Origin of the sequence: Lactobacillus sp. YT155 (genome assembly GCF_030504545.1) — a bacterium.
Classification (GTDB): domain Bacteria; phylum Bacillota; class Bacilli; order Lactobacillales; family Lactobacillaceae; genus BQUT01.
The window spans coordinates 402,747-460,417 of the sequence record NZ_JAUKWP010000001.1; the positions used below are offsets into that span (position 1 = coordinate 402,747).

General features: G+C 35.4%; 57 protein-coding genes (2 of these 57 cut by a window edge). 19 read left to right on the plus strand and 38 right to left on the minus strand.

The features are described 5' to 3' along the window. The 3 genes in view from Q2T76_RS02175 to Q2T76_RS02185 are tightly spaced (at most 40 nt apart) and all read left to right on the plus strand, a layout consistent with a single transcriptional unit that may run on beyond the window. Window positions 1-188: the end of a helix-turn-helix domain-containing protein gene (locus Q2T76_RS02175; protein WP_302083677.1), read on the plus strand. Its footprint begins 505 nt before the window's first position; only the last 188 of its 693 coding nucleotides appear in the window; the start codon falls outside the window, past its left edge; its stop codon occupies window positions 186-188. 40 nt (window positions 189-228) lie between these two features. Further along, window positions 229-927 carry a YoaK family protein gene (locus Q2T76_RS02180; protein ID WP_302083679.1) on the plus strand — a complete coding sequence of 233 codons (699 nt, stop codon included), beginning with the start codon at window positions 229-231 and terminating at the stop codon, window positions 925-927. Further along, window positions 920-2,317: an APC family permease gene (locus Q2T76_RS02185; RefSeq protein WP_302083680.1), complete on the plus strand. Its 1,398-nt coding sequence runs from the start codon at window positions 920-922 to the stop codon at window positions 2,315-2,317. Before Q2T76_RS02180 ends, Q2T76_RS02185 begins: the two co-directional genes overlap by 8 nt. A 1-nt stretch (window position 2,318) precedes the next feature. Here Q2T76_RS02185 and Q2T76_RS02190 read toward each other — a convergent pair whose 3' ends face one another. Both Q2T76_RS02190 and Q2T76_RS02195 read right to left on the minus strand, forming a co-directional pair. Beyond that, complete coding sequence (locus Q2T76_RS02190; RefSeq protein ID WP_302083682.1) at window positions 2,319-2,933, minus strand: N-acetyltransferase; 615 nt, start codon at window positions 2,931-2,933, stop codon at window positions 2,319-2,321. Continuing rightward, window positions 2,923-3,540: a TMEM175 family protein gene (locus Q2T76_RS02195; protein ID WP_302083684.1), complete on the minus strand. Its 618-nt coding sequence runs from the start codon at window positions 3,538-3,540 to the stop codon at window positions 2,923-2,925. Before Q2T76_RS02195 ends, Q2T76_RS02190 begins: the two co-directional genes overlap by 11 nt. Before the next feature lie 145 nt (window positions 3,541-3,685). On the opposite strand from Q2T76_RS02195, the gene Q2T76_RS02200 reads away from it, so the two are divergent. From Q2T76_RS02200 to Q2T76_RS02215, 4 genes are all read left to right on the plus strand, one after another. Continuing rightward, entirely contained in the window at window positions 3,686-4,246 is a 561-nt protein-coding gene (locus Q2T76_RS02200) for a M15 family metallopeptidase (RefSeq protein WP_302083910.1), read from the plus strand. A gap of 90 nt (window positions 4,247-4,336) precedes the next feature. Beyond that, window positions 4,337-5,062: a GntR family transcriptional regulator gene (locus Q2T76_RS02205; RefSeq protein ID WP_302083686.1), complete on the plus strand. Its 726-nt coding sequence runs from the start codon at window positions 4,337-4,339 to the stop codon at window positions 5,060-5,062. Window positions 5,063-5,157: 95 nt separating this feature from the next. Beyond that, window positions 5,158-7,506, plus strand: coding sequence for a phosphoketolase (locus Q2T76_RS02210; RefSeq protein WP_302083687.1), 2,349 nt, complete (start codon window positions 5,158-5,160; stop codon window positions 7,504-7,506). 98 nt (window positions 7,507-7,604) lie between these two features. Next, window positions 7,605-7,754, plus strand: coding sequence for a hypothetical protein (locus tag Q2T76_RS02215; RefSeq protein WP_302083689.1), 150 nt, complete (start codon window positions 7,605-7,607; stop codon window positions 7,752-7,754). A 29-nt stretch (window positions 7,755-7,783) separates the two neighbouring features. Here the strand turns inward: Q2T76_RS02215 and Q2T76_RS02220 are convergent, their stop codons facing one another. Beyond that, window positions 7,784-8,194: a GtrA family protein gene (locus Q2T76_RS02220; RefSeq protein ID WP_302083691.1), complete on the minus strand. Its 411-nt coding sequence runs from the start codon at window positions 8,192-8,194 to the stop codon at window positions 7,784-7,786. Between the two features lie 123 nt (window positions 8,195-8,317). On the opposite strand from Q2T76_RS02220, the gene Q2T76_RS02225 reads away from it, so the two are divergent. Further along, a complete protein-coding gene (locus Q2T76_RS02225; RefSeq protein WP_302083692.1) occupies window positions 8,318-9,760 on the plus strand; it encodes an APC family permease in 1,443 nt (480 codons plus the stop codon). Between the two features lie 18 nt (window positions 9,761-9,778). On the opposite strand, the gene Q2T76_RS02230 is transcribed toward Q2T76_RS02225, so the two are convergent. The 16 genes from Q2T76_RS02230 to dnaA form a co-directional block, all read right to left on the minus strand. After that, window positions 9,779-10,033, minus strand: coding sequence for a hypothetical protein (locus Q2T76_RS02230; RefSeq protein WP_302083694.1), 255 nt, complete (start codon window positions 10,031-10,033; stop codon window positions 9,779-9,781). Between the two features lie 155 nt (window positions 10,034-10,188). Further along, on the minus strand, window positions 10,189-10,404 hold the full coding sequence (locus Q2T76_RS02235; protein WP_302083912.1) for an MmcQ/YjbR family DNA-binding protein: 216 nt from the start codon (window positions 10,402-10,404) through the stop codon (window positions 10,189-10,191). Window positions 10,405-10,547: 143 nt separating this feature from the next. Then, window positions 10,548-11,150, minus strand: a complete 603-nt coding sequence (locus Q2T76_RS02240) for a CadD family cadmium resistance transporter (protein WP_302083695.1) — start codon at window positions 11,148-11,150, stop codon at window positions 10,548-10,550. 103 nt (window positions 11,151-11,253) lie between these two features. Further along, on the minus strand, window positions 11,254-12,540 hold the full coding sequence (locus tag Q2T76_RS02245; protein WP_302083697.1) for an adenylosuccinate synthase: 1,287 nt from the start codon (window positions 12,538-12,540) through the stop codon (window positions 11,254-11,256). A gap of 111 nt (window positions 12,541-12,651) precedes the next feature. After that, entirely contained in the window at window positions 12,652-14,025 is a 1,374-nt protein-coding gene (gene dnaB, locus Q2T76_RS02250; protein ID WP_302083698.1) for a replicative DNA helicase, read from the minus strand. A gap of 24 nt (window positions 14,026-14,049) precedes the next feature. Next, entirely contained in the window at window positions 14,050-14,502 is a 453-nt protein-coding gene (gene rplI, locus Q2T76_RS02255; protein ID WP_302083700.1) for a 50S ribosomal protein L9, read from the minus strand. A gap of 12 nt (window positions 14,503-14,514) precedes the next feature. Continuing rightward, window positions 14,515-16,515: a DHH family phosphoesterase gene (locus Q2T76_RS02260; RefSeq protein ID WP_302083701.1), complete on the minus strand. Its 2,001-nt coding sequence runs from the start codon at window positions 16,513-16,515 to the stop codon at window positions 14,515-14,517. Window positions 16,516-16,621: 106 nt separating this feature from the next. Continuing rightward, window positions 16,622-16,864 carry a 30S ribosomal protein S18 gene (gene rpsR, locus Q2T76_RS02265; protein ID WP_302083703.1) on the minus strand — a complete coding sequence of 81 codons (243 nt, stop codon included), beginning with the start codon at window positions 16,862-16,864 and terminating at the stop codon, window positions 16,622-16,624. Between the two features lie 32 nt (window positions 16,865-16,896). After that, window positions 16,897-17,379, minus strand: a complete 483-nt coding sequence (gene ssb, locus Q2T76_RS02270; RefSeq protein ID WP_302083704.1) for a single-stranded DNA-binding protein — start codon at window positions 17,377-17,379, stop codon at window positions 16,897-16,899. Between the two features lie 41 nt (window positions 17,380-17,420). Beyond that, entirely contained in the window at window positions 17,421-17,714 is a 294-nt protein-coding gene (gene rpsF / locus Q2T76_RS02275) for a 30S ribosomal protein S6 (protein ID WP_302083706.1), read from the minus strand. A gap of 232 nt (window positions 17,715-17,946) precedes the next feature. Continuing rightward, window positions 17,947-20,436, minus strand: a complete 2,490-nt coding sequence (gene gyrA, locus Q2T76_RS02280; RefSeq protein ID WP_302083708.1) for a DNA gyrase subunit A — start codon at window positions 20,434-20,436, stop codon at window positions 17,947-17,949. A 14-nt stretch (window positions 20,437-20,450) separates the two neighbouring features. Beyond that, entirely contained in the window at window positions 20,451-22,415 is a 1,965-nt protein-coding gene (gene gyrB, locus Q2T76_RS02285; protein WP_302083709.1) for a DNA topoisomerase (ATP-hydrolyzing) subunit B, read from the minus strand. 15 nt (window positions 22,416-22,430) lie between these two features. Continuing rightward, entirely contained in the window at window positions 22,431-23,546 is a 1,116-nt protein-coding gene (gene recF, locus Q2T76_RS02290) for a DNA replication/repair protein RecF (RefSeq protein WP_302083711.1), read from the minus strand. 8 nt (window positions 23,547-23,554) lie between these two features. Then, complete coding sequence (yaaA, locus tag Q2T76_RS02295) at window positions 23,555-23,767, minus strand: S4 domain-containing protein YaaA (protein WP_302083712.1); 213 nt, start codon at window positions 23,765-23,767, stop codon at window positions 23,555-23,557. 185 nt (window positions 23,768-23,952) lie between these two features. After that, window positions 23,953-25,086 carry a DNA polymerase III subunit beta gene (gene dnaN, locus Q2T76_RS02300; RefSeq protein WP_302083714.1) on the minus strand — a complete coding sequence of 378 codons (1,134 nt, stop codon included), beginning with the start codon at window positions 25,084-25,086 and terminating at the stop codon, window positions 23,953-23,955. Window positions 25,087-25,244: 158 nt separating this feature from the next. Next, on the minus strand, window positions 25,245-26,564 hold the full coding sequence (gene dnaA, locus Q2T76_RS02305; RefSeq protein WP_302083914.1) for a chromosomal replication initiator protein DnaA: 1,320 nt from the start codon (window positions 26,562-26,564) through the stop codon (window positions 25,245-25,247). A 577-nt stretch (window positions 26,565-27,141) separates the two neighbouring features. On the opposite strand from dnaA, the gene rpmH reads away from it, so the two are divergent. From rpmH to mnmG, 5 genes are all read left to right on the plus strand, one after another. After that, on the plus strand, window positions 27,142-27,279 hold the full coding sequence (gene rpmH / locus Q2T76_RS02310; RefSeq protein WP_302083716.1) for a 50S ribosomal protein L34: 138 nt from the start codon (window positions 27,142-27,144) through the stop codon (window positions 27,277-27,279). A 58-nt stretch (window positions 27,280-27,337) separates the two neighbouring features. Continuing rightward, entirely contained in the window at window positions 27,338-27,688 is a 351-nt protein-coding gene (gene rnpA / locus Q2T76_RS02315) for a ribonuclease P protein component (protein WP_302083718.1), read from the plus strand. A 52-nt stretch (window positions 27,689-27,740) separates the two neighbouring features. Next, window positions 27,741-28,553, plus strand: coding sequence for a membrane protein insertase YidC (gene yidC / locus Q2T76_RS02320; RefSeq protein ID WP_302083916.1), 813 nt, complete (start codon window positions 27,741-27,743; stop codon window positions 28,551-28,553). A gap of 138 nt (window positions 28,554-28,691) precedes the next feature. After that, a complete protein-coding gene (gene mnmE, locus Q2T76_RS02325; RefSeq protein ID WP_302083719.1) occupies window positions 28,692-30,074 on the plus strand; it encodes a tRNA uridine-5-carboxymethylaminomethyl(34) synthesis GTPase MnmE in 1,383 nt (460 codons plus the stop codon). 4 nt (window positions 30,075-30,078) lie between these two features. Beyond that, complete coding sequence (mnmG, locus tag Q2T76_RS02330; protein ID WP_302083721.1) at window positions 30,079-31,977, plus strand: tRNA uridine-5-carboxymethylaminomethyl(34) synthesis enzyme MnmG; 1,899 nt, start codon at window positions 30,079-30,081, stop codon at window positions 31,975-31,977. 23 nt (window positions 31,978-32,000) lie between these two features. Here the strand turns inward: mnmG and Q2T76_RS02335 are convergent, their stop codons facing one another. The 4 genes from Q2T76_RS02335 to Q2T76_RS02350 form a co-directional block, all read right to left on the minus strand. After that, window positions 32,001-32,705: a glucosamine-6-phosphate deaminase gene (locus Q2T76_RS02335; RefSeq protein WP_302083723.1), complete on the minus strand. Its 705-nt coding sequence runs from the start codon at window positions 32,703-32,705 to the stop codon at window positions 32,001-32,003. A gap of 111 nt (window positions 32,706-32,816) precedes the next feature. Further along, complete coding sequence (locus tag Q2T76_RS02340; RefSeq protein ID WP_302083725.1) at window positions 32,817-34,016, minus strand: NAD(P)/FAD-dependent oxidoreductase; 1,200 nt, start codon at window positions 34,014-34,016, stop codon at window positions 32,817-32,819. Window positions 34,017-34,100: 84 nt separating this feature from the next. After that, a complete protein-coding gene (locus Q2T76_RS02345; RefSeq protein WP_302083726.1) occupies window positions 34,101-35,255 on the minus strand; it encodes a cation:proton antiporter in 1,155 nt (384 codons plus the stop codon). A 28-nt stretch (window positions 35,256-35,283) separates the two neighbouring features. Continuing rightward, window positions 35,284-37,113 carry a hypothetical protein gene (locus Q2T76_RS02350; RefSeq protein WP_302083728.1) on the minus strand — a complete coding sequence of 610 codons (1,830 nt, stop codon included), beginning with the start codon at window positions 37,111-37,113 and terminating at the stop codon, window positions 35,284-35,286. Window positions 37,114-37,295: 182 nt separating this feature from the next. Between Q2T76_RS02350 and Q2T76_RS02355 the strand changes: the two genes are divergently transcribed. Both Q2T76_RS02355 and Q2T76_RS02360 read left to right on the plus strand, forming a co-directional pair. Further along, window positions 37,296-38,510, plus strand: coding sequence for an acetate/propionate family kinase (locus Q2T76_RS02355; protein WP_302083729.1), 1,215 nt, complete (start codon window positions 37,296-37,298; stop codon window positions 38,508-38,510). Between the two features lie 79 nt (window positions 38,511-38,589). Continuing rightward, window positions 38,590-39,567 carry a polyprenyl synthetase family protein gene (locus Q2T76_RS02360; protein WP_302083731.1) on the plus strand — a complete coding sequence of 326 codons (978 nt, stop codon included), beginning with the start codon at window positions 38,590-38,592 and terminating at the stop codon, window positions 39,565-39,567. A 29-nt stretch (window positions 39,568-39,596) separates the two neighbouring features. Here Q2T76_RS02360 and cydC read toward each other — a convergent pair whose 3' ends face one another. The 5 genes from cydC to thiD all read right to left on the minus strand — a co-directional run bounded on the left by cydC (window position 39,597) and on the right by thiD (window position 46,482). Then, window positions 39,597-41,315, minus strand: coding sequence for a thiol reductant ABC exporter subunit CydC (cydC, locus tag Q2T76_RS02365; RefSeq protein ID WP_302083733.1), 1,719 nt, complete (start codon window positions 41,313-41,315; stop codon window positions 39,597-39,599). Next, a complete protein-coding gene (gene cydD / locus Q2T76_RS02370) occupies window positions 41,312-43,045 on the minus strand; it encodes a thiol reductant ABC exporter subunit CydD (RefSeq protein ID WP_302083734.1) in 1,734 nt (577 codons plus the stop codon). Before cydD ends, cydC begins: the two co-directional genes overlap by 4 nt. A gap of 16 nt (window positions 43,046-43,061) precedes the next feature. After that, entirely contained in the window at window positions 43,062-44,075 is a 1,014-nt protein-coding gene (cydB, locus tag Q2T76_RS02375; RefSeq protein WP_302083736.1) for a cytochrome d ubiquinol oxidase subunit II, read from the minus strand. Further along, window positions 44,075-45,511 carry a cytochrome ubiquinol oxidase subunit I gene (locus Q2T76_RS02380; RefSeq protein ID WP_302083738.1) on the minus strand — a complete coding sequence of 479 codons (1,437 nt, stop codon included), beginning with the start codon at window positions 45,509-45,511 and terminating at the stop codon, window positions 44,075-44,077. Before Q2T76_RS02380 ends, cydB begins: the two co-directional genes overlap by 1 nt. A gap of 170 nt (window positions 45,512-45,681) precedes the next feature. Then, window positions 45,682-46,482 carry a bifunctional hydroxymethylpyrimidine kinase/phosphomethylpyrimidine kinase gene (thiD, locus tag Q2T76_RS02385; RefSeq protein WP_302083740.1) on the minus strand — a complete coding sequence of 267 codons (801 nt, stop codon included), beginning with the start codon at window positions 46,480-46,482 and terminating at the stop codon, window positions 45,682-45,684. A 127-nt stretch (window positions 46,483-46,609) separates the two neighbouring features. Here thiD and proC point away from each other — a divergent pair, with 127 nt between their 5' ends. Continuing rightward, complete coding sequence (proC, locus tag Q2T76_RS02390; protein WP_302083741.1) at window positions 46,610-47,380, plus strand: pyrroline-5-carboxylate reductase; 771 nt, start codon at window positions 46,610-46,612, stop codon at window positions 47,378-47,380. Between the two features lie 15 nt (window positions 47,381-47,395). Here proC and Q2T76_RS02395 read toward each other — a convergent pair whose 3' ends face one another. The 3 genes from Q2T76_RS02395 to Q2T76_RS02405 form a co-directional block, all read right to left on the minus strand. Next, complete coding sequence (locus Q2T76_RS02395; RefSeq protein WP_302083743.1) at window positions 47,396-47,899, minus strand: GNAT family N-acetyltransferase; 504 nt, start codon at window positions 47,897-47,899, stop codon at window positions 47,396-47,398. A 15-nt stretch (window positions 47,900-47,914) separates the two neighbouring features. Then, entirely contained in the window at window positions 47,915-48,328 is a 414-nt protein-coding gene (locus Q2T76_RS02400) for a hypothetical protein (protein WP_302083744.1), read from the minus strand. Window positions 48,329-48,430: 102 nt separating this feature from the next. Continuing rightward, window positions 48,431-49,645: an MFS transporter gene (locus Q2T76_RS02405; protein ID WP_302083746.1), complete on the minus strand. Its 1,215-nt coding sequence runs from the start codon at window positions 49,643-49,645 to the stop codon at window positions 48,431-48,433. Between the two features lie 125 nt (window positions 49,646-49,770). Here Q2T76_RS02405 and Q2T76_RS02410 point away from each other — a divergent pair, with 125 nt between their 5' ends. After that, window positions 49,771-50,361 carry an ECF transporter S component gene (locus tag Q2T76_RS02410; RefSeq protein ID WP_302083747.1) on the plus strand — a complete coding sequence of 197 codons (591 nt, stop codon included), beginning with the start codon at window positions 49,771-49,773 and terminating at the stop codon, window positions 50,359-50,361. A 52-nt stretch (window positions 50,362-50,413) separates the two neighbouring features. On the opposite strand, the gene Q2T76_RS02415 is transcribed toward Q2T76_RS02410, so the two are convergent. The 6 genes from Q2T76_RS02415 to Q2T76_RS02440 form a co-directional block, all read right to left on the minus strand. Further along, window positions 50,414-51,139 carry a class II aldolase/adducin family protein gene (locus Q2T76_RS02415; RefSeq protein WP_302083749.1) on the minus strand — a complete coding sequence of 242 codons (726 nt, stop codon included), beginning with the start codon at window positions 51,137-51,139 and terminating at the stop codon, window positions 50,414-50,416. A 1-nt stretch (window position 51,140) separates the two neighbouring features. After that, complete coding sequence (locus tag Q2T76_RS02420; RefSeq protein ID WP_302083750.1) at window positions 51,141-51,374, minus strand: hypothetical protein; 234 nt, start codon at window positions 51,372-51,374, stop codon at window positions 51,141-51,143. Window positions 51,375-51,432: 58 nt separating this feature from the next. Further along, the gene (locus Q2T76_RS02425; RefSeq protein WP_302083752.1) at window positions 51,433-52,926 is read right to left on the minus strand and encodes a PTS galactitol transporter subunit IIC; all 1,494 of its coding nucleotides are present in this window, start codon (window positions 52,924-52,926) and stop codon (window positions 51,433-51,435) included. Window positions 52,927-52,945: 19 nt separating this feature from the next. Then, the gene (locus Q2T76_RS02430) at window positions 52,946-53,260 is read right to left on the minus strand and encodes a PTS galactitol transporter subunit IIB (RefSeq protein WP_302083754.1); all 315 of its coding nucleotides are present in this window, start codon (window positions 53,258-53,260) and stop codon (window positions 52,946-52,948) included. 15 nt (window positions 53,261-53,275) lie between these two features. Further along, a complete protein-coding gene (locus Q2T76_RS02435) occupies window positions 53,276-53,743 on the minus strand; it encodes a PTS sugar transporter subunit IIA (RefSeq protein ID WP_302083756.1) in 468 nt (155 codons plus the stop codon). Window positions 53,744-53,908: 165 nt separating this feature from the next. Continuing rightward, on the minus strand, window positions 53,909-54,577 hold the full coding sequence (locus Q2T76_RS02440; protein ID WP_302083757.1) for a type 1 glutamine amidotransferase: 669 nt from the start codon (window positions 54,575-54,577) through the stop codon (window positions 53,909-53,911). Between the two features lie 66 nt (window positions 54,578-54,643). On the opposite strand from Q2T76_RS02440, the gene Q2T76_RS02445 reads away from it, so the two are divergent. Beyond that, window positions 54,644-55,954: an aminopeptidase C gene (locus tag Q2T76_RS02445; protein WP_302083759.1), complete on the plus strand. Its 1,311-nt coding sequence runs from the start codon at window positions 54,644-54,646 to the stop codon at window positions 55,952-55,954. A 35-nt stretch (window positions 55,955-55,989) separates the two neighbouring features. On the opposite strand, the gene Q2T76_RS02450 is transcribed toward Q2T76_RS02445, so the two are convergent. After that, window positions 55,990-56,811, minus strand: a complete 822-nt coding sequence (locus Q2T76_RS02450) for a LysR family transcriptional regulator (RefSeq protein ID WP_302083761.1) — start codon at window positions 56,809-56,811, stop codon at window positions 55,990-55,992. A gap of 123 nt (window positions 56,812-56,934) precedes the next feature. Here Q2T76_RS02450 and Q2T76_RS02455 point away from each other — a divergent pair, with 123 nt between their 5' ends. Next, on the plus strand, window positions 56,935-57,671 hold the 5' portion of the coding sequence (locus tag Q2T76_RS02455) for an OFA family MFS transporter (RefSeq protein ID WP_302083763.1). 460 nt of this gene lie beyond the right edge of the window; only the first 737 of its 1,197 coding nucleotides appear in the window; its start codon is at window positions 56,935-56,937; the stop codon falls past the right edge of the window.

A 57,671-nucleotide genomic window follows, 5' to 3' on the forward strand; every position in this document is an offset into this window, starting at 1 on the left:
TTACTCTTTATTATTTAAAGAGGCTGAATAAAGCGAATCTGACAACTAACACCTATATACATGAACTAATTGCTGCTACAGATCCTGCAATTTATGATCTCGGAGATTTATCAGGTGAAGATAGTAACAAAATTACTGATGCAATAACTAATTTTCACTCTCAATTGGAACAAATTTTGACCAAATAATAGTGATAAAATGGTTATATGTTTTATTTAGGAGCTTAATATGGATAATTTTTCCCCAATTCATGAGCGAACTATGGTGGCACAACTGCTGGCACTAACGTCTGGCAGCATTGATGCTTATTCATTCTTAACTCATGGTAATGTTTTTGCTGGAATGCAGACTGGTAACTTAATTTTAATGGGTATTAACTTGGCATATGGTCGATTTGGACTACTAATCAATTATTTAGTGCCTATCCTAGTCTTTATCATTGGTGCAACTTTTACTAAATATATGAGTCTAAAATTCACCCACTATCATAATATTTCTCGACAGGCACTAGTCTTATCTTTAGGCATCGTTTTACTTATTTTAGTGGGAATAATTGGTAATCAAATCTCATTGATTTTTACTTCCCTACTGATGTCAGTCACAATTGCCCTACTATTTACAGAATTCGACAAGATTCATGATGCTCAGCTAAATGCCGTAATGATGACTGGTAATTTCAAGAAACTTGGGACTTTATTCTTAGAAGGAATGATGACTAAACAGAGCAAACTACTCCGTCGTTCTTTTCGAGTTTTCCGAATTATTCTTTCATTTTTCATCGGTGTCATAATTAATGCTTACTTAGTTAAAATTTTTTCTTTTCAAGCAATCTTCTTCAGTGCTATGATGTTAGGCGGAGTTTTAATAATTATTGCTTACGATAACCACAAACTTATCAAACAATTCACTGGAGATATTAATGATTAAACAGCTACTAGCTAGGAAAAATTTTGCCAAAGATTCCAGCAATTCAAAAGTTCATTTGGAACGCACTTTAACCACTAAAGACCTTATTTTTATGGGTGTTGGTGTAATTATCGGTTCCGGTATTTTTATCACACCCGGAATAATTGCCGCTAATAATGCTGGTCCCGGGGTTGTTTTTACATATTTAATTGCGGCCTTAGTTTGTATCGTGGTGGCTTTTTGTTACTCAGAGTTTGCCTCAGCTATCACTTCCTCAGGAAGTGTTTACGCTTATATCTACACTGTTTTTGGTGAATTCGCCGGTTGGATTAGTGGTTGGTCAATTCTTCTCTGCTACTTATTCGCCGAATCTTCTATTGCCGTTAGTTGGTCGGCATATTTTCAAAACTTTCTATCCGGTTTTGGCATCAAATTACCTGATTTCTTGAGATCAGCTTATGGTGCTTCTGGTAATCATGCTGGTCGTTTTGATTTATTAGCCTTTCTAATTGTATTTCTACTAACAGTACTTCTTTTACAAGGCATGAAGGAATCAATCACCTTAAACAAAATCTTAGTTTATCTAAAAATGTTCATTATTTTTCTATTTATTATTGTGGCATTATTCTCATTTAAACCGCAAAATCTTCACCCACTTCTTCCTTATGGCTCATCTGGTCTTGGTCGTGGTGCTTCAATTGCTTTCTTCGCCTACATTGGCTTTGACGTTCTCGCTACTGCTAGTGAGGAAGTTAAGAACCCTAAGAGAAGTGTTCCGATTGGAATCATTGCTTCGCTATCAATTACTGCCATCATCTACTCATTGGTTTCTTTTGCTCTAGTTGGTGCGGTTAAATATACTCAACTAAATGTAGCTGATCCCGTCTCACTTGCTCTAAGATTAATTCATCAAAACTGGATTGCTGGTTTTGTAGCCATTGGTGCCGTTCTTGGTATGACCACTGGATTATTAGTGATAATCTTTGGTGGGACGCGATTAATTTTTGCTATCAGTCGTGATGGCTTGTTGCCCGAAAGACTAAATAACTTAAACAAGAATCATATTCCTTTCCATAGTACTTTAATTTTTGGATTAACTGCTGGCTTAGTCGCAGGTTTCATCCCACTTGATAAATTAACCGAACTGGTTAATATTGGTGCACTACTAGCCTTTGCAGTCGTCTGCTTGGGAGTTGTTTTCTTAAGAAGAAACAAACAATTAACTGGGACGTTCAAGACTCCTGGTTACCCTTATGTTCCTATTATCGGTTTCCTATTATGTATCTATTTAATAGTGAATCTTCATGTATCAACCATGATTATCTTTTTAGGATTATTAATAGTTGGAACAATTATTTACTTCAGCTACGGATATAGACATAGTGAATTTCATTCAAAAAAAGACATCTAAATTAGATGTCTTTTTTAATATCTTTTTGAAAATGCCAAGTTTCAAAACCGTATTCACTCTTAGCATAATCAGTTTTTTGATAACCATTTTTCTCATAGAACTCTGTATTAGGTAAAGTATTAGTTGATAACACTACAGTTCCACCATTTTTGGCGACAATTTCATCCAGTGATTTGAGTAGAAAACTTCCTACCCCTTTACTTTGAACCTTCGGATTCACAACTAATGAATCAACATACCAAGTTATTTCCTGGGAAATAATATCATCATCTTCGTTCTCAATAATTTTAAAGAATTCTCTTAAACTCTTCAGATTACTAGGTTTAAACATACCAATTCGCGATTTACGAAGATAACTCCAAAATCCTGGTTCTTTACTTTGATCGTCTTTAACCAACATCACTCCGAGAATTTGTTCATTTTCGTCATATGCCACATAACTACCGTTTATTTCTTCAAAAGCCAATACATTAGCAATGAATAATTCGTTCAAGAAATCTAGACGATGTTTCTTTTCTGGTAGAAATGCCGTAAAGAATGGATATTCCACAAATGCGGCAGTTAATACTTCCATCATTTGTTGATGGTCACTATCTTTTGATGCTCTAATCTTCATTCTTTTCTCCTATAAATAGTTGATCGCTATCTTCGTTAAACGAAGCCCCTATGAAGACAATCATGATTGTAACCGCTAAAAGTTGTGCCACTGGTAAGAAGACAATAATTAGAATCCAAATTATCAACGAAAGAATTATTACCTTCCAATTGCTAAAGACTCGATATATTTTCATTCTTTTAACATCATCGGCGGATTTTTGATGACCATATCTCTCTTCGGACAAAATTATTTTGTGAGTTAGTAATAAATAAGATATTGTCCACAATAAATAGATAATTCCGTAGAAAATTTCTGGTCCACGGTCATTTAATCCCCGGCTAACCCAGGCTGTAGCGACTGGTATAAAGGATGTTGAAAACATCCAAACTAAATTCAACCAAAAGATTTCTTTGGTAACCACATGAACTTTTGAAAACATGTAGTGGTGATTATACCAAGCCACTCCAATAAACAAATATCCTACCATGTAAGAAATCAAATAAGGAATTTGTGGCAATAATGCCGATAGTTTAACCGATTCTGGAGTCTTAAATTCCAAAATCATGATCGTCAAAATAATGGCAATTACTGCATCAGTAAATGCCTCAACTCGCGATTTATTCATAATACCCGTTCCCCCGAACACTTATATACTTTCGTTTTTTATCATAACAAAGTTTAAGAAAAAATACTGATTAAAAGGTATTAATTTCCTCAAGCACCATAATGATGATAGAATGTGGGCAAATAATGAATATCGAGGTGGAATTATGACTAAGAATGATGAATTCATGAATGTTTTAGAAGTTGATCCAGATATTATTGTTGATTTACGCTATGCAACTGAGAATAATTTTACCCACAAGAAGATTTATGACTTTACCACGGCAATTTCCCGAACTAATACAGTTAAAAAACTGGGAATTGCTTCACGATTACTAAAAAAACAAGGTTACCGCATTAAAATTTGGGATGCTTATCGTCCTGTTAGTGCTCAGGAGAAGCTCTTTGAAGTCTATCCTGACCCTAACTTTGTTTTACCACCTAACCCAAATGCTAGCCATCAAAAAGGAGTTACTTTTGACTTAACCATTACCGATATGGATGGTAATGAACAAGAAATGCAATCGGCTTTTGACGAATTTAACGCTACTGCCAGCCGCTCTTACGATGGTCGTACTCCATTACAACAAAAGAATTATGACATTCTAAATGATGCGATGACTAAAGCTGGATTCGTTGGCTACAGTGAAGAATGGTGGGATTATCGCGATAGTGATATGGATGATTACGGTCCTGCAAGTGCCGACCCTAATGACTACATTTTATAAAATTTGGTACGCACCAATCTATTTTTCTAGTTGCGATTTCTGAAATGTTTGCTATTATCTATTGTTAGATAAGGAAAACGAGGAAATCCAATGACTGATTTAGCATATCAAAAAATAATTAATGAATTAAAAACCGCTATTAACAACGGTGATTTCAACGAAACAATGAAGCTCCCTGACGAAAGATCATTGAGTGAACAATATAAAGTAAGCCGCTCAACCATTAAGCGTGCTCTAAGTGTTCTTTCTCATCGAGGAACTATCTTTAAAAAACGTGGTTCAGGAACTTTTATCAATCCCCTCTATTTAAAGAACAATACTTTCTTCAAGTACAACGGATCTAACTTGGGGATTACCGACAGTTTTGACGTACCAGGAAAAAAACAAGGGATTAAACTAATTAGTTTTGATGTTATCAAGGCCGACGAAACAACTAGAAGAGACCTATTCCTTAACCAAGACGACTTCGTCTACAAAATCCAACGTCTTCGCTATTTAGACGATGAGCCTTTCCTATCAGAAACCAGTTATATTCCTATTAAATTATTTCCAGATTTAACCAGCGAAATTGCTAGCGAATCTATCTTTAACTATATGGAAGATGAGAAAAATCAAAAAGTTACCAACTCATATCTCACCATTTCAACTGAACCGTCTACAAAAGATGATCAAAAAGATATGCATCTCAAAACCAATGAACCAGTTGGAATCATGTCTGGGATTTTCTTCCTAAACAACGGTACACCCTTTGAAATATCAACGATGCGCGTTCATTACAAATACATGAAATACGATACTTTTATAACAGTTTCTTAAATTGGTACGTATCAATTATCAAAATGGTTGACTTTTTCGACCATTTTTTTTATGATGTACTTGTTATTAAATATAAAATAATAAGGAGTACATTCATGACAGACTATTCAAGTACAGAATATTTAAACAAACTTGATGCGTACTGGCGCGCTGCTAACTATGTATCAGTTGGTCAATTATACTTAAAAGATAATCCTCTATTAACAAGAGAAATCGTGAAAGATGATGTAAAAATTCATCCAATCGGACACTGGGGAACAATCTCTGGTCAAAACTTAATCTACGCACATTTGAACCGTGTTATTAACAAATACGATTTGAACATGTTCTACGTAGAAGGTCCTGGTCACGGTGGTCAAGTTATGGTTTCAAACTCATATCTTGATGGTTCATACACTGAAATTTATCCTGAAATTACTCAAGATGAAACAGGAATGAAGAAACTCTTCAAACAATTCTCATTCCCAGGTGGAATCGCATCTCATGCTGCTCCTGAAACACCAGGATCAATCCATGAAGGTGGAGAATTAGGATATTCACTATCACACGGTGTTGGTGCTATCCTTGATAATCCAGACCAAATTGCTGCTGTTGTTGTTGGTGACGGTGAATCAGAAACAGGTCCATTAGCTGGATCATGGTTCTCAAATGTCTTCATTAACCCTGTAACTGATGGTGCTGTATTACCTATTCTTGACTTGAATGGATTCAAGATTTCTAACCCAACAATTCTTTCAAGAAAATCTGACAAAGAATTGACTCAATACTTTGAAGGTATGGGTTGGGATCCTATCTTCTTCGATGTTACAAAAGAAGATAACTACCACGCTAAGATGGCTGAAGTATTTGACCAAGCTATCGAAAAAATTCAAGCTATTCAAAAAGACGCACGTGCAAAAGGTGCTAACAATGTAGAAATGCCACATTGGCCAGTTATTATTGCACGTATTCCTAAGGGATATACAGGTCCTAAGACTTGGGATGGTGCTCCAATTGAAAACTCATTTAGAGCTCATCAAGTGCCAATTCCTGTCGACCAAAATGATATGGAACATATCGACGCTCTAGTTGAGTGGTTGAAATCATACCGTCCTGAAGAACTATTCGACAACAATGGAAAACTTCTTCCAGAACTTGAAGAAATGGCTCCTAAGGGTAACAAGCGTATGGCTATGAACCCTATCACTAACGGTGGTGTTGATGTTAAAGAATTAGACCTACCAGACGAAACTAAGTATGCACTTGAATTCAACCGTGCCGGTGATCTTATGGCTCAAGACATGATTGAATTAGGTAAATACCTACGTGATGTTATCAAAGCTAACCCTACTAACTTCAGAATGTTTGGTCCTGACGAAACAATGTCAAACCGTTTGAACCACATGTTCGAAGCTACAAACCGTCAATGGATGGAAGAAGTTAAAGAACCAAATGATCAATTCGTTGCTCCATCAGGACGTATCATTGATTCTCAACTATCAGAACATCAAGCTGAAGGTTGGTTAGAAGGATATACCCTAACTGGACGTCGTGGAATCTTCGCATCATACGAATCATTCCTACGTGTAGTTGACTCAATGCTTACACAACACTTCAAGTGGTTAAGAAAAGCTGACGAACAAGAATGGCGTCAAAAATACCCATCACTTAACGTTATTGCTACTTCAACTGCTTTCCAACAAGACCACAATGGTTACACTCACCAAGATCCAGGTATCATTACTCACTTAGCTGAAAAGAAACCTGAATTCATCCGTGAATACTTCCCTGCTGACACAAACTCACTATTAGCAGTTATGCCAGAAGTTCTAACAAGTTACGAAAAGATTAACTTGATTGTTACTTCAAAACATCCAAGAAACCAATTCTACTCAATGGATGAAGCTAAAGTGTTAGTTAAAGATGGTTTGAAGATTATCGATTGGGCTTCAAATGACAACGGTGATCCAGATATCGTCATTGCTGCTGCAGGTACAGAACCTAACCTTGAAGCACTTGCTGCAATCAAGATTTTGAGACAACAACTTCCTGAATTGAAGATTAGATTCATTAACGTTGTTGACCTATTGAAACTTCGTTCACCAAAAGTTGACCCTCGTGGATTAACTGATGAACAATTCAATGAATACTTCACAGTCGACAAGCCAGTATTATTCGCTTTCCACGGCTTCGAAGGATTCATCAAAGATATCTTCTTCGATCGTGCTAACCACAACTTACACGTTCATGGTTACCGTGAAAATGGTGATATCACAACTCCATTTGATATGCGTGTTGTTAACGAAATGGATCGTTTCCACATCGCTGAAGATGTTGCTGTTGCCGTTATGGGTGATGCAGCTTCTGACTTCGCTAACTCAATGGAACAAAAAGTTGATGAACATAACAAGTACATCAGAGCAAATGGTGACGACCTTCCAGAAGTAACTAACTGGCAATGGTAATAACCCAAAAAAGGAACGGATAACCTCCGCTCCTTTTTTATTTGCTTTATATTTTATTCCCTATAACCTTACAGTTAATACACATAAGGAGGAGTACGATGAAATTCACAAAAATTGTTTTATACACCATAAAAGAATTCAATAAGAATAAAGAAAAAGATGGCTGCTTGCCCCATGAAGGCGAAGTTATCAGCATTGCTCCAAACAATGGATTAACAAACAACTATGTAGCTGTAGGCTTTAAATAACAAAAAAAGTAGTTAGAATTTACTTCTAACTACTTTTTATTTGTTTTAAAAATGAATAACTTACTGAAAACATAATTGATAATCACAATAATGACGTTATCAATTAATTTTACTATTTGCTTATTGCCACCCATTAAAGTGATACCAACGAATAAAATAACCGCTTCTACCCCTAATGAGAATACTCTGGCTGCTCCAAATGAAGTTATCTCTTTAACAACGATTGATGGCTCCCAACTCTTTGATTGGAAAACATATAGTTTGTTTGTCACATAGGCGAAAACAACTGAGATAAACCATCCAATTACGTTAGCAACTTGATAGTTAATTGGAACTAATATCGTAAAAAAGGCGAAAACCAGGTAATTTACGAGCGTTGTAGCGATACCGAAAATGATATAATCTATCATTTCCTTATATTTAATGTACAGTTCTTTCATCAAATTGACCTTCTTCTTATTTAACATCCATTATCATACCAATAAATTAATTTAAAAACATTATTTCTCTGGCATTTTGATTGTTGTATAATAATGTTTGTTGTTTTAAAAAGGAGAAAATATATGGAAAATACACAAAGCTCGCGAAACTTTCGCTGGTATAATATAGCTTTGATTGCTTTTACTGCGGTGTGGGGTTTAAATAACGTAGTAAATAACTTTGCCAACCAAGGTATGGTGGTTGTCGTATCATGGATCTTGATAATGCTTCTTTACTTCATACCTTATACTTTAATGGTTGGACAACTTGGCTCAACCTTTCAAGATGCAGATGGAGGGGTTTCATCTTGGATGAAGAATCTTTCAAGTAGTCGCTTAGCATACTTTGCGGCTTGGACTTATTGGGTAGTCCACGTTCCTTATCTTGCACAAAAACCACAAACCATCTTAATTGGTTTCAGTTGGTTATTCCAAAATAACGGAAACTTCGTTAATCAAGTTCCTTCTTACATTGTTCAGGGACTTAGTTTGATTATTTTCTTAGTATTTTTATGGATGTCGTCACGTGGAGTTACAACATTAAATAGAATTGGTAGTATCGCCGGTATTGGTATGTTTACTATGTCCATTCTATTCATCATTTTAGGGGTATCAGCACCATTTATTGCTCACGCCCCTATCGCAACTCAAAACATGAATCATGTAGCTACATACATGCCTAAATTTAATTTTAACTACTTTACAACAATTTCAATGTTAGTTTTTGCTGTTGGTGGTGCCGAAAAAATCTCACCATATGTTAATAAAACTAAGAACCCTTCAAAAGAGTTCCCTCTAGGAATGATTTTGTTGGCAATTATGGTTGCTGTTTCAGCAATCTTGGGATCATTTGCAATGGGTATGATTTTTGATGCTCAACATGTTCCTACTGATTTGATGGCAAACGGTTCTTACACCGCTTTCCAAATTCTAGGACAATATTTCCATATGGGTAACTTGTTGATGTGGATCTACGCAATTGCAAATATCTTGGCAAGTGCAGCTGCTCTAGCCATTTCCATCGATGCTCCACTAAGAATCTTCTTGAATGATGCGGATGCTAAATTCATTCCTAAGGCATTATCTAAGAAGAACAAACGTGGTATCGCCGTTAATGGTTACATCTTAACTGGTATCTTAGTATCAATCATCATCATCGTTCCTGCAATTGGAATTGGTGGAATGAATGACCTTTATAACTGGTTGTTGAATCTAAACTCAATCGTTATGCCAATGCGTTACCTATGGGTATTCTTGGCTTACATGCTTTTGAGTAAACATATTAAAGAATATCAATCAGATTATATGTTTATCAAGAACTCAAAACTTGGATTCAGTGTTGGTCTCTGGTGCTTCATCTTTACTGCTTTCGCATGTATCTTAGGTGTTGTTCCTAAGGCAGACTTAGCAGCTAACCCAAGTTCATGGTGGTTCCAATTATCAATGAACATTATCACACCATTTGTATTAATTGCTTTAGGATTCATCCTTCCGATGATTGCCCAAAGAAAAAAAGCTACGGATTAATTATCCGTGGCTTTTTTATTACAATACTTTATTTAAATCAGGTGTGCTTTCAGTGTTCTCAGATGTAGAAGCAACCCCCTCACTTCCATCATTTAAAATAAATGAATCAGTTGCCTTACATCTAGGACAAGTCAACTCAATTTTGAACTTCTCAGAGCTATCACTATTGTCCCCTAGTTTTTCTTTCTTAGTAATCAATTGTGCGGGGTGATTACACTCATGACAAGCAAATTTTAACATTCGACGTTCTACAAATTCATCAGCTACTGACATAATATCTTCTCCTTTTATTCTATTTTTTTAATCTTAGCACAATCTTGATATGTAAGTTGATCTCCAGCTTATACTTAAAATTATTTCCCAGGAAATAATTTCTAACGTTTCACGTGAAACTAAAAGACCTACAAGCTAAATTGTAGGTCTTTTTATCATTTCTTCGTTAACTCCGCACTCTCGTGGATCATATTCTGAAGCTCAATAAGAGTTACGTCCGTATCATTTACCTTAATTGTACTCCAATGAGCTTTATTCATATGATATCCCGGATAAACCCCTTTACGCTCACGTATCATTTCATTATGTGGAATGGTCATTTTGAGATTAATCATCAATTCGTTATCACGTGTATAAACCATTGCAAAGATTTTCTTGTTTCTTTAATGGCGAATAACATGCCACTTAATCCTTTCAGCTCGCTTTCCACCATTGAAAGGATGATCTAAGAACGAATCCAATTCTTCTAATGTTAAATCAATCAATTCCTGTTCTTTCATCACTTATCCCCTTTCTATAGAAAATGCTGAATAGTTCCATTTTCCCAAATAATCATTATTCCAAGTCCTATATAAATCACTGCCATTATCCAATTTCCATACTTATCAAGAAATTTCGAAATAACTTTAATTCCGGCACACTTATCACTCAAATATACTAATAACAGAATACAGATTGCAAATACGGCAACAGTTAATATCGCTTGAGACAGTGTTTCTGAGGCAAAATATGGGACAAATAAACCTATATTATCTGCTCCACAAGAAGCAAAAGTTATAGTAGCAACTGTTATTATCAAGTTCTTATTTTGACGCGCTTTAATTGTTTCATTCACTTCTTCAGTTTCATCTTCATCAACTACTAAATATTTGATTCCAAAATAAATTGGAATTACTCCCAGAAACCCTAATATCCATTTTTCGGGGACAAAATGTAAAACATAGGCAAATACTAGGCTAATTGTAATTAAACCCATTGAGCCTATAAACTGACCTAAATAAATGGATTGTTTTTCTCTTGGTGAACGATATTTAGAGAACAAAAGCATTAAAATAACCCATAAATCAATTGCTGTAGAAGTATAGATAATAATAGCTGAAATAACTGTGCTTAACATTGATAATCTCCCGTTATTTATATACCTTACCACTTCTTTTTAAAAAAATATCTAATAAAAAAGCCCTCATTATCTGAGTGGCTTTTTGTTTCACATGAAACATTTACTTTGTCCAAACATCTTCTTTAAGAATCGTTTGATCACGGTTAGGACCTACTGAAATCGTAGCAACACTAGCTTTTGTGAGTGCTTCAATTCTTTGAAGATATTTTTGAGCATTTTCCGGTAATTCATCAAAACTTTTAACAGAAGTAATATCTTCACTCCATCCAGGGAGTTCTTCATAAACTGGTTTACATTTGACTAATTCTTCAACAGTTGCTGGGTAGTAATCAATTTGTTTACCGTCTAGTTCATACGCAGTACATATCTTAACTGTATCGAGTCCTGTGAGAACATCTAAGACATTTAGTGCTATATCTGTTACTCCGGAGACTCTGAACGCGTGTCTCAAGACCACTGTATCTAACCAACCGACACGTCTAGGTCTTTTAGTAACCGTACCATATTCATGACCAATATCACGAATGTGGTCACCAATCTCATCATCTAATTGAGTAGGAAATGGTCCGTCACCAACTCTTGAAGTGTAGGCTTTAACCACACCGACAACTCGATCTATTTTATTAGGTCCAACCCCGGCACCGATTGAAACTCCAGCGGCAGGATTTGAGGAAGTTACATATGGATAAGTTCCTTGATCAATATCCAACATAATTCCTTGAGCACCTTCGAATAAAACGTTGTCGTTATTGTCGATTGCCTCATTTAAGACTACTGAAGTATCTACAACCAATGGCTTTAATTCTTGAGCATATTGACTATACTCTTGATAAATCTCATCAAAATCAAGTGGTTCTTTGCCATATAATTCAATAAATTCTTTATTCTTAATTGCCAACACAGCACTTAATCTTTGCTTAAAGGATTCAGGATTCAATAAATCAGCAATTCGGATACCAATTCTTGAGGCTTTGTCCATATAAGCTGGACCAATTCCACGATTTGTTGTTCCAATCTTGTTATCGCCTTTGGCATCTTCTTGATATTGGTCTTCTAAGATGTGATAAGGGAAAATAACGTGCGCACGATTAGAAATTCTCAAATTAGATGTGTTTACACCTTGTTCTTTCAAGATTTTTAACTCTTCAACCAATGACTTTGGATTAATAACCACTCCATTACCAATTACCGTGGTTTTATCACTATATAAGATTCCAGATGGAATTAAACGTAACTTATATACTTTTCCCTGAACTTCTAGAGTATGACCAGCATTGTCACCACCTTGGTATCGTGAAATGATTTGAGCCTTTTCCCCCAAGTAATCGGTTATCTTCCCTTTACCTTCGTCTCCCCACTGACTACCAACAATGACAATTGTACTCATAATGTTCCTCCTAAGTATTATTTACGAATTAATTTTATCATTATTAGTTGATTTTCTCAATATTTCCGAACATTAATTTTTAAGAAAAATAAAAAAGCTATGAAATGCGAATTATTCCGCATACATAGCAATATTTGAAAATTTATTATATGACTTAACAAAGAGTAACTTCACAGTTCCACGAGGACCCGAACGGTTTTTGCTGACAATAACTTCAACTTCACCTACGTCTTGGTTTGTGTCTTCTTGTGGTTCATCATCGTCGTCAGATCCTTCAGAATCGTAATAGTCATCACGATATAAGAAGGCAACAATATCAGCATCTTGCTCAATTGATCCCGATTCACGAATATCAGATAAAACCGGACGTTTATCTTGTCTTTGCTCAACTCCACGAGACAATTGAGATAGTGCAATCACAGGAACGTGTAATTCTTTAGCAAGTTTCTTTAATTGACGTGAAATGGCCGAAACTTCTTGTTGACGGTTTTCTTGACCAGTACCTTCAATCAGTTGTAGATAATCGACAATAATAATATCCAACTTACCAGTTTCTTTAGCAAGACGGCGACATTTAGCCCGAATCTCTGACATTTTGATACCAGGAGTATCATCAATGTAGATAGAAGTCTTAGAAAGGCTTCCCATGGCTACAATCAAGTTTTTCCATTCGTTTTGATCTAACTGCCCAGTTCGGAGGTGATTAGCATCAATGCTTCCCTCAGAACAAATCATACGATTAACTAGTTGTTCGGCTGACATTTCTAGTGAAAAGACTGCCGCTGTAGCGTTGCTTTTAGTTGCAACGTTTTGAACGATATTCAAGGCAAAAGCTGTCTTACCAACGGCTGGACGTGCTGCCAAAATAACCAATTCATCACTATGAAGCCCAGTAGTAATTTTATCCAAATCCTTGAATCCTGTTGCTAGTCCAGTGATTTCAGAGCTATCTTCATAGAGAGCTTCTATTTCTTTCAAAGATTCTGACACAACATCAGAAATCTTTTTAAAGCCACCCTCATTGACTCCTTCTGAAACTCCCATGATCGAACGTTCAGCTTTATCAAGGATATCTTCGACTTCTTCGTTTTCATCAAAACTCTCAGTAACAATTTCTGAAGCAGCAGAAATTAACTTACGTAAAACACCTTTACTGCGGACGATTTTAGCATAATAAATAACATTAGAAGCAGTTGGTACGGCTTCAGCAAGTTCAGCAATATAGCTGGCTCCACCAACATCTTCTAATTCATTATTCTTATTTAATTCATTAACAACCGTAACCGCATCAATGGCTTCGTCGCGATCATTTAAATTCATCATAGCTTTAAATACAAGCTGATTTGCGTGCTGATAGAAGTCTTCTGGCACTAGATATTCAATTGCATCAACAAATGCCCCAGAACTCAAAAATACGGCTCCTAGAACAGATTGTTCAGCGACTTTATCATTTGGAGGAATGCGATTCCCAAAATCACTACTCATAATAACTATATTTCCTTTTCACAATTACTCAGCTACAACGTGGACTCTAATTGTGGCAATTACATCATTATGTAATTTCACCTTCACATTAGTATATCCCAAAACTCGAATTGGTTCTTTTAAATCAATTTTTCTTTTATCAACTTCGATTTTAAACTGTTTCTTTAAAGCCTCAGCAACTTGTTTACTAGGGATTGACCCAAATAACTTGCTGTCTTCACCAGCTTTAGATTTGATTTCAACTACGGTTTTACCATCTTCAATTTTGCTCTTAAGATCTTTAGCAGCTTTTAAATCTTCAGCTTCTAGTTTTTCTTCTTTTTTCTGTTTACCCTTTAACTCGCTAATAGCTTGGGCATTGGCTTCTTTTGCCTTACCATTTTTAATCAAAAAGTTTTGAGCATAACCGTCAGCAACTTCTTTGACCTGCCCTTTTTTACCTTTGCCTTTGACATCTTCTAAGAAAATAACTTTCATAATCTTACCTGCCTATTTTTCATTTTCTTCATTCAAAATTTCAACTAATTGTTGTTTTACTTCTGATACATCTTGTCCTTCAACTTGAGTAGCGGCGTTTGATAAGTGTCCACCACCACCCATTTTCTCCATAACAATTTGAACATTAATGGAGCCTAGAGAACGAGCGGAAATTCCAATACTTTTATCAGATCTTTTTGCTATAACATATGAAGCTTCTACGTCACTTAGTGTGAGCAAAGTATCTGCGGCTTGTGCCACGATTACCGGGTCATAAACCTTATCATCAGCTGCACAAAGTGCAATGTTATCATTAATCATTTCGACCGATTCAATTATCTTATTCTTTTCAATGAAGGAATCAATGCTTTCCTTTAATAATTCTTGAACCGTTAATTCGCTAGCACCAATCGAACGCAAATAACTAGCGGCGTCAAAAGTTCTAGTACCAGTACGTAATGAGAATGAACGTGTATCAACAGTAATACCAGCCAACATTGCTGTAGCTTCAATCTTAATAACTTTTGCTTTTTCTTTAGGTTGATACTCGATTATTTCAGTAATCAATTCACAAGTAGATGATGCATATGGCTCAATGTAAGCCAACATCATATTCTCAGGGAATTCTTCACCACGACGGTGATGATCAATCAAAACTACTCGTCCATCAGCTTTTTCAAAGAGCTCAGAATCAACAGAAATACTTGGTTTTGAGTGATCAACCATAATTAGTAAACTATTTTCATCAAATTCTTCATTAGCTTTCTCAGCCGTAATGAAACTGTCATTAATCTCTTCTTCTTTTCTTAGCTCATCACGAAGTCTTTGAACATCAGAATGTAAATTTTCATCATCAAAAATGATTTTACATTCACGGTCATTCATTTCTGCAATCTTTCTAATTCCCAGACAAGCCCCTAATGAGTCCATGTCGGTTCTCTTATGTCCCATAACGTAGACTTTTCCAGCATTCACCAGGACTTCTTGTAAGGCTTGAGAAATCATTCGAGCTCTAACTCTAGTCCGTTTCTCCATTGGGTTAGACTTACCACCAAAGAAGCGGGCACGTCCATTTTCAGACTTAATAACAACTTGATCTCCACCACGACCTAAAGCCAAATCTAAGTTACTCTGAGCTTGTTTAGCCAGTTTAATCAAACTTTCATCGCCGTAGCCAATTCCCACACTTAGAGTTAACGGAGAGTTTTGTTTAAGCGTTTCTTCACGAATTGTATCTAAGATACTAAATTCACTGTCTTCAATGCTTTGTAGGTCTTTCATATAGGCCATAATGATGTAACGATCAGAACTCAATCGTTTTAGATAAATGCCATATTTATTAGCCCAGTTAGTCAATTGATTGGTAACAAAGTTATTTAAGTTAGAACGGGTACGATCCGTCATGTTTTGAGTAACTTCATCGTAGTTATCCAAGAAGATTTGACCCATGGTCATTCTAGTACCATCATAGGTTTTTTCGATAGTGTTATATTTTGAAATATCATATAAATAGACGGTTTTGAGCTCTTCATTAACGAATGCTTCATAACCATTATCACCGATTGAAATCTCTACGACATCAGATTGATCTTCATTTTCGTCAATTAGTTTGACGATTTCTTCACTTAAGTCGGCCAAGGATACATCTATTAAGTCACGATCATCAAAATAACTCTGAAACTTAGGGTTAACCCACTGAATTTTTTTATCATCGTCATACAGAGCAATCCCTAACGGCATATTAATGATTGCCTCTTGCTCACCACGATTCATACGATAAGACATGTCAGAGGCAATATGTTTGATGCTTTTATCCATCACATAATATAGATAGATTAAAGCAGCTACCATAATTATATTAACAACGGATAGAATTATTCCTAAAACCGGATTAACAAATAACCCTACTACTGCTGAAAGAATAATTACCGCAAAAATAACGACAACCACAGTAGTTAGAGTAGATGATTTTCTTAAGAGATTTAGGTTATGTTTTTCTAAGAACTTATTCATAGAGATCCTCAGTTTATTTATTCTATATACTATGTAATTTTACCACAGTTACGCCTTCTTGACTGGATAGAAAAAGGACCACACCGAAGTGTGGTCCCTCTAATTATTAGTCTTCAGCAACGAATGGCAATAGTGCCATAATTCTTGCTCTTTTAATTGCTGTAGTTAAACTTCTTTGATTCTTTGCACTTGTACCAGTTACTCGACGAGGCAAAATTTTTCCACTTTCAGAGATGAATCTCTTAAGTAATTCTGTGTCTTTGTAATCGATATATTCAATATGGTTAGCGGCAATAAAATCAACTTTACGGCGTTTTCTTCCACCGCCACGTCTTTGTTGTTGAGCCATGTTTTTTTCCTCCTACTTAAAAATGAGAAATACTAGAATGGCAAGTCATCATCTGAGATATCAATTGATTGACTGTTATCTGCAAATGGATCTGCTTGGCTTTCAAAAGTATTTTCAGGTTTATTATTCGTATTGTTGTTGTTATTAGGAACGTTGTTTGCTGCAGGATTTGATGAAGGACGATTCTCAGTTGCTGATTTTGATTCTAACAATGAGAAGTTATCGACAACCACTTCAGTCACATAGACTTTTTGACCTTGTTGATTTTCATAAGATCTTGATTGTAGACGTCCATCGATTCCTACCAATGAACCTTTTTTAGTGAAATTAGCAAAGTTCTCAGCTGATTTTCTCCAGATAACACAGTTAATGAAGTCAGCCTCTCTCTCACCTTGCTGATTTGTGAATTGACGGTTAACCGCAATTGTAAAACTACCAACTGCAGCTCCGTTGGCAGTATATCTCAAATCAGGGTCACGTGTCAGACGACCAACTAGTACAACTCTATTTATCATAAATAACTGCCTCCTTTAAAATATGTTTCATGTGAAACATTTTAGTCTTCACGTTTGATAATCATTTGGCGAAGAACTGAATCATCAATTTTTGCTAAACGGTCAAATTCGCTTGTAGCTTTTGTATCGTCAGCATTGATGTTTGTAATGTGATACAAACCTTCATGATAACCAGCGATTTCATAAGCTAGGTGACGTTTTTCCCAGTCTTTTGAATCAATGATTTCAGCACCGTTGTCTTTAAGAATCTTATCAAACTTTTCAACAACTGCATTCTTACCTGCTTCATCAAGGTCTGGTTTGATGATATATGTAATTTCGTAATGTGCTGCCATTTTGGCACCTCCTCTTGGTCTAATGGTTCTTAATCAATATAAGAACAAGGAGCACGGGAACCTATTAGGTTCTAATACTCACAGTAAGAAATAATACCATAGATTAAGATTAATTTCTATAACAAATCACAAATAAATCGACACGTGATACTCATTTAAGTATACCCATTAAATTACGCAATTATTCCCCGGGAAATAATATAAATAAAAAAAACGACTTTCGTCGTTTTAATTATTCTTCACTATTGTTGTTTTCTTCTTCAGTAACTTCTGGAGTTTCTGCTTCTTCTTCAGGAGCAACCTTAGCCATTGTCGAGACAATTGCATCTTGATCAACACGAATCAATCTAACTCCAAGGGTTGCACGTCCTGTTTGTGAAACATCCTTAGCATGGAAACGAATCATAACACCTTTGTTGGTAATTAACATAATGTCTTCATCGCCTTCAACTACAGCAATTCCAGCTAGTGGTCCATTTTTCTCAGTTACATTAACAGTCTTGATACCTTTACCACCACGTCCTTTGACAGGATATTGATCAGCACCAGTTCTCTTACCATAACCATTCTCAGAAATTACTAGGACCTCTGATTCTGGAGTAAGAATTGACGAGCCAACAACATAATCGTTTTCTCTCAATCTAATTCCACGGACACCAGAAGCTGTTCTTCCCATGGTACGAACGTCACTTTCTTTGAAGGTTACGGCATAACCTAAGTGAGTTCCGATAAAGATAACTTGCTGTCCATCAGTTAGATAAACATCTTTCAATTCATCTTTATCTTTCAAGGTAATAGCTCTTAGTCCATTAGTTCTAATATTCTTGAATTCTTCAACGGAAGTTCTCTTTACTGTTCCTTGTTCAGTGACAAAGAATAAGTTCTTTTCGTTGTTGTCTGAATCCTTAGGAATATTGATAACTGTCTGAACTTTTTCATCAGAGTCAATTCCTAATAGGTTAATAATTGGAATTCCCTTAGCTGTACGACCATATTCAGGAATCTCATAACCTTTAGATTTATAAACCTTACCACTATTGGTAAAGAATAATAATTGATCATGAGTTGAGGTATAAATTAGATGCTCGATAAAGTCATCATCGTGAATTCCCATACCTTGAATTCCACGACCACCACGGTTTTGAACCTTGAACTCATCAGCAGATAGACGCTTGATGTATCCATTATGGGTCAAAACAACTAGGATATTTTCTTCTTCAATTAGATCTTCATCTTCAAGACTAAGAACTTCACCTACTAATAATTCAGTTCTTCTGTCATCGCCAAATTTATCTTGAATTTCAAGTAATTCTTCGTAGATAATTTTGTCGATTCGTTCTGGTTTTGCCAAAATATCTTTCAAATCAGCAATTTTCTTAACTAATTCATTGTATTCAGCTTCAACCTTATCACGTTCCAAACCTGTTAAACGAACCAAACGCATATCTAAGATAGCTTGTGATTGTTTATCAGAAAGTTTGAAGTTCTCCATCAATGCAGCCTTAGCAACTTCTGATGTTTGTGAACCACGAATAATTTTAATAATTTCATCGATATGATCTAAAGCAATTCGCAATCCTTCAAGAATATGAGCTCTAGCTTCTGCTTTTTTAAGATCAAACTTAGTTCTACGTTCGATAACTTCTTCTTGATGAGTAAGGTATTTTACCAAAATCTCTTTAAGTGAAAGAAGTTTTGGTGCTCCTTCAACAATTGCTACCATGTTGAAACCAAATGAAGTTTGCATAGAAGTTTGCTTGAATAAGTTATTCAAAACAACCGTTGCAGAAATATCACGTCTGATTTCGATAACAATTCGCATACCATCACGGTCAGATTCATCATTTAAGTCGGTAATTCCTTCAAGTCGCTTATCACGAGCCAATTCGGCAATTCTCTCAACCAAACGAGCTTTATTAACCATATATGGTAACTCGGTAACAATAATCTTTTCACGGCCACTCTTAGATGTTTCAATCTCAGTTTTGGCACGTAAAATAATGCTTCCTTTACCTGTTTCGTAGGCTTTTCTAATTCCAGATTTACCCATTACCAAACCACCAGTTGGGAAGTCAGGTCCTGGTAAAGCTGTCATTAAATCAGCTACAGTTGCTTCTTTGTTATCCATCAAAATATGAATAGCATCAATAACTTCTTTTAAGTTATGTGGTGGAATATTAGTGGTCATACCAACAGCAATTCCGGTTGCTCCATTAACTAGTAAGTTAGGGAATCTAGCAGGTAAAACTCTTGGTTCACGTTCTGTTCCATCATAGTTTTCTTGAAAATCAATCGTATCTTTATTGATATCACGAAGCATTTCCAAAGTAATTTTACTCATTCTTGCTTCAGTGTAACGCATAGCAGCAGCGGGATCGCCGTCAATTGAACCAAAGTTACCATGACCATCAACTAGAAGATAACGGTAACTAAAGTCTTGAGCCATTCTAACCATTGATTCATAAATTGCACTATCACCGTGAGGATGGTATTTACCCATAACATCACCAACGATACGTGCTGATTTTTTATATGGTTTATCAGGTGTGACACCTAATTCATTCATTCCGTAAAGAATACGACGATGAACTGGTTTCAATCCATCACGAACATCAGGTAATGCACGAGCTACAATAACACTCATGGCATAATCCAAGAATGATGTTCTCATGGTTTTTGTCAATTCAATCGTATTAATTCTATGATCTAATTCATCACTCATTAAATTTTACCCTCCTAAATATCCAAGTTGTCTACAAAGACAGCATTTTCTTCAATAAATTCTTTTCGAGGTTCTACTTTGTCACCCATCAACATTGAAAAGACTTTATCTGCAGCTACGGCATCATCAATTTCAACACGATCTAAACGTCTGTTTTCTGGATCCATGGTTGTTTCCCATAATTGTTCAGCATCCATTTCACCAAGACCTTTGTATCGTTGAATAACTGGTTTTGGACTTGGTTGCAAGGTTGCTAGAACTTCATCCAATTCTTCATCAGTATCAATATATTTCATCATTTTTCCTTGACGAACTTGATACAAAGGTGGTTTAGCAACGTACACGTATCCTGCTTCAACAACTGGACGCATATAACGGTAAAGTAAGGTTAAGAGCAAGGTTCTGATATGAGCTCCATCGACATCGGCATCGGTCATCAAAATCAACTTGTGATAACGCGTCTTAGAAACATCAAATTCTTCACCAAACCCAGTTCCCATCGCAGTAAATAGTGAACGAATTTCTTCATTAGCAAGAATCTTATCCATACTTGCTTTTTCAACGTTCAAGATTTTTCCACGAATAGGTAAGATGGCTTGAGTTAGACGAGAACGTCCTGACTTAGCTGACCCACCAGCGGAATCACCCTCAACGATGAATAATTCTGAAATTTCTGGATCCTTACTTGAATTATCAGCCAACTTACCAGGTAAGTTACTGATTTCAAGTCCTGATTTTTTACGAGTAACTTCACGAGCTCTTTTAGCAGCTAAACGAGCTTTTGATGCAAGGTTACCTTTTTCAACAATCTGTTTAGCGACTGTTGGATTTTCCATAAGAAAACGCATGAAGTGTTCACTGAATGTCTTATCAGTAACTGAACGAGCATCTGAGTTTCCTAATTTTGTCTTGGTTTGTCCCTCAAATTGAGGATCTGGATGTTTGATTGAAACAACTGCTGTCATTCCTTCACGAACATCATCACCAGATAGTTTATCTTCACCTTTTAGCAGTGAATTCTTCTTCGCATAATCATTAATTACACGAGTCAAAGCTGTTTTGAATCCAGCTTCGTGAGTTCCACCTTCATAAGTGTGAATGTTGTTAGCGAAAGTCATTAAGTTGGAATGATAGTCATTGGTATATTGAAGTGCAACTTCAACATTAATTCCTTCTTGATTTCCTTCAACATAGATAGGTTCTGGGAACAGAACATCTTTTTCTTCATCCATGTATTCAACGTAACTCTTGATTCCACCTTCATAATGGAATTCGTGCGTCGTTGGATTGTCTTGTCTTTGATCAGTGAAAGTAATCTTTAGACCTTTATTTAAGAATGCTAATTCACGGATTCTGGTAATTAAAACTTTGTCATCATAGACGGTAGTTTCAGTAAAGATATCTTCATCGGGAACAAAATGGACTTTCGTTCCTCGTGCATGTTCTGGTGCATCACCAATAACCTTCATTGGGGTTTTGACTTTTCCAAGTTCAAAATCAATGTAGTATCTCTTACCACCGTGAGTAACTTCAGCATCAAGTGTCTTAGATAGAGCATTAACAACAGAAGCACCAACACCGTGAAGTCCACCAGAAACTTTGTATCCGCCACCGCCGAATTTACCACCGGCATGTAAGATAGTGAAAACAGTTTCCAAGGCAGGTTTTCCTGTTTTTGCTTGAATACCAACAGGAATACCACGACCATCATCGGTAACGGTAATACTATTATCTTTTTCTACAACAACATCGATTCTAGTTGCAAATCCAGCTAAAGCTTCATCAATACCATTATCGATAATTTCCCATACTAAATGGTGTAACCCTTGTGATGAAGTCGAACCAATATACATACCAGGACGTTTTCTAACAGCTTCAAGTCCTTCTAGAACTTGAATTTGACTGGCATCATATTCATTGGCTTTTTCTTCTTTTTCTTCAATTTCTTCTTCAGAAATATTTGTTTTGTCTTCTGCCATAACCATTTTCCTTTTCTAGTTTTTAATTATTTGACCGTCGTTCACCGTATAAATCTGGGGATTTTTAACAATTTCTCGATTAATTCCATCCAAATTTGTAGTGGTAATAAAGGTTTGAATGTTTGTCTCAATTGCTCTTAATAGCTGTGTTTGTCGCAACTCATCAAGTTCAGATAAAACATCATCCAATAACAAAATGGGATAATCGCCGATTACTTCTTTGATTAATTCCACTTCGGCAAGTTTCATACTCAAAATCACTGTTCGTTGTTGCCCTTGAGAACCAAAATCAGACACATCACGTTCATTGATTAGAAACGCAATATCATCTCTTTGTGGTCCTAATAAGGTCATCCCAGCACGAACTTCTTTATCATAGTTTTTTTGATAATTTTCTCTCAAACTCTGATAAATATCTTTAGCTTCAGTTAACTGACTATCAAAACTATTGGTTTTATACGAAATTTCTAGTGATTCTTGATTATCCGTCAATTCCAAATGAATTTTTCGCATATTCTTTTCTAGATTCGCTAAAAATTTTTGCCGTTCAACAATAATTTTGACCCCAAATTCAGCTAATTGATCTGTAAGTACATCAAGATACAAGCGGTCATCAGTCTGCTTTTTTTGAAGTTTTTTGAGGTAATTATTTCTTTGGCGAATAATCTTTTTAAATTGACTGAAATTAGCTAGATAAGAATGACTAATCTGGCCAATTTCCATATCAAGAAATCTTCTTCTTTGAGTAGGATTCCCCTTAATCAAGTTAAGATCTTCAGGAGCAAATAAGACAACATTCAAGTTACCAACGTAATTAGATAACTTCTTTTGTTCGAGCTTATTAACTTTTGCTTTCTTCCCAACTTTGCTAACAATTAATTCCAAATCGACTTTACCAATGTTTTTTTCCACAATCGCATTGATTCTAGCAAAATCTTGATTCCATCTAATCAAATCTTTATCGTCAGAAGTTCGATGACTCCTAGCTAACGCTAAAACAAAAAAAGATTCTAATAAATTCGTCTTTCCTTGTGCGTTTTTCCCGATAAAAACATTGATATTCGGAGAAAAATCGGTGCTCAAAGATTCATAATTTCGAAAATCTTTTAAGGTGATATTTTTAATATACATAATTTGTATTACTGAACTATCTTAATAATATCTTGATCATCAATTTTTAGTTCATCACCCACATAGATTTTTTTGCCACGACGATTTTCTACCTCACCGTTCAAAAAAACTAGATCTTCTTGTAAAAAGAATTTTGCTTGTCCGCCAGTTGAAATTACGCCAACTTCTTTGAGTAACTGACCAAGAGTAATGAACTCTTTATTGAGTACGAATTCTTGCATTCTTTACCTCTTTTTTTGGTCGAAATAATAAAACAACGTTCTCTTATATTATAGCCTTTTTAACCAATAAAAACAATCTTATAACCAATTTATAAGCCATATAAGCCAATTTAAGCTGAGTTGGTGTAATTACATTCAAAAAAGAAAAAAATCGCTCATACGAACGATTTTTTCAAAATTTAAAATTAATATGTTCTAACTGGAGTAATTAATTGAATAAATTTATCACTTTCAGCCGATGGTTCGATAGTAAATGGATGTAATGGCGAAGTGAATTTAATTTCAATATCAGCAGCTCCTAAAACTTTCAAAGCATCTTTTAAGTAATCAGGATTGAATGAAATTTCTAAATCTTCACCATTAATATTCTTGAAATTAACTGATTCTTCAACTGTACCAACTTCAGGAGAGTTCCCATAAATAACAACTTGATTTTCGTTTGAGTTAATTTGAAGTTTAACTACGTTGTTACGACTTTCATGTGAAAGCAGTGAAGCACGTTCAATCGATGCTAATAATTCAGTTGCTTCAAAAGTAACGGTCGTGTTTGATGATTCAGGAATTAAACGATCTGTTTCTGGATAGTTTCCTTCCAAAAGTCTTGAATAAAATAAGGTATCACCGAAACTAAAGAGAACTTGATTTTCAGAAATTGACATTTTTACTTCTGAGACGTCATCAGCGATTGTTCGAGTCAATTCCAATAAACTTTTTCCAGGAATGATGAAATCATATTCTTCAGAACTAGCGATTGGAACGATTCGTTGTGATAAACGATGACTATCGGTTGCCACAGCCTTAAGTTGACTGTCTTTAATTACCAAGTTAACCCCAGTTAAGATGGGACGACTTTCTTGATTAGAAACAGCAATAACGGTTTGATCAACTACTTCTTTTAGTAAATCTTTGTCCAATACAATTGGGTTTTGAGTAGCGACTTCTGGAAGATGTGGATAATTAACAGCATCAATTCCGTTAATAGTAAATTCTGATTTACCAGCAGAAATAATAGTTTGTAAATTATCTAAAAGATTAATGTTTAATGTATCACCAGGAAGTTTTTTAATAATTTCATTGAAGAAACGAGCTGGTAAAACAATTGCTCCGGTTGATTCAATCGTTAAATTGTTATCAGCGTTGTCTTTAGCTATGAAAGTAGTAATAGAAATATCAGCATCACTACCTGAGATTGTTAGACCATCATCTTTTAAGTTTAAGTAAATTCCTGAAAGTATTGGAATAGTAGTTTTTGAACTAATAGCTCTTAAAACCGTGTTGACATTATTTACGAAAATATTTTTATCAATTGAAAATTTCATGAGAGACTCCTTTATATATATATTATTAAATATATGTAGTAATAGTAGTAGGACCTGTTAATTCTGTTGAAAAGTAACTTGAGGATTGGTGTGACTAGTAAAATTCTTGTTTAAAAGCAGTGTGGATAACTGGTGGAAAAAAGCATTCTTATCCACAATCAATTTTTGAGTTCACCCTTTAATTCATTAACTGCTTTTTGTAAATCCGTGTCGAATTTTATTTCTTCAGAGATTTTTTCACAAGAATGCATAACTGTTGTATGATCCTTACCGCCGAATTCTTGACCAATCTGTGGTAAGGAACGATCGGTTAGTTCACGAGCCAGATACATGGCAATTTGGCGAGGAATTACAATTGAATGTACCCTTTTCTTACCTAAGATATCTTCAACAGAAACTTTGAAGTACTTGGCAACTCTTTCTTGAATCTTAGAAATGGTTAAGCCCTTTTTCTTTTTCGAGAGCTTCAAGCCCTTCATGGCTTCCACAGCTAATTGAGTTGTAATATCGGATTTTTGCATGGTTGCGTAAGCTTGAACTCGAACCAATGCTCCTTCAAGTTCACGAACGTTGCTATCAATCTGTCCAGCAATATAAGAAAGAGTTTCATCAGGTATTTCTAAGTTCTCATATTCTGCTTTGGTTCTTAAAATGGCAATTCGTGTTTCTAGATCAGGTGCGGTGATGTCGACTGACAAGCCCCACTTGAATCGAGAAACTAAACGTTCCTCAAGTTTGGGGATTTCATTTGGTAAACGATCGGAAGTAAGAACAATTTGCTTCTTATTATTGTAGAGTTCGTTAAATGTGTGGAAGAATTCTTCTTGTGTTCCCTCTTTGTCAGCAAAGAACTGAATGTCATCGACCATTAAGAGGTCTACATTACGATAAGAATTTCGGAACTCATCTTGGGTTTTATTTTGAATCGAATTGATAAAGTCATTGGCGAAGGTTTCGCTAGTGACATATTTGACGTTAGCGTCAGGATTTTTTTGAAGTAATTGATGTCCAATAGCTTGCATCAAGTGAGTTTTACCTAAACCTACGCCACCATAGATGAACAAAGGATTGTACAAAACTCCTGGTTCTTCAGAAACAACCAGTGCAGCTGCATGAGCCATTTGATTTCCCGAACCAGTAACGAAAGTTTCAAACGTGTATTTACTATTTAAATGTGCGCTTGGAGTTTTCGGAGCTATTTGTTCAGTTTCATCTTCGGGAAGCTTAACCGTTGGCTGCTCAGACTTTAATCTGATAACTGGCGTAATGTCACGAGAATATAACTCGAAGGCAGCTTCCACAATTTTATTGGTAAAATTACGTTCCCAATAGTCCTTATGTAAAGCTAGAGGAACTTCAATGATGATATTAGTATCGTCCATTGAAATAGGAATCGCCGGTTTAATCCAAGTATTAAAACTGACAGGTTGCAGTTCTTTTTTTTGTTTTTCTTCGAAATATGACCAGAAACCGTTCATATCTATAGGTGAATTATCTGACACGTTCTTCCTCCAAAATAATTAAGAAACTATTAAGATGATACTAACCAGTTTAGCATTTTTAGAAAAAGTTTTCCACAGAAGAATCATTGAGAGTGAATAAAAAATTTTTCACAAAATTCACAAGAAACAATCAACAATATACACAGGTAGGCGAATAAAAAATTGCCAAAACCTGTGGATAAGTGGAAAATAAGAAAGCGAGAAAGAGATGTTAACAGGATATTTGTGGAAATTAAGCTGAAAAAATAAATGATTTTGAGAGTTACTAACAGAAATTAAATAATTGTGGATAAACAAATTAACAACTTGCGATTTTGTTGAAAACTCTGTTAATAACTTGGGGAAAGAAAATTTTTTCTGTTTCAATTCACAAAAGTTTTACACATGTTAATTACGCAAAAAGTGTATAACTCCTAATCTAACAATGATTTTTTTTTTAATTTCTTATTTAACTTTGGTTTAATTCGTGGTAATATATTCGAGTAATTGTCTTAGAGATTAATTTAGATACAATTAATTATTAAAAGATAAATTTTCAGATGGAGGCAAATCAATGACAAAAAGAACATTCCAACCCAAGAAACGCCATCGTGAAAGAGTTCATGGTTTCATGAAGAGAATGAGTACAAGTAACGGTAGAAAAGTTCTAGCTCGTCGCCGTAAAAAAGGTAGAAAAGTTCTATCAGCATAGACTACTGATATTCAGTGGTCTTTTTTTATAAATTCATTTTAAGTATGGTGATTATTTAATGAGAAAAAGTTACCGAATTAAAAAAGAAGATGAATTTCAGAAAGTTTTTTTCGGTGGGAATTCAGTCGCTAATAAAAACTTTGTGCTGTATCAAATTCCCAAGAGTGGACAAAAACATTTTCGTGTAGGGATTTCTGTTGGTAAAAAAGTTGCTTTAAGAGCTAACAAAAGAAATCAAATAAAGAGATATATTCGACAATCCTTGTTTGAATTAAGAGATCAAATACCTAACGAAGTTGATTTTTTGATTATTGCTAGAAAGACATCTTTAGATTTAAGTATGAGTGAAACAAAAAATAATATCACTCATCTACTAAAATTAGGTAAAATAATAGACGAAACTCGATAAAGGTATGGTTTAACCAGTGAAAAAACTTAAAAAAAATAAATTATTAATTTTTATGCTTTTGCTAGTCTTTGTAGTCATCCTGAGTGGATGTTCCGCAAACTATTACAATGAACCAATTACAGCTAACAGTACTGGATTCTGGGATCACTATATTCTATATAACTTCTCACAATTCATTCTTTGGTTGTCTCAACTTGCTAACGGTAGTTATGGATGGGGTATCATCATCTTTACCATCATCATCAGAATTTTCTTACTACCATTAAACTACTATCAAACTAAGACAATGAGAAAACAAACGGCATTGCAACCTCAAATTCAAGAGTTGCAAAAGAAATATCCTGGCAAGGATATGGAAAGTCGCCAATTATTGTCACAAGAACAACAAAAGCTTTATAAAGATGCTGGTGTGAATCCATTTGCCAGTTTATTGCCAATGTTGATTCAATTGCCAGTTATGTTTGCTTTGTACCAAGCAATCTTTAAGACTACTCAGTTAAGAACTGGGACTTTCTTATGGATGGAGCTTGGTAAACCGGATCCATATTTCGTAATGGCAATCTTGGCTGCCCTCTTCACTTTCTTAAGTACTTATATTAATAACTTAACGCAACCTGTTCAAAACAGTATGAACAAGATTATGATGTTTGTAATGCCAGTCATCATCTTCATTCCTGCGCTAAGTTTTGCTAGTGCGATTACCTTATACTGGGTTGTAACTAATGCGTTCCAAGTAGTTCAAACCCTCTTCTTCCAAAATCCATTCAAGTATCGTCGTGAACAAAGAGAAAAAGAAGAAGCTAAGAAAGCTAAAGAAAAAGCTATTCGTAAAGCTAAGAAGAAAGCTTATAAGAAACGAAAATAATTGACGTTTGTCAAAAAAACGCTTATTATTTAAAACAATTAAATAGTTAAAGTAGTCAAAGTGCTTTAAACCAACTAGAAGAAATTAGGTCTAGTTGGTTTTATCGCGCTTTTTTTATTGCAAAAAAAGGATGAGAAAATGAGTACAACTACCGATTACGATACAATTGCCGCTATTTCAACGCCACCTGGAGAAGGAGCAATCTCGATTGTCAGATTGTCAGGTGATGACAGTATCAAAATAGCTAGTGAAATATTTAAGGGTAAAGATTTAGCCAAAGTTGATTCGCATACAATCAATTATGGACATATTGTTGAAGATGGACATAACGTTGATGAAGTAATGATTAGTGTCATGAGAGCACCAAAAACCTTCACGACTGAAGATGTAGTTGAAATCAATACTCACGGAGGAATTGTTGCAACTAATGAAGTGTTACAGTTGCTAATCGCCAATGGTGCTAGAATGGCCGAACCGGGAGAATTTACCAAGCGAGCTTATCTAAATGGTCGTATTGATTTGACTCAGGCTGAATCGGTAATGGATATTATCCGAGCAAAAACCGACAAAGCCATGCAGGTAGCCGTTAATCAACTCGACGGTAGTCTGTTAAAACTAATCAGAAACTTACGTCAAGATATCTTAGATGTCCTCGCTAATGTTGAAGTTAATATCGATTATCCCGAATATGATACTGATGAATTAACAACTAAAATGTTGCTTGAAAAAGCGCAACTAGTTAAAGGTCATATTCATGAACTATTAAAGACTGCACAAAATGGTGAAATTCTACGAGAGGGTCTGGCAACAGCTATTGTTGGTAAACCTAACGTTGGAAAATCAAGTATTTTAAATACACTATTAGATGAAGATCGGGCCATCGTCACTGATATCGCCGGAACTACGCGTGATGTGATTGAACAATTTGTTAACTTGGACGGAATTCCTTTGCGACTAATTGACACCGCTGGAATTAGAGAAACCGAAGATAAGGTTGAAAAAATCGGTGTTGATAGAAGTAAGAAAGCTATTAATGACGCCGATTTAGTTATCTTAGTCCTTGATTCAAGTCGTCAATTGATTAATGAAGATACAGATCTTTTAGAGCTGACTAAGGATAAAAAACGTATCATTATTTTGAATAAAAACGACTTAGATGCCAAAGTAAAAAGTGACGACTTGTCCAGTTATATCACCGGTTCTGATAAATTGATTTCAACATCGGCAGTAACAAATGATGGGATTGATGAAATCAAACAAGCCGTTAAAGAACTTTTCATGTTAGGAATTGAAGATTCACGAAATGATGTCCTCGTCACTAATGCACGTCAGGCTGGTTTGTTAAAACAGGCCGACAAAAGTTTAGACGATGTTATTCAAGGAATTAGTGACGGAATGCCAATTGATTTAGTTCAAATTGATATGACTAACTGTTGGGAGAAACTCGGTGAGATCACCGGTGAGAGCTATCCTGATGAATTAATAACACAACTATTTAGCCAATTTTGTTTAGGGAAGTAAAATGATGAAAGAATACGAATCAAGTGATTATGATGTTGTTGTAGTTGGGGCCGGTCATGCTGGATCAGAAGCCGCCCTAGCCGCAGCTCGTATGGGTGAAAAGACCCTCTTAATAACAATTAATCTGGATATGGTGGCATTTATGCCTTGCAATCCTTCCGTCGGCGGACCGGCAAAAGGAATTGTCGTTAGAGAAATCGACGCCTTAGGTGGAGAAATGGGAAAAGCAATTGATGCTACCTATATTCAAATGCGGATGTTAAATACTAGTAAAGGACCTGCTGTCCGTGCTTTGAGGGCTCAAGCAGATAAGGAACTTTATCATAGTGTGATGAAGAATACCTTGGAAAATCAACCTAACTTAACTCTTCGTCAAGGAATGGTTGAAGAGTTAATTATTGAAGATGGAGTCTGTAAAGGTGTAGTTACTAACACAGGAGCTCGTTATCGGGCAAAAAGCGTCGTTTTAACGGCGGGAACTTCATCTCGTGGGAAAATCATCATCGGAGAGTTAATGTACTCCTCAGGGCCTAATAATTCCCTTCCTTCAATCAAGTTGTCAGATGATCTAGAAAAACATGGATTTAAGTTAACTAGATTCAAAACTGGTACCCCACCAAGAGTTAACAAACATACAATTGATTTTGAAGAAACAATTGAGCAACCAGGTGATGAGGAACCAAATCATTTCTCATTCGAAACAGCCGATGAAAATTACTTAAAACTAAAAGAACAATTGTCTTGTTGGATGACTTATACTAACGAAAAAACACATGAGATCATCAAAGAAAACCTTGACCGTGCACCAATGTTCTCTGGTGTGATTGAAGGTGTGGGACCTAGATATTGCCCTTCTATCGAAGATAAAGTGGTTCGCTTTGCTGATAAACCAAGACATCAAATCTTCTTGGAACCTGAAGGAAGAAATACTCAAGAGTATTATGTGGGGGACTTTTCAACTTCGATGCCTGAAGAAATTCAACTCGATATGATTCATTCAGTTAAGGGTCTAGAACACGCGGAAATGATGCGTCCAGGCTATGCAATCGAATATGATGTTATTGAGCCTTGGCAGTTGAAAGCGAGCTTAGAGACGAAGATAATCCCTAATCTCTTCACCGCTGGTCAAATGAATGGTACTTCTGGTTATGAGGAAGCTGCTGGACAAGGACTAATGGCAGGAATTAATGCTGCTTTGAAGAATCAGGACAAAGAACCAATGATTCTCGGACGTGACGAAGCTTATATTGGTGTATTGATTGATGACCTTGTCACTAAGGGAACCAATGAGCCATATCGCTTGTTAACTAGCCGTGCTGAGTATCGGCTAATCTTGCGTCATGATAATGCTGATCTTCGTTTGACGGATAAAGGACATGTGATTGGTTTAATATCAGAGAAACGCTATAACGCTTTTTGTGAAAAACGTTCTGATATCGAAGCAGAGCTTGAAAGAGTGAAAAATACAATCATTAAACCTACTGAAGAAGTTCAAGATTTCATGATTGCTAATAACTTTAAGAAGCTACAAGATGGGATTTTAGCCGCTGACCTTATGAAACGTCCCCAGATTCATTATGGAGATGTCGAGCAATTTATCGGCAGCAAGAATCTTGATCGACGTGTAAAAGAACAAGTTGAGGTTTCTATCAAGTATGAAGGCTACATTCAAAAAGAAAAAGCCAATGTAGCCCACTTAAGAAAAATGGAAGCTAAAAAAATTCCGGAAAACTTGGACTATACGAAAGTTAATAGTTTGGCCACTGAAGCCATTCAAAAACTTGAAAAAATTAATCCACGTACGATTGCACAGGCAAGTCGAATCAGCGGTGTTAATCCGGCTGATATTGGAATATTGAGTGTTTATATTCAACGTGGCAAGATAGCAAAAAAGAAAGCCTAAATTAGGCTTTCTTTTTTTGTGTATTATTTTAATTTTGCAGCAGCGGCTTCATCAACGATGATTGTTACATCAGGATGATTTTGTAGTGCTGAAGCTGGAACATCTTCGGTTACAGGACCTTCAACGGTGTTATAGATGGCTTCGGCTTTGTTTTCACCATAAGCAACTAACAAGATCTTCTTAGCTTTAAGAATTGAGCCAATTCCCATTGAGTAAGCAAACTTAGGAACATCTTCTTCTTTATCAAAGAAACGAGTATTAGCATCAATTGTTGATTGAGTTAAAGCAACTTTTGTTGTTTTAGCATCAAATGATGAACCAGGTTCGTTGAAACCAATATGAGCATTGCGACCGATTCCTAATAGTTGCAAATCGATTGGATTTTCTTCAATGATTTTGTCGTAATCAGCAGTAGCTTGATCAGCGTCAAGGTTTGAACCATCAGGAACATATGATTTCTTGAATGGTTTTGCATAGAACAAGTTGTGTTGCATGAAGTAATGGTAGCTTTGTTCATTGTCAGCATCTAAACCAACGTACTCATCTAAGTTAACAGAAACTTTATCAGAGAAATCTAAGTCACTTTTAGCAAGATTTTGATATAGAGTAATTGGTGAACTTCCTGTTGCTAAGCCGAATACTTGAGCATTATCAGCAAGAGCTTCTTTGAAAATTTCAAAGGCTTTTTGGCCACCTTCATTTTGATCTTTCACACGAATAATTTTCATAAGTGCCTCCACGGGTTTTGTATTTGGTATAGTCCAATTTAACTTATTATGGAGTGATTGTCAAGTTTGAGAATAAAAAAGAACCGGCGATATATCGCCGGTTCGAAAGAATTATAATTTACCTTTTGCTAAAGCAATTTTTAGCTTACTTACTTCTAAGATTGATTTGTCTTTTGAGAAGTTCTTAACGTGTGAAGCTAAGTAACCTTTGGTCTTAATATGTTTACCACCGATAATCATATCAGCAATACCTTTATGTTGACCAAGTGAAGCGATTGTACCAAGTGAATGGTAAGTGAATTTTTCAGGTTCTCCACCTTTGATTGCAGCAACAATATTTTCTGCAGCTACATCACCTTGAGCAATTGCTAATTGAGCAGTTGTTGGATATGGACGTTCAGATTCAGGATCCATTGAAGCTGAGACATCACCGATGATATAAACTTCTGGGTTAGATTCAATATTAAGATAATCGGTAACCATAACACGATTTCTCTTAGCATCAAAACCAGATTCGGTAATTACATCACTACCACTAACACCAACGGTCCAAACAATAGTGCTTCCAGTTACCTTATGTTCTGTTCCTTGATCGTCGTCATATAAAACGCCGTCTTTTTCAATTTGTTTGATTTTAGCACCTGTTAAAAGGTTAATGCCGCTATCTTTAAGATAGTCAACAGCATAGTTAGCAAGATCTTCATCAAACATAGGAAGAATTCTAGTTGCCATTTCTAAACAAGTTACTTTAATTTCTGGGACATCATATTTAGCTTGAAGCTTCTTAGTTGTATCAATTAATTCACCAAGAATTTCAACACCTGTGAAACCTGCACCACAAACTAAGATACTTAAATCATTAGGATCATTTGATTCTTTATATTTAGCAACGTTTGCTTCAATTGTGCTGTAGATTTTCTTAGCTGTTGGAATATCTTCCAGAACTAATGAATATTCATCAGCACCTGGTAAACCAAAGTTTTCAGATCTGAAGCCTAAACCAACAACTAAGTAGTCATAAGTCATTTCTTCGTGGTCTGAGAAAGTAACTGTCTTGTTGTCCTTATCAACTTTAGTTACAGTAGCTTGAATAAAGTTGACTTTGTTAGTATCAATTGCTGATTTGATGTTGAAACTCATTGAATCAACTGATGAAGTACCAGCAGCAATTTCATGAAGAGACATTTTCTCAACATGAATTGGGTTCTTATCCACCAAATCAATTTGTGTGTCACTAGGGGCTAACTTAGCAAGTCTTTTTGCTGTTCTGATACCAGCGTAACCTGCTCCTAAAATTAAGATGTGAGCCATAATTAAAACAACCTCCAATAAATTTTTCTATACACGGTTTATTATACTCTTGATTGATAAAACAACAAATAGTAGAAACAGGAATTAATTTTCCTTGGATACTTTTCTTGTAATAGCGTGTTTAAGTATTAATGGTGCAATTAAGGTAGTTAATACAATTGTAAAGATGATAGCTGAATAATAGTGCTTACTGATGAGACCAGCTGCAAAGCCTGTCTGGGCAATGATAATCGCCATTTCTCCACGAGAAATCATTCCCGCACCAATGACGTATGACTCATCAATTGAGAGCCGAGACATTCTGGCACCAAGACCAGCACCGAAAAGTTTGGTCAAAATTGCAATAACTGTTAAGCAAAAAATGAAGAACCAATCACGGCCAATTGAGGCAAAGGAAATGTTCAAACCAATGCTGACAAAGAAGACGGGGATGAAAAATGAATAACCAATTACTTGAACGGAGTTATTAACCTTCTCATGGTCACTAAGTTCAGAGTAAGCAATTCCTGCAATAAAAGCTCCTAAGACCACATCAAGTTTCAAAAGATGAGAAACTATCGCCATAACCAAACATATCGATATAGCGATAATCGAATCAAAGTTATCAATCGGGATTTTTTTAGCAATATGGTCGATATAAGGCACCATTTTTCTGATGAAGAAGTAAGAAAAACCGAAGAAAATCAACCACATAACAATCATTAAGAAGAGTGACTGAAGATCAAAGTTGCCGGAGAAGGTTCCAGTGACAACGCTTAGTAAGAAAATAGCGATGACATCATCGACAACCGCGGCACCTAAGATGGTTGCTGCTGAAATGTTGTTTAAATAATCGAGGGTTTTTAGAACCTCAACGGAAATAGAAACCGAAGTAGCTGCAAAGATAATTGAAATAAAGAGATTTTCTTTGAGCGGAAAACCGAAGAAGTAATCGAAGACAAAGATTACCCCTACAGGAACTACAATTCCCATAATAGCGACGATTACGCTGGGACGAAGGTATTTTTTCAACAACTTAAAGTCGGTTTCAATACCGGCAATGAACATTAGAAGTATTAGGCCAATTTCGGCAAACATATCGATAATTTCGCTAGATTTAACGAAATTTAGAAGGCCAGGTCCTAAAATGACTCCTAGTAAAATAACTCCCAAAACGCTGGGAATATTGATTCGATTGAAGACGACACTGATAAGAGCAGAGCCGATTAAAATTACAACTAAAATTATTAAATTATCCATGTTACCTCATTTCATATTTGTTTGGAGCTTAAATTAAAGCGTTGGGTAAATCTTGACTATCGGTATTATAACTGGTTTTGTTGACCACACTGACATTGATATCGCGATCAGTAATATCTTCAATTGATTGTAAATCATCTTGAGTTGTTACCAAAATATTTTCAATCACTGGCTTACTATGCAAGAGTGCACGAATGCGACCAATATTACTATGAACATTACCTAGATAAGTAAGTGACTCGAATGAAATTTCTTCATCATTAGTCATGTTCTTAAATGTTTCATCAGTAGGATCACCAATCAAAACTAAATTAGAATTACTCTTGGAGATGTTTTCAAACCACCATTTAACTAATTGTAATTCGCTACTGAAGACGTTTGTTTGTAGTCCTTTTTCATCAAATAACTGAATCGAAGTTAATTGCTCATTTTCAAATTGTTTGGTAAGAGCTGAACTACCGTCACTTCTGTAATAAATTTCTTGATCAATAGCTTGAGACTCGTTATAAAATACTGTCTTAGAAAGAATACCATCTTGGTTATAAATATTGGTCTTATTATGCTTATCTTCAGCAAAATAATCGATGGAATGAATTTTTGAATCTTCGAAGTGAACCGTCATTAAGTGATTGTCATTTTTGTCAAAAATCTTAGTAGTATCGGCAGATTTTTCAGTTTTCCAATCTGGATTATCCTGAATAGAAACACGTTTATCACTTGGATGATCGCTTACTTGTAGGTCTTTGTATAGGTCATAAACTTTTCCATCAATATTCAAATTATCAAAAGTTTGATTGGTTAAGACTAGAGTTTCTTTTCCAGTAGCTTCATCAACAAAGTTTTTGATATCGGCAGTTAATTGACCATCTTGATCGTTTGATGATTGCAAAACAGCATAAGTTTTTGATTCGTCAAACTTCACATCGCGAACTAAGTAATCAGATTGGAAAGTTTCTTGAATTTTAACATCCATCGCCTTAAGTTCTTTAGTTACTTGGGTTAAGTGAGAATTATTATTTTCTAGTTCCTTAGCAACATTGGTTAGCTGCCCTTCAAGTTGACTAATGTTTTGGGTACGGATTTGGGTGTTGTTTTTAATCTGACTATCAATTTGACTAATTTTGGTTCTAAAGTCGGAAGCAGTCGCACCGGCTTGGTCGATTCTTGATAGTAATTGTTGATTCTCGGCACTCAATGAATCATGATGAGACATCAATTCATTTCTTTGAGCAATTAAATTTTCTCTTTCTTCATATAAGTGAGCAACGGCTTTTTTCTGATTCTCCATTAACTCATACATTTTCTTCAAATCAGTTTCATTTTTGATTTCTTCAGAAAGATTATTTTCGGCTTGTTGATTGTTTTCAATTGCTGTGTTGACCTTAGTCAAAGCCGAATCGTTAGCATTTAATTCACTTTCAACACCGTTATTTTGTTCGCGATATTTTTCTATTAATTCGGTTTGATTATTAAGTTGTTGCTGATTATCTTCAAGTTGTTCGTAAAGTTCAGCATCATCTTGAGCCAACAATTCTTCTTTTTGTTGTGAATATTTAGTTTGACGGTCATTTAACTCAGCGATTTTTGCTTGAGTTTGGCTTTGATCTTGAACTAACTCATCTCTTTCAGAGAATAAGGTTTGTTTCAAGTCAGTTCGCAAGTTGCTATATTCAGTGGCTAAGTCTGCCATCTGCTCTTCAATCTTGACCCGCTTGTCATGAGGGTTTAATGGAGTTGATTCAATTGGTTTTGTGGGCATAACTGGTTTAACCTCTTTGGTATTATCGGTGATATTATTGGGTTTTTCGGTATTTTTTTCTTCGGTGTTTCTAGAAAATAATGTATCTAAGAATCCCATGGTAAAAGCCTCCTGCTTTTTATTTCTAATAAGACAATACTAACATTTTAATAAATGGGTGTCAAAGCTTGATATAACACCGGTTAGAGAGATTTTATAATTTGAATTTTTAGATTTTTACTTACAAAGATTTGAGAAATGATATAATGAAAGCGCTAATACTGAAAGTGGAGAATTAGAATATGGTAAAGATTATTTCAATTAATGCAGGGAGTAGCTCACTTAAGTGGCAACTTTTTGACATGCCTGAACAAACCCTTATCGCTAAAGGAATGATTGATCGCCTGGGCAAATCTAACGCTGTTTTTACAGCTAAATACGGCGACAATGAGAAATTCGAAAAACAAGAACCGATTGAAACTAACGAACTCGCGGTGACTTTGATTCTAACAAGATTAAAAGAACTTAAAATCATCGATCAACTCGAAGAAATAAAAGCTGTCGGTCACCGTGTTGTTGCTGGTGGAGAAATCTTCAAGAAGTCGGCGATTATTACCGAAAGTTCTTTGGATGATATTAAACGGCTCAGTGAATATGCCCCACTCCATAATCCCATTGAGGCTTACTATATTGAAGTGTTTAGCCATTTGTTACCTGAAGCAATTCAAGTGGCAGTTTTTGACTCGTCATTCTTCAGTGATTTAAGTCCAGTGAATTATTTGTATAGTATTGAAAGTAAATATTACGATAAGTACAAAGTTCGTAAGTATGGCGCTCACGGAACTAGTCATCGTTATGTAGCTAATCGAGCTAAAGAATTGTTAGATAAAGATAGTGAGAACAGAATTGTGACCTTACATTTGGGAAGTGGCGCTTCAATCAGTGCCATTAAAGATGGTGTCGCAATTGACACTTCGATGGGATTCACACCGCTAGCCGGAATTACTATGGCAACTCGTAGTGGTGACATTGATGTTTCCTTAATTCCATATACAATGAGAAAAATTGGTTTGAGTAGTATCGGTGATTTCATTGATATTTTGAATAAGAAATCAGGACTTCTAGGAATTTCTGGAGTATCGAATGACATGCGTGATCTAGAAATGATTGAAGATGAAAATGATCGTGCTCACTTGGCCTTAGAAATTTTCGTTAATCGCGTGGTGAAGTATGTGGGATCTTATATTGCAGAATTAAATGGGATCGATGCTTTGATTTTCACTGCTGGTGTTGGTGAGAACGGTCTGGAGATGCGTGAACGAATTTGTGAAAAACTAGAATTCTTCGGGATTAAGATTGATAAAGAACGCAATAACAGTCGTGGGAAAGAAGTTAAAATCAGTACTGATGACGCCAAGGTTGCGGTTTATGTAATTCCTACCAATGAAGAATTGATGATTGCTACCGACGCCTATAATTTACTTTCTAAAGTGAATGAACAAAGAGAGCAACTCTAGTAGTTGCTCTTTTTTTAAAATCGGCTGGGTAGTGGTAAAATTAGGAACAAAGTTAAAATAAACGCATGGAGTTTATATAGTGATAAATTCAATTTGGAAAAACTATCCAAAACTGGTTAAACAACTAGATAAAACACAAGAATTCATTCTAGAAGAAGTTCAACTACCTCAGAATCCGGAAATATCGCAAATTATTACCGAATTAATTCAATCAGGTGGCAAGATGACTAGACCTGCATTCTTTTATTTATGCAGTCAATTTGGTCAGAAGGAACTACCGGAAGAACAAATGATTTCTGCAGCAGCCACACTTGAAATACTGCATATTGCAACTTTAATCCATGATGATGTAATTGATAATTCACCCTTAAGAAGAACAGTAGCAACTATTCATTCAAAATATGGAATGCGAAATGCTATTTATGCTGGTGATTATTTATTTACGATTTATTTTGAATTATTGGCTAAGATTTCGCCGGATCAAAAAGATATCTTGTTAAATGCCCGAAGCATGAAGAAGATTCTCCTGGGTGAACTTGATCAAATGTTGATTAATGATAATCCCGATGCGACGGTGAAAATGTACTTACGTGAAGTATCAGGGAAGACGGCAGAATTATTCCAATTAAGTGCCCAATTCGGTGCAATTATGGGATCCGCTGACGAAAAAGTAATTAAACAATTAAAATATATCGGTCATGATATTGGTATGGCTTTTCAAATTATTGATGACTTATTGGATTACTCAACTAAGAAAGCTACTGGTAAACCGGTCTACGAAGATTTAGAAAATCGAGTTTATTCATTACCAATTATTATGGCTTTGAAAAAAGACAATGGTGAACTAAAAGAATTGCTTCAAAAGAAACAGTTCTCTGATGTTGAATTAGAACAGGTTATTCAAATCATCAAGACCAACGGTGCTATTGAAGAAACACGCCAAGTTGCCAAACATTATACCGATGCAGCCTTGAAGCGAATTGAAAAATTACCGGACTGCGATGCTAAAAAAATGCTCAGAGAAATTACTAAACAAATGTTAAAACGAAATAAATAAAAAAGACGTTGCCGATTGCAACGTCTTTTTTATATTCCTTGATCCATTTTATATAGTTCTTGGAAATGTTTATTTTTTTTGTAGAGCTCTTTGGGACTTCCTTGCATCTGAATTTTTGTATCTGATAAGAAGAGTACTTGATCAGCGTGGTTAATACTGTGTAAATGATGAGTAACCCAGATAATGGTTTTATCTTTCAACACTTCGAAAATGGTATTCATTAATGTGTTTTCGGTGATTGGATCTAAGCCAATTGTTGGTTCATCTAGAATAACGACTGGAGTATCCTGTAGCAAGATACGAGCTAGCGCTAAACGCTGTTTCTCGCCCCCTGAGAAGCGCTGACCAGATTCTTCTACCAAAGTATCATATTGGTCGGGAAGCTTCTCAATCGTCTCTTTCATGCCAACTCTAGCAATCGCTTCTTTAATCTCATTATCGCTAGCATTTTCATTTCCCAAGGCAATGTTATTCATGACCGAAGTATTAAACAAGAATGGGCTTTGATTAAGCACTGAGAAAATTTGAGTACGATGATTTTGTAATTGCAAAACATCAACGTCATTAATCGTAATTTGATTCTTAACTGGTTTTAAATCTCCCATTAACAATTGTAAAATTGTTGTTTTTCCCGAACCACTAGGACCAATAATTGCTAACTTGGTATGTGGCTCAATCACTTGCGAGAAGTTATTGATTAATTCAGGAGTATCTTCTAAGTATTGAAAGGAAATATCATCCACCTTAATAGTAACTTCCTTCAAGTCGATTTCTTTTTGTTCAGGTAACTGGCGATCAGTGGTTTCAATATTATTTAATCGAGTAATTGAATCTTGATATTCAGGTAATTCATCGAAACCTTGACTGATAGGAATTAAAGAATCTGAGAGTGGAATTAATCCCAAAGCAAAAGCTGAAACCCAGTTTGCTTGAGCTTGATTGCCTGTAAAATAAAGATTTGTAAACACTAGTAAGGAAACTAACATCAACCCAAAAACGATTTGAAGTGTCAAATCACGATACTGAGTGAAATGCATACTCTGCTTTTTAGAATCATTTAGTGATTTGATATTGTCGGTTGTGAGTTGTTTGAAGTCGTCTTTTCGATTAGCGATAATCCAATCGTTGGCACCAAGAATATTATCGGTTAATTCAGTATATAATTCGGACTTAATGGCTTTTTGACGATACTTTCTGGCCCGTTGAAAAGCTACCGAGACTAGAGGAACCAAAACCGTCTCAACTAATAATAGTAGTAAGAGTAATAGACCAAACCAGAGATTAAACCAGCCAATACCGATACTTACGAGGGCGACAACAATATAACCGATGATTGTTGGGAAAATTGTTCTTAAAAATAAGTTTTGGATGTGATTGATGTCTTGAGCCAGAAGTCCTAGCACTTCGCCGGATTTGTGAGTTTCGTTAAAGAAAGTGGCATCTTTTTCAAGGGTCTTATATAAACGAGTTCTTAAATCAGAAGTCATCTTTAAAACCCAGTTGTGACTTCTTAATCTTTCCAAATAACGAAAGACTGGACGACCAATACCAAAAGCACGAGTTAATAAGATTGGAACGTAGATTAACAAGATATTGTAAGGTCTGGTAGCTGACTTATCAATTGTGTACCCGGAAGTAAACATTAAAGCCGCTCCGCAGATAACCGTGAAAGTTCCCAGAATAAAGATAAGTGCTAGAAGTGATTTGTATTTAGTGAAATATGGTTTAACCCAAGTATCATTTTTCATAGTTTATCACCTCGCATACTTTCAACTAACTCAACAAAATATCCCTTGTTCTTAGTTAGTTCTTTTGGCGTACCTTGCTCAATGATTTCACCATCTTTAACCACCAGAATGTAATCCATTTCGTTAATCCAGTGTAGACGATGTGTAGCAAAGACAACTAGATGATCAACGAAGGCTTTGTTAAAAGTCTCTTTCAATCGATATTCAGTTTCGATATCCAGATGAGCTGTTGGTTCATCTAATAAGATAATTTTCCGATCTTGATCAAGCATTGCCCGAGCAATCATAATTCGTTGAGCCTGACCACCAGAGATACCACGACCACCCTCACCTACTTTGGTCTCCAAGCCATCGTTTAATGAATCAATGAATTCATCCAAGTTGGCAGCTTTGATGGCAGTTTGAACTTCTTCATCGGTTGCTTCTGGCTTATAGAAGCAAATATTATCCTTAATTGTTCCTGAGAATAAATAAGGATTTTGTGGGATATAGGAGAACATCTTTTGCCAATTCTTTTGAGCAAAATTAGGGATGTCGTGATCATTAACTTGGATATCTTGAGGTTCATCTGCGGTTAGAAAACCTCCAAGTAAGTTAATCAAAGTAGTTTTCCCCGACCCTGATGCCCCAATGATACCTACCTTATCAAATCCGTGTAATTCAAAACTAGCGTTTTTGATATCGGCATCGGCATGAGAGTCAGAATAGTTAAAATTCAAATTCTGTACTTTGACTGTACTGTTTATTTCCCAGGAAATATCAGGTAATAAGTCATTTGACTCGTTTTCTTCAATCGACAATATATCTAACAAATTGTTCATCGCATTCTTACCATCTAATGTTGCATGATAATCATTTGAAAAATCACGGAGTGGTAAGAAATACTCTGGAGCTAATATTAAAGCTAATAGTGCTGGGTATAAAGTGATTGTACCGTTGATTAAACCAAGACCTAAGAAGACAGCTAGAATTGCAATTGAGAGCGTCGTAATCCAATCTAAAGCAAAGGTTGAAAGGATTGCGACTCTTAAAGTACTAATGGTACTACGACGATAATCTTCACTAGTTTTATAAATGTTGTCAGAATATTTTTCGCTAAGGCCTAACATCTTCAAAGTTGGCAAACCACGTAATGAATCTAAGAAGTGATTTGATAAGATGGTGTATTTGGCGTATTGACGATTAGCTTTATCCTGAGCAGCATAACCTAAGATAATCATAAATAGGATGATTAACGGTACAAGAATCGTTAGAGTTATTCCTGACTTAACATCTTGGAAATAAATATAAACTAACAAAACTAGCGGAATAATCATCATGTTAATCATTTTTTCAACTACTAGATTAATATAATTTTCCGCTTCATCCATACCATCTAAAGCAGTTGTTACTAGATTACCTGTCCCTCTTTTTCCAATCATCTTGGGTCCAGTAGTATAGATTTTATCTAGTAATGATGAACGTAAGTCATCAGTAATTTGTTGCGCCTTAGTATGCAAATAACGATGCTTCAATAAGGTTAAAGTATGTCGAATTAAAAACGACACAAAAAAGAGTAGTGTCGGGATGTATATGGTATTTAATGGTTTTTGCTCCCAGGAATTAACCAAAGCACGTGATAGAAACGTTGCTTGTAATAAAATAACAAATGCCTGCAAAACTGTAAGTCCTGCAAGCATCGTAAATAACTGTTTTATTCCTGGTAAGCGAAATAGTCGCTTATCAATCATTTTATTTTACAGCCTTTTAATATGAATTCTTATCCTTAGAACTGACACGTTTTCTGAAGATGTAGTATGACCAAACAAAGTAAGCTAACATGATTGGTAATAATACACAGGTAACGATAGTCATGATCTGTAAGGTATAAGGAGAAGCAGCAGCATCTTTAATTAAGATACTGTGTGCAGGATCTGTAGCTATCATAACACGAGGGAACATTCCGTTAAACAATAAGATAACGACAAAGGCTAATGATAGACCACTACCTGCTAGTGAAAGGCCTTCTTTATTCTTAAGAGTTCCATAGTAGCCAAGAAGACTCATAAGAACGATTAAGATGGTAATAATTAATGAAGTTGTGAAACGTTTGGTAAAGAAGTCAGTTTGGAAGTAAACCAAGACTGCAAAGACAACTTCACCGATGAACAAGATAGGATATAGAATCTTATTCAAGTTCAAAGCACGTTCTCTTAATTCACCAGTTGTCTTCATACGAATGAAGTTCAAACCATGAATTAATGATAGTAATGTTCCGGCAACCCCACCAACGATTGATAATGGATTAATAATTTGTCCAAGGGTTGGGAAAGCATTACCAGCAGCATCCATTGTGACACCTTGTACCATACTTAGAAACATCATACATAGTAAGAATGGTGCAGCAGTACTTCCGAAGAATAACATCCACAACCAGAAATTCTTACCGACTTTTGTTTCAGCATGAGCAGTGAATTCAAATGACACACCACGCACGATTAAAGCAACTAGAACAAGTAATAATAGGATGTAATAGCCTGAGAATAATGAGGCATACCACATAGGAAGTGAAGCAAACATAGCTCCACCAGCTGTTACCAGCCAAGTTTCATTTCCGTCCCAGTGAGGGCCGATAGTTGACATTAAAGCTAAACGATCTTCTTGGTTTTTGGCGATTAATCGAGTTGACATACCAACTCCGTAGTCGAATCCTTCTAGGAAGAAGAAGCCAACAAACAAGACACAGATTAATACAAACCATAATAATTGTAATTCAGTCATTATTTAAAAGCCTCCTTATTTAGAGGGTCAACATTGATTGATTCAGCATTACCTTCATAGTCAGGACCATGATTTAAAGTCTTCTTAGAGTACCAAATCATAACTCCACCTAGAAGTGTGAATAATGCGAAATACAAAATGTTACTAAAGAGCAATTGTCCTGATGTAGTTGTTGGAGAAACAGCATCAGCAATTGTGTATAGTCCATAAACAATCCAAGGATATCTACCTAATTCGGTAACTAACCATCCGGCTGTGTTAGCGATAAATGGTGCCCAGATAAATACTCCTAAGATGTATAACCACCATCTCTTGTTTTCAACGTTGTCAGCTTTTCTACGGTTAAAGTAAAGACCTAGAGCAGCAATCAAGACAAACAATGAACCGATTCCGGTCATGACACGGAAACTCCAGAAGAGAGTCTTTGGTGGTACATAGTAATCTTTAATTTTGTGACCAAACTTGCTATCAAATTTGGCATGAAGTTCTTTATTAATAGTATTCATACCTTTAACTGAACCAGATGGTTTGTGATATGTAAGAATACTCAATACGTAAGGAACTTCAATTTTGTTGGTAGCTTTGTGATTCTTGGCGTCAATTGATTCAACAATTGCCCAAGGAGCTGGATCAGATGTATCTTCATAGATACCTTCTGTAGCAGCGAATTTCATTGGTTGATCTTTGATAACTTGTTGCATTTGAAGATCCCCTGTTACAAGAGTAACAAGTGAAGCAGCCATAGCAACCCACAAACCAACTCGCATTGATCTCTTATAGAATGGCATGTCTTTTTTCTTCAAAAGAGCCCAAGCACTCATACCAACGATAACAAATGCAGCTGTTGCAAATGCAGCGATGATTAAATGAGGGAAAACATTCCATAATTGAGGGTTTTTGACAACAGCACCAAAATCAAGCAATTTAACACGGTGAGTTACCTTGTTAATTGCGTATCCTGTTGGGTGTTGCATGAAACTGTTAGCAGCTAAAATCCAAATAGCTGAAAGCATTGTACCAATAGAAGTTAACCAAATGAAGGTAACGTGCATTTTTGGTTTAACACGGTCCCAGGTGAACATCCATAGCCCAATAAATACGGATTCCATAAAGAATGCTAATAAAGCTTCAATAGCTAAAGGAGCCCCAAAGATATCTCCCATGAATCTAGAATAATTTGACCAATTCATACCGAATTGGAATTCTTGAATAATACCAGTAACAATACCAACGGCAAAACTTAAAAGGAAAATCTTTCCCCAAAATTTCGCCATTTTTTTATAAACAGCATCTTTTTTGACAACGTACATTGTTTCCATAATGGCCACGATAAATCCCATACCGATTGAAAACGGTACGAAGAAAAAGTGAAAGATAGTGGTCATAGCAAATTGGAAACGTGCCAAATCAAGCATGCTTAATCCAAGGCTTAACATTTTTCTTATCCTCCTTTAATGTTCTTTCATATGTAATATTAAGTGTGTGAGCGTTTATAATCAACCTTTTATACTAAAATTTAAGTTAATTAATCAATTTCGACCACACATTTAGTGAATTTGTGAATAAAAGAGCTAAATCACTTTAGTAACTTAGCTTTAGTAGTGGTTTAAATTTTCACAAAATGATTAATTGGACCAAATTTATGACCAGGATCAATCTCATTTTTGATTGCTGCATGGGTGAATTTTTTGGCTGTTTTGACACTGTCAGAAATATTATTTCCTTTAGCAATTTCAGAGACAATGCAAGCTGCCAAAGTATCACCAGTTCCGTTGACACGTTCGGTCTTAACATAGCTTTCCGATAGCCAAAGAGTTTGTCCGTCTTCTAATAGAAGTAAATCCTTAACTTCAGTTTGGGCATCATCATTGTGTTTACCTTTAAGTAAGATATTTTTGACACCAAGATTTTGTAGTTTTTTAGCGGCAACTAACATATCATCTTCAGTATTAATTTCCATTTCGGCTAGCTTTTGAGCTTCGAAGAAATTAGGTGTAATCATGTCAGCTAATGGTAACAAGTCAGACAATAATGTTTGATAAGCTGATTCTTCTAATAGTGAATTACCGTGTTTGGTAATAATGACTGGATCTAAAACAAAAAATCCAAAGTCATTTTGTTTAATATTAGTGGCAACGGTTTGAATTGTTGGTGTGTCTGCTAACATTCCAGTTTTGAAAGCTTTGACATGGAAGTCTTCAGCGATGGCTTTGAATTGAGCTTCAATGAAATCAGGAGGCATCACCATGCTAGCTGAGATTTGATAAGAATTACCAGCGACAGCGGCGGTCAAAATTGACATACCATAAGTACCTCTAGCCATAAAAGTTTTTAAATCTGCTTGAGCACCAGCACTACCATCACAGTCAGAACCGGCAATAGTTAAAACCTGAGGATATGAAATCATTTTAGTTCTCCCTTTTGTTAACTTAATAGTATGATAATATCACTGATTGGAAAAAAGTTGCGAATAATTTATAATTATCGTCACTTAGTTTATGATGAATTTATTACAGCTTCATTAGGAGGAAAATATGAAAGTTGGATTTATTGGTGCCGGCAGCATTGGATCAGCCATGATAAAAGGATTGATCAATTCAGGGATGTCACCCCAAGATATTTTGGTAAAAGGTGGACACTCAAATAGAGCCACAAATTTACAAAAAGAACTAGGTTTTGAACTAGTTAGTGATGAAACAGAATTAAAATCAACTGAAATTATCATTGTGGCCGTGGGAACTCCAGCACTAGATAATGTCTTCTCACAACTAAAAACATTTGTTGACCAACAAGTTGTAGTTTCGGTGTCAGGTGGCTCAACGATTGAATTCATGCACAAATATTTACCTGAAAAACCAGTTGCTTTTGCAATTCCTAACACACCCGTTAGCATCGGTGAAGGTGTAGCCGGGATTTCTTATGCTGATGAATTCACCGAACAACAAAGAAATCTTACCAAAGAAGTTTTTGAAAAAATGGGAAGACTCATTGAAGTTCCAGAATCACAATTAGGAATTCTAGGGACAGTAGCTGGTTGCTCCCCTGCTTTTATTGATGTATTAATTGAAGCATTAAGTGATGCTGGTGTCTTGAACGGCTTGCCACGTGAGTTATCATATGAAGTAGTTATACAAATGCTAATTGGTTCAGCTAAACTAGCTCAACAACATAATGGTCATGTTGCTGAACTTAAAGACCAAGTAACTAGTCCTGGTGGTAGCACTATTCGTGGTGTCGCAGCTTTAGAAGAATATGGATTTAGAAATGCTTTAATCAAGGCAGTTGATAAAGCAAATAATGGCTAAACAAAAAACTGACGATTAATCGTCGGTTTTTTTATACTTATAAATTGTCATTTCTGAACCATCAACAGAAGAAATATCATCCCATTTTTCAACGAAGTGCATACCCATTTTTTCCATAACACGACCTGAATTCATGTTTTGTTCGGCATGGTAGGCAAAAATTTCGTGAATATCGTGTGCATGAAGTGCAAAATCAATTAACGGTTTGCCAGCTTCAGCAGCAAATCCTTGTCCCCACTTCGATCTAATCAAAGCGTAGGTTACATTGGGTTCATCGCTGTCGTAATGGAATTCGAAAAAGCCGATCAACTCGTTAGTGGACTTTTCTTCAATGCCAAAAACATCGGGATTATTAAGAAAATGTTCTGTAAATTTGTCATTAAATTCTTCGTCAGTTTGAATGTTTCGATAACGAATGAACTTAACACCTTCTTTGTCAAAAATCAGTTTCTTTAAAGATGCTTTATCTGCTTCGGTAATTGGTCTTAGAATTAATCTTTCGGTTGTGAATGTTGACAAAATATCATCTCTTTTTTATTGATTTTCGTAAACGGTTGAGTTGTTAACCATTACTAGTAGTACCTGTGGATCTAAACCATTGTTCCATAACAGAACGATTTTTTGAATTTTGGGACGGTGTCCTTTAACAATTTCCTTGATGATAACAACGGTTTTTTTACCTTCTTGTTTCTTAATCCAGGTCGATTTATCTGACGCATCATAATTATATTCTTCAAAAGTTTTAATAATGAATTCGTCTTGTGATAATGCGATGGCGGGTTCATTTTTTTTGTTATTGTCCTTATCTTTGACGATTGCTTTTTCTTGTTTTGTTTCTACATGTGTACTTTTTTTATCGTTAGTACTTTTATGATTTTTACTACTTGTTGATGAGCAACCGCTAAGAAATATAGCAAATAACAAACAAACAACTATGATTCTCTTCATAGTCACCTCCTCTATATTTTTAGTCTTTGCATAAATTATTATGATACGACCAAGTTTGTTTAAATTCTATTATATATAATAATGATGACTATTAAAACATAATTATTTTAAATAGTTTGCTTCACATCTTTTTTGGAATTGAGTAATTGTTAGCAATACAGCTATTGACAATCCGATGATAATTACGCCGTAAAATGTTCCTATAGTCAAATCATCAGTAAATAATGATACTGCTGCTTTGAAGAACCAAGTAGATGCGGCAAATCCTAAACTGGTAATTGCAGAGAAACTACCTATAATAATAGGATATTTTTTCTTGGAGGATAAATTCGAAAGAATAAACGGAATTGTGGATAAAGTAATTGAAGTCCCCATTCCCATAATAAAAGCACCAATAACGGCTGATAAGAAACTGTGGAAGTTAATATAAATTATGGCTCCAGCAACAAAGGCAATTTGTCCTATAGCCAAAAGATGATAACGGAAAGTTCGATTTAAGACATTAATTGATAAGCCAACGGCGATTGAAGCTGCACGTAAGAATAGTAGCGTTGTTCCGGCAGTGCTTGGTCCACCAATGTGATAGTCATGGAGATAGACCGCAACTTTTGTATTCAAAACTGCGCCTAAAATTAGACTGACAAAACCAAGCAACAGTAAGCAAATAATTAAAATCCAACCGGTTTTACTAATTGACTGATTATTTTGTTCAGTGGCATCATCTAATTCTAAATTTTCACGGTCGCTAGGTTTAACATTAGGGATGAATAAAATGGCAAACAACAATGTAATTATCGCAACACCATATATATAGTAGTTATGTACCCAACTGACTTCGGCGAGTAAACCACCTGAAAACATTAGTAACATTGAGAAGCCATCTTCTAAGGCAATATTAATACCAAACATCCGGGAAAGTTTTTTACCACTAAACGTTCTAGCGGTTAAACTGGGAATTACAGTTGTTATTGCTCCTGTTCCTAATCCAACGATTAAGGCAAACATTAATAGTTGGTTGACATTGTGGTGAATAAAGATAGGAAACAATCCACCAATGATTAGCAAAATTGAACCAAAAATAGCCGCCATTTTATAAGTTATTTTTTGAAGTAAATAACCGAAAAAAATCGCGGAGATCATTGATGAAACATCACCAATTGAGGCAATCGATTCTACTTTGGTCGGATCAGTTGTGGGAAATGCTTGTTGAATTTTGCTGATGGCTGGTGAAAGAACTGAACCTAAGCGACTAGCCATGGTCAAAGCAATGATACCAACTATAATAAGAATAACTTTATTTTTGTTTTGTTTAGTCATGAAAAACTCCCCTTAAAAACACTGTTAATACTATGCCCTAAGATTAAATATTTTTCAAATATTATTAATCGGTTAAAAATCTAGTCATTGTTTGGTATGATAAACATATTTTAGGGGGTATGAGCATGAATAAGTCAAAAGCTTACCGAATATCTATTTTAGGAATATTAAGCGCAATTATTATTTTACAATCACTGATGCCAATGATGGGATACCTTCCTCTCGGGGTAGTAAATGTTACGATCATTCACATTACTGTAATCGTGGCCGCAGTTGTTCTAGGACCAACAGATGGTGCAATTATTGGATTAATCTGGGGTGTATTTACCTTATTTAGAGCCTTCACCTCACCTACAAGTCCGTTAGATACACTAGTCTTCACGAACCCAATTATTACCATTATTCCCAGAATTTTAGTTGGTTGGTTTGCTGGATTAGCATATCAAGGATTAAAAGGAAAAATGAACAAAGTTTTGGCAATGGGAATTACCGGAGCCATCGGTTCAATTACTAATACTGTTTTGGTATTAGCGCTTATGCGAATTATGTTTGCTCAAGCTATGATGACGACTTACCACGCATCTGAAGGTGCTTTGAATGGAATTCTAATGACTATTGTAACGGCTAACGGAATTCCTGAATTAATAGCCGCGGTTATTCTAGTCCCATTAATATCGATGGCAATCTTTAAGACTAATAAGTTTTTAGATAAATAAAACGAACAAAATTTTAAAACAAAAAAAGACCTAAATTAATAGGTCTTTTTGTTTATTTTAGAAAGGCATCTGTATTTTTTCCACAAGAATGATAATCATCTAATAATCCTAGTTTTTTAAAAATCGCTTGTTTATAAGCAATTTCAGCATTCCACTCAACAGTTTCAAGAATTTCAGTTGCTGAATGAAGATTTTCAGCAGTAATTAGAACACCGTGACTATTTAACAAAAAGATATTAAATAATGCTTTATCGCCAATTTTTATTATTTCATTGTACACTGTGTCAGCAAGTTCCTTAGAACAAGCAGGTGCGTAATTCAAACACTTAATTTTACCCAGATCTTGGGTAACCTCTGTCACGTTTGGCATATCAGTTCCACTTGTTGCCCAAAACATTGAATTTTTGGCGTGTGAATGATAAACACAATTAATTCCTGGATTTGCTTTATATGCTTCTTCATGCATATTAATTTCACGTGTGAGTCTTCCTTCTCCAGTGAGTTTTTCTCCTGTTTCCAGGTCCACTACTATTATTTGAGCAAATGATAGTTTGGCATACCACGCTTCACTCATCATGGTGGGAGTCATTATCAAGTAATTGTGATTAGCAACATAATTGATACCGTCATATGAAAAATCTTTGTCTGTAGTAACCTTGACGGATATGTTACCTCCGGCAACGTTTGTCATTTGACGATTAAACATTTCACGAGCGACATTTGCCAGATCTCTGCGTTCGTCTTCAAAAGGTAAAATTTCACTTGTAATTACTGACATATTACTGCTCCTTTTCTTTTTTTGCCTGTTGTTTAGCTAATTCAAAATCTTTAATTTTTTTAGCTCTTCGTTTGTTATATTTTTCATTTATATATTTGTCTCCAAATTTATAAATCAGTAAGTTAATAAGAATCATCACTATACAAAGAGGCATATTGTTATTTACTATTGCTGCGAAAGTTATGATAGTGGCAATGAATAATGCTAAAGACCACATAATTTTTTGTTTTATCATGAGTACACCAACTTAACTTAATAGATGCTATTGTTTATAGCCTAAATTTTGGAAGCCATTAATTTTGTGTAGGTTTTTTCTTAGAAACATTAGAGAAATCTTGACCATCTAATGAATCAAGTTTTAAATTAGAATTGTCTATATTCTTTGATTCTTTTATAGGTTCTTCAGAGGGTGTTACAGTATTTTCAGTTGCTACAGCAGGAATTCCATAACGTTGACTAGGTAAAGCAATCTTATTTTGATCAACGTATAACCAAACGAATAGAGCGAGGAATATAATAGCACCTAAGATAGCCCACCATTGTCCGTTGAATGCTTGAGCAAAGAACAGGCGGAAATCGGGTGCTTCAAAAGTACTCCAAGATAGTTGCTGACCTGCAGGAACCTTAACTGAATGAGTTTTTTGAGCTAGTTGCGTAATAATTGGTGCAAAGTAAGTACCTCCATATAGGAAAATTGGAGTTGTAATGATACCTAAGGCTATCATTCTCCAAAGATTTGCACCTGTGAGAATTAAGGCAGCTACAACGAACGATAAGTTAATTATGCCGGCAAACGGAAGAACGGTATTACCTGGAAGAATCATGGCAAAAATCAACATAATAGGGACAAGAATGATGACTGTTACCCACAATTCGTTACGACCAGCTAAAATTGGCCAATCTAAACCAATATAAATTTCGCGACCTTTGAAACGTTTTTTCATCATATTATTCATGGCTTCAGCAATTGGATTGAGTGCTTCCATGAATAGTTTAGAAATCATAGGAAACAAGGTCATTGCGGTTGCTGCTGACACTGCTAACCCTAAACTTTTGGATATACTATAACCAGCACCGAATCCTAACAAGACACCAATAATGGCACCCATAACTGAATTCTCTCCGAACATACCAATTTTCTTTTGAAGAGCGTTAGCATCTGCGGGCTTATTGAAGATTGGGATGAAATCTAATAGTTTATTCAAAGGTTGCAAAAGTACTGCGAATAAACCGATTAAATGAGGCACAGTAACACCAGGCATTCCGGTTAAATCTTGAATGTGACGTTGCCACATATCTCCGGCCTTTAATTCTAGTACAATTTGAATACTTGCCACTATAAATCCGTAAAGTGAGTTTCCTGTGACATAATAAACAACGACGTAAGTAAAAATCTTATTCCAAACATTCCACATATCGACATTTAATGTTTTTGTCCATTTAAATGTGAGCATAATAAAATTAATTATTAGTAGTAATGGGAAGAATAAAAATGCGGTTTTATATGACCAAGTAATGGCTGCAACTCCAGTCCAACCAGCATCAATTGAGTTTAAAGATAGATGAAAAAGCTTTGACATGCTTTTTGCGGCTGGTGAAATAGTATCCATCATATAATTAACAACTAGAGTCATTCCAGAGAATGCAATACCTAGAGTTAATGCAGATTTGAATGCTTTTCCAAACTTTAATCCTGCAACTGTTCCCAAGATAAGCATGATAATTGGAACAAATACAGGAGCTCCTAAATTTAGGACCCAATTAACGACATCTTTTAAAATTTCCATAATAATGTTCTCCTATGTCTTATTGATTTTTTAAACTGTATAAGGCATTCACTAATGGTAGGTATTCGTCCCCCCCCATAGCACCTGTCAACACATTTACGCCATTGACATCATAAATTCCTTCCTGTTCACAAATATCCATAATTTCAGGAGTAGGTTTTGCCAACCAAACGTAGACATCATAATTTTTTAGTACATTTGCTAACTGTTTGAAATCGGTGGCTTCTACTTCTACGCCTGTGATCTTATGATCCTCAAGGAATGATTTAACTTTTCCTACAACGGTTTCGGAAGTTGCTACACCACTACCGCACGCTACTACAACTTTAGTCATATTAATTACCTTCCTTTAAAAATTATTCATGAAGAGATCATACATTGAATCTTTATCTGCAGCAGATTTGAATTTATTAACAAATTCTTTATCATTCATTAATTCCATGAATCGTTGAAGTAGTTTTACTTGTAAATCTTGTGTTTCTTCAACAATTCCAAGGAAAAAGAAATTTTTTGTTTCTTCATCGTCACCAATTCCCATTTGTTGAACTGTAATGAGATTTTTTGTTTGTACGACAGCAATAAATGGACGTTTGACGTTTTCTGGATTAGCGTGTGGTAAAGCGATTGGCAAATTTGCTGTTACAACACCTGTCGGGAATTCATCCTCTCTTTTATTTAAAGCATCTAGAAAAGTAGATTGAGTATATCCATTACTGTCCAGTACTTTTGATACCTGTTCAAAAATGTTTTGCCGAGTAGATCCTTCGACATTGAATAAAATAAGTTCTTTATCGAACAAATTGCTTAGTTCACTCATAAGCAGCTACCTCCTACTAGTAGATTGATAAAATGTATAGGTTATTAAGTAACCTCATATTAATTATATCAAAAATAATGTAAACGTTTACAAATTTTTATATAATACATTTTATTTTGCTAATATTTTTTTACTTATACAGAATAATATAAAAAGTTCAGACCATTAGGCCTGAACTTTTTTGTTAGCTAAAATTTTATCAACGATGGCATTGGCAACGTTGAGATTTTTAAGAAGTGGTCCGTGGGAATAGCTTCCGATTGTTGATTTATAAACCATTCCTTCATGACCTTCGTCGGGATTATTACCATAACCTTCAATCATTTTTCCAAAGTAATCGAGCTTATCTTTATCATCAAAGTAAGTTCTACCGCTGTGGTTTTCAAAGGCTACGACAGTTCCCCATTTCGTTTCATACTTGGTATCGCCAATCATCCGGCTGTCAGCCTTGAAAATTGTGTGGAATGGCAATATATCCAATCCTTGGATTTTCTCGCCCCCACTTGTGAGGTAGTATTCACCAAGCAATTGATATCCACCACAGATACCAAGCATTGGGTGATCGGCTTCAATATATTCAGTCAAAGTCTTTTTGTGTCTTTGTAGGTCAACTGCTACAACTGATTGTTCGAAATCTTGTCCGCCGCCAAAGAATAAAAAGTCGTAGTCAAAGGCATTGAGCTCGTCATCTAAACTAATATTATCCACAGTGGTTGTGAATCCTTTTTGCTTAAAGAGATAGTCAAGAATTTTGATGTCGCCACTGTCGCCATATGTGTTCATAAGGTCTTCATATAAATAGGCAATCTTTATATTATTTACTTCGTTTGTCATTACTGTCCTCATTAGAAAATCTGTTATATACTAATCTACATTATATAAGAAGTCGGGGTAAAAGATATGGATAACGAACTTAATCGTCAAAATTTATCAAAATTTAAAGAAAATCTACACCAAGTTGCTAAAAGTGAAGTACTTAAAAACGCTGTCGCTAATGTTGGTATAAATAAAGTTGCTCAAAATTTCGCTAACAGTCATCTTGATGATACTTTTTCACTAGACTTGGATACAGGTAAGGTTAGCAATCAAAAAAGATCTGGCCGTTGCTGGTTATTTTCCACATTAACCAATCTTCGTACTGATTTTGCGAAAAAATACAATGTAAAAGATTTTGAACTTTCACAGAACTATTTATCATTTTATGACCGCTTGGAGAAAGCTAACTACTTCTTTAAAAACGTTATCGATACCGCATCTTTACCCATTGATGATCGAAAAGTCGCGGTGATTTTTCAAACCGGAAGTGATGACGGTGGTCAATGGCAATTCTCAGCCAACTTAGTGAGAAAATATGGCGTAGTTCCCGATTATGTTATGCCTGAAACTTATAACTCTTCCAATACCTCTGAATTTAGCGAGGTTTTGAATAGTTATTTACGCAAAAAAGGATTGGAATTGCGGAATTTAGTTAAAGAAAACAAATCAACCGATGAATTTGTCGAAGCATGTTTGAATGATGTCTACCGGATGTGTGTATATGCGTTCGGAGAACCAGTCGAAAATTTTGACTTGATGATTCGTGACGATAAAAAGAAATTAATTGCTGAAAAAAATCTTACCCCACAAGAATTTTTGAACAAATATTTCGAGATTGATCTAGATGACTATGTGGTATTGATGAGTTCACCTCAATCCGATAAGGAATATGACAAGACTTATCGAATTGAATATCAAGGCAATGTTATCGGACAACCTGATGAGAAATTCTTGAATAAACCAATTGCTAGATTGAAAGAATTAGCTATCAAACAGATGCAAGATGGCGAAACTGTCTGGTTTGGAAACGATGTTTCAATTCAATCCTTGCGCAAGGAAGGAGTTCTTTCAGCAGAACTCTTTGATTACGATAATCTCTTTGAAATCAACTCAATGATGAACAAAGCCGATCGACTAGATACCCGACAAGGACAGGTTTCTCATGCCATGGTTCTTACAGGTGTAAATTTAGAAGATGGCAAACCAACTAAATGGAAAGTGGAAAATTCCTGGGGAGAAGAGGTTGGAAGCAAAGGTTACTTCGTCATGGACGATAAGTGGTTTGATGAATACGTCTATGAAGTTGTTGTAAACAAGAAATACTTAACAGCACAAGAGCTTGAACAGTTTAATCAAGAATCGATTGTATTACCAGCATGGGATGCAATGGCATGATGAAATATAAAAAAGCCTAACTTAGTTAGGCTTTTTTATATTCTTATTTTCTCAGCATCTTCTTCGAAGCTTTTGTTATAGATTAAATAAATTGAGATTTTGTCGTTTTTCAAAAAATCATTTTTCAAAACTTCTAAATGTTCTTGATTCATTTGGTAAAAGCTCTCTGTAGTTAATGCAATTCCGTAACCATTTTTGGCTAGATTGATGCTTGATTCAAAATTATCAATTTCGTATTTTCCGGGATCGTTAATTCCAGTTTGATATTCGAATAAGTCTCGCAAATAAAATCCGGGTTTAAAGGTGATTAAATGATCAACTAGATATTTCACTGATAATTTTTGTGTGAAGATTCCCGGTTTGGCAGCAAGGACCACTCGATCATGATAGAGGAACTTTCGTTGATAACGAATGCTTTCTGGTGGGTTAATCACGATTGCCATGTCTAATTCGCCACTTGCGACCTTCTCAATTCCCTCGGTACTAGTGAGTTCTTCAATATAATATTCAAAATCTTCAGGACTTTGTTCGAAGTTTTCGATTAGTTGAGAAGTTAAGTAGGTGATGGAAATGCCTAATTTGATTCGTTTTTTATAGGTCAATTTGTTAACTAAACTTTTGTACTGATTAAGGAGTAATTCCATTTGTGGTAAGTAGTTAGTCAACACTTGTTCACAGGCTATGCCACGCTTTTTTCGAACGAATAGTTGTACACCTAACTTGTCCTCAGCGCTCTTGATTTGTTGGCTTAAAGTCGACTCAGAAATATCTAATTCTTCCGCTGCTCGTGAATAGTTTAACAATTTGCTTAGAGTTACGATGTATTCCATTTGGCTGATGGTTAATTTGCTTTTCATGCCACATATCTCCTTTAATTAACTATCGATTTTTTCGATTAATACAATAGTAGTTGTCTGGTTGTATAAATGTCAAATTATAATATCATGAAGTTGTTAAATATTTCACAAAGAGGTGACGAAATGAAAAAGGAAGTAACGATGAATCGCTGGGTGATGTTGGCGGCTCATATTGTCATTAATTTTATTTTAGGTGGAGTTTACGCATTTAGTTTCTTTAAAACTCCTTTGATTGATAAGTTCCATTGGGATCCAGCTATGTTAGCTTTGGCCTTCTCAATTAACATGGGAATTATTCCAATTCCGATGATTTTGGGTGGTAAATTAATCGATGATGGAAAAGGAAAACTGGCAATTATTATTGGTGGGATTCTCTTCTCACTAGGATTTATTCTTTCTGGATTCGTAACTACGCTACCAATGTTGCTCTTAACATATGGAGTAATCGCAGGGTTCGGTTCTGGATTAGCATTTACAGGGAACTTGAACAACATTATGAAATTTTTCCCTGACAAACGTGGATTAGCTTCGGGATTAGTCTTATCTGGTGTTGGTATTGGTACTCTACTATGTACCGAAATTGCGAAATTCTTCATGAAGAGTAATGACATTACTAATTCATTGCTCTATTTAGGAATTGTTTATCTAGTTGTTTTGTTTGTGGTTCAATTCTTTATTAGAAGTGCGCCCGCAAGTACAAGTAACAAAATTCCTGCCTCCAAAGTCGACGCTGATTGGAAAACAATGCTCAAGACTTCTAGATTCTGGATTCTTTTCTCAATTTTAGCAATGGGTTGTTTTGCCGGAGTGGTAATCAGTTCAACTTCTGCTCAAATTGGAATGGAACAGTTTGGATTGAA

Bases quoted from the DNA above. Each gene is read 5' to 3' on its own strand.
- Q2T76_RS02180 (WP_302083679.1), top strand. From the start codon at position 229: ATGGATAATTTTTCCCCAATTCATGAGCGAACTATGGTGGCACAACTG.
- Q2T76_RS02185 (WP_302083680.1), top strand. From the start codon at position 920: ATGATTAAACAGCTACTAGCTAGGAAAAATTTTGCCAAAGATTCCAGC.
- Q2T76_RS02190 (WP_302083682.1), bottom strand. From the start codon at position 2,933: ATGAAGATTAGAGCATCAAAAGATAGTGACCATCAACAAATGATGGAA.
- Q2T76_RS02195 (WP_302083684.1), bottom strand. From the start codon at position 3,540: ATGAATAAATCGCGAGTTGAGGCATTTACTGATGCAGTAATTGCCATT.
- Q2T76_RS02200 (WP_302083910.1), top strand. From the start codon at position 3,686: ATGACTAAGAATGATGAATTCATGAATGTTTTAGAAGTTGATCCAGAT.
- Q2T76_RS02205 (WP_302083686.1), top strand. From the start codon at position 4,337: ATGACTGATTTAGCATATCAAAAAATAATTAATGAATTAAAAACCGCT.
- Q2T76_RS02210 (WP_302083687.1), top strand. From the start codon at position 5,158: ATGACAGACTATTCAAGTACAGAATATTTAAACAAACTTGATGCGTAC.
- Q2T76_RS02215 (WP_302083689.1), top strand. From the start codon at position 7,605: ATGAAATTCACAAAAATTGTTTTATACACCATAAAAGAATTCAATAAG.
- Q2T76_RS02220 (WP_302083691.1), bottom strand. From the start codon at position 8,194: ATGAAAGAACTGTACATTAAATATAAGGAAATGATAGATTATATCATT.
- Q2T76_RS02225 (WP_302083692.1), top strand. From the start codon at position 8,318: ATGGAAAATACACAAAGCTCGCGAAACTTTCGCTGGTATAATATAGCT.
- Q2T76_RS02230 (WP_302083694.1), bottom strand. From the start codon at position 10,033: ATGTCAGTAGCTGATGAATTTGTAGAACGTCGAATGTTAAAATTTGCT.
- Q2T76_RS02240 (WP_302083695.1), bottom strand. From the start codon at position 11,150: ATGTTAAGCACAGTTATTTCAGCTATTATTATCTATACTTCTACAGCA.
- Q2T76_RS02245 (WP_302083697.1), bottom strand. From the start codon at position 12,540: ATGAGTACAATTGTCATTGTTGGTAGTCAGTGGGGAGACGAAGGTAAA.
- dnaB (WP_302083698.1), bottom strand. From the start codon at position 14,025: ATGAGTAGTGATTTTGGGAATCGCATTCCTCCAAATGATAAAGTCGCT.
- rplI (WP_302083700.1), bottom strand. From the start codon at position 14,502: ATGAAAGTTATTTTCTTAGAAGATGTCAAAGGCAAAGGTAAAAAAGGG.
- Q2T76_RS02260 (WP_302083701.1), bottom strand. From the start codon at position 16,515: ATGAATAAGTTCTTAGAAAAACATAACCTAAATCTCTTAAGAAAATCA.
- rpsR (WP_302083703.1), bottom strand. From the start codon at position 16,864: ATGGCTCAACAACAAAGACGTGGCGGTGGAAGAAAACGCCGTAAAGTT.
- ssb (WP_302083704.1), bottom strand. From the start codon at position 17,379: ATGATAAATAGAGTTGTACTAGTTGGTCGTCTGACACGTGACCCTGAT.
- rpsF (WP_302083706.1), bottom strand. From the start codon at position 17,714: ATGGCAGCACATTACGAAATTACATATATCATCAAACCAGACCTTGAT.
- gyrA (WP_302083708.1), bottom strand. From the start codon at position 20,436: ATGAGTGATGAATTAGATCATAGAATTAATACGATTGAATTGACAAAA.
- gyrB (WP_302083709.1), bottom strand. From the start codon at position 22,415: ATGGCAGAAGACAAAACAAATATTTCTGAAGAAGAAATTGAAGAAAAA.
- recF (WP_302083711.1), bottom strand. From the start codon at position 23,546: ATGTATATTAAAAATATCACCTTAAAAGATTTTCGAAATTATGAATCT.
- yaaA (WP_302083712.1), bottom strand. From the start codon at position 23,767: ATGCAAGAATTCGTACTCAATAAAGAGTTCATTACTCTTGGTCAGTTA.
- dnaN (WP_302083714.1), bottom strand. From the start codon at position 25,086: ATGAAATTTTCAATTGATAAAAATATTTTCGTAAATAATGTCAACACG.
- dnaA (WP_302083914.1), bottom strand. From the start codon at position 26,564: ATGAACGGTTTCTGGTCATATTTCGAAGAAAAACAAAAAAAAGAACTG.
- rpmH (WP_302083716.1), top strand. From the start codon at position 27,142: ATGACAAAAAGAACATTCCAACCCAAGAAACGCCATCGTGAAAGAGTT.
- rnpA (WP_302083718.1), top strand. From the start codon at position 27,338: ATGAGAAAAAGTTACCGAATTAAAAAAGAAGATGAATTTCAGAAAGTT.
- yidC (WP_302083916.1), top strand. From the start codon at position 27,741: ATGCTTTTGCTAGTCTTTGTAGTCATCCTGAGTGGATGTTCCGCAAAC.
- mnmE (WP_302083719.1), top strand. From the start codon at position 28,692: ATGAGTACAACTACCGATTACGATACAATTGCCGCTATTTCAACGCCA.
- mnmG (WP_302083721.1), top strand. From the start codon at position 30,079: ATGAAAGAATACGAATCAAGTGATTATGATGTTGTTGTAGTTGGGGCC.
- Q2T76_RS02335 (WP_302083723.1), bottom strand. From the start codon at position 32,705: ATGAAAATTATTCGTGTGAAAGATCAAAATGAAGGTGGCCAAAAAGCC.
- Q2T76_RS02340 (WP_302083725.1), bottom strand. From the start codon at position 34,016: ATGGCTCACATCTTAATTTTAGGAGCAGGTTACGCTGGTATCAGAACA.
- Q2T76_RS02345 (WP_302083726.1), bottom strand. From the start codon at position 35,255: ATGGATAATTTAATAATTTTAGTTGTAATTTTAATCGGCTCTGCTCTT.
- Q2T76_RS02350 (WP_302083728.1), bottom strand. From the start codon at position 37,113: ATGGGATTCTTAGATACATTATTTTCTAGAAACACCGAAGAAAAAAAT.
- Q2T76_RS02355 (WP_302083729.1), top strand. From the start codon at position 37,296: ATGGTAAAGATTATTTCAATTAATGCAGGGAGTAGCTCACTTAAGTGG.
- cydC (WP_302083733.1), bottom strand. From the start codon at position 41,315: ATGAAAAATGATACTTGGGTTAAACCATATTTCACTAAATACAAATCA.
- cydD (WP_302083734.1), bottom strand. From the start codon at position 43,045: ATGATTGATAAGCGACTATTTCGCTTACCAGGAATAAAACAGTTATTT.
- cydB (WP_302083736.1), bottom strand. From the start codon at position 44,075: ATGACTGAATTACAATTATTATGGTTTGTATTAATCTGTGTCTTGTTT.
- Q2T76_RS02380 (WP_302083738.1), bottom strand. From the start codon at position 45,511: ATGTTAAGCCTTGGATTAAGCATGCTTGATTTGGCACGTTTCCAATTT.
- thiD (WP_302083740.1), bottom strand. From the start codon at position 46,482: ATGATTTCATATCCTCAGGTTTTAACTATTGCCGGTTCTGACTGTGAT.
- proC (WP_302083741.1), top strand. From the start codon at position 46,610: ATGAAAGTTGGATTTATTGGTGCCGGCAGCATTGGATCAGCCATGATA.
- Q2T76_RS02400 (WP_302083744.1), bottom strand. From the start codon at position 48,328: ATGAAGAGAATCATAGTTGTTTGTTTGTTATTTGCTATATTTCTTAGC.
- Q2T76_RS02405 (WP_302083746.1), bottom strand. From the start codon at position 49,645: ATGACTAAACAAAACAAAAATAAAGTTATTCTTATTATAGTTGGTATC.
- Q2T76_RS02410 (WP_302083747.1), top strand. From the start codon at position 49,771: ATGAATAAGTCAAAAGCTTACCGAATATCTATTTTAGGAATATTAAGC.
- Q2T76_RS02415 (WP_302083749.1), bottom strand. From the start codon at position 51,139: ATGTCAGTAATTACAAGTGAAATTTTACCTTTTGAAGACGAACGCAGA.
- Q2T76_RS02420 (WP_302083750.1), bottom strand. From the start codon at position 51,374: ATGATAAAACAAAAAATTATGTGGTCTTTAGCATTATTCATTGCCACT.
- Q2T76_RS02425 (WP_302083752.1), bottom strand. From the start codon at position 52,926: ATGGAAATTTTAAAAGATGTCGTTAATTGGGTCCTAAATTTAGGAGCT.
- Q2T76_RS02430 (WP_302083754.1), bottom strand. From the start codon at position 53,260: ATGACTAAAGTTGTAGTAGCGTGCGGTAGTGGTGTAGCAACTTCCGAA.
- Q2T76_RS02435 (WP_302083756.1), bottom strand. From the start codon at position 53,743: ATGAGTGAACTAAGCAATTTGTTCGATAAAGAACTTATTTTATTCAAT.
- Q2T76_RS02440 (WP_302083757.1), bottom strand. From the start codon at position 54,577: ATGACAAACGAAGTAAATAATATAAAGATTGCCTATTTATATGAAGAC.
- Q2T76_RS02445 (WP_302083759.1), top strand. From the start codon at position 54,644: ATGGATAACGAACTTAATCGTCAAAATTTATCAAAATTTAAAGAAAAT.
- Q2T76_RS02450 (WP_302083761.1), bottom strand. From the start codon at position 56,811: ATGAAAAGCAAATTAACCATCAGCCAAATGGAATACATCGTAACTCTA.